The following is a 56,357-nucleotide window of genomic DNA, read 5'->3' as shown; positions in this document are numbered from 1 at the left end:
GGGCACGACACGGAGGCGCGGAAGCTCCCCCGCGGAGATCGTCTCCGGGTCCACCTGGGCGCCGAACCAGGCCTCCAGCCGCTCGTACGGCAGGGGGCGGCTGAACAGGAATCCCTGCCCGATCTCGCAGCCGATGTCCTGGAGCAGCTCGAGGGTCAGCTCGCTCTCCACACCCTCGGCGACCACGGCCAGACCGAACTGCTGGGAGAGGGTCACCACCGCGTTGACGATCGCCAGGTCGCCCGGATCGGTCGCCATGCCCTGCACGAAGGAGCGGTCCACCTTCACCTCGTGCACCGGCAGCCGGCGCAGGTGGGCCAGAGACGAGTCCCCGGTGCCGAAGTCGTCCACGGAGAGCCGTACGCCGAGGTCCCCCAGGCGGCGCAGGGTGGGGATCGGCCGCTCGGTGCCGTCCAGCACCCCGGCCTCCTTGATCTCCAGGGTGAGCAGCTGCGGCGGCACCCGGTACTCCTCCAGCAGCTCCCGGACCCGGTTCGGGAAGTGCTGGTCGGTGAGGCTGCGGGCGGAGAGGTTGACCGCTACCGCGAGCGGCCGGTCGCCGTGGCTCCAGTCCCGGCTGCGCCGCAGCCCCTCGCGGAGCACGAACTCGGTGAGCCGGCCCAGCTGGCCGGTGTGCTCGGCCACCGCGACGAAGTCCTCCGGGGCCACCGTGCCGTGCGCCGGGTGCTCCCAGCGGGCCAGGCACTCCACCCCGACCAGGCGGCGGTCCCGCAGGGTCACCTTGGGCTGGAAATAGACCTCCAGCGCCTCGTCGTCGAGCGCTCGGCGCAGGTCGCCGGCGAGGCCGAGCCGGCGCAGCGACCGCGACTCCAGCGCCGGATTGAACAGTTGCACGCTGCCGGGCACCGACTTGGCCGCCGTCGCGGCGAGATCCACGCGCTGGAGCAGGGACGCCGCGTCACTTCCGTGGTCCGGGTGCACCACCACCCCGACCGCGGTGTCGACGTCCAGGGTGAGCGCGTCGAAGACCATCTCGTCGCGGATCTGCTCCCGTAGCTGGCCGGCGAGCTCGATGGCCGCGTCGGCGCTCTCCAGCCGGAGCGTCACCAGGAACTCGTCGCCCCCCGCCCGGCCGACCAGGGCCGACGACGGCGCGCAGGCCCGCAGCCGGGCGGCGACCTCGGCCAGCACCTTGTCCCCCGCCGCGTGGCCGAGCGACTCGTTGACCTGGCGCAGCCGGTCCACGTCGAACAGCAGCAGCGCCACCACCTCGCCCGGCGCCCGGATCTTGACCGCCTCGTCCAGCGCCCCGGTGATCCGCCGCCGGTTGGGCAGCTTGGTCAACGCGTCGTGGTACGCGTCGTGCCGCAGCCGATCCACCAGCCGCGAGTTCTCCAGGGCCACCGCGGCGTGCGCGGCGACCGTCTCGAAGACGGCGATGTCCGCGGGGGTGAAGTTGTTGCCGTCCCCGAGCCGGTTGGCTACCTCAAGGGTGCCGATGACGACCGGACCGGACCGCAGCGGCACCACCACCGCGTCCTTGATCCGCCGCTCGGCGAGGTCGGCGCGGAACTCACCGTCCGTGTTCACCCCCCGGCCGACGGCCACCGTACGGCGGGTCTCCAGCACCTTCTCCCGGATCGCCGGCGGGGTGCGCGCCAGGTCGAGCAGGCCCGGGTCGTCGACCCGGGCGGTCAGCAGGGTCTCCGGGTGCCGCCCCTGGGCCGGGAGCCAGAGCGTCGCGTACTCCGCCTGCATCAGGGCGCGGACCCGACCGAGCAGGGCATCGGCCAGTGTGCCGCTCTGGCCGCTTTCCACCACGGCGCGGGTCAGCTCGTAGAGGTCGGTCAGGGTGCGGTGCTGGCGGAAGAACTGGGCGTACGACCGGTAGACCAGGACGAGTCCGGCGCCGAGACCGGCCAGCAGCAGCAGCGACCACCAGGTGCTGTGGACCAGGATCAGCACGATCAGCCCGACCGACACGTTGATCGCCGCGGTGAGGAGCGCCGGCTTGGCCGTACGCAGCGCCCCGCGCCCGGTCTGCCAGCCGTGCAACAGCGTGTGCACCGCGACCACGCTGGTGAAGCTGACCAGCATCACCATGCTCACCGCAGCGAACATGCTGCCCCAGGTGCGCGGGCCCACCCCCTCGATGGGCGGGAGCGCCTGCAGGACCAGCACGGCCAGCGACGTCCCCGCGGCGGCTCGCGCGACGTTGAACCAGACCTTGGGCGCCGACAGGCGCTGCCGAGTGTGGGTGATGAGCGAGGTCAGCGAGTAGATGACCACCACGGTCAGTGGTGGCAGGAAGTAGAGCGCGAGGACCAGGGGCAGCTCGGTCAGCGTGACGCCCAGCGTCTGCCGCCGGACGACCAGACTGAGCAGCGGTAGCCCCGCCACGATCATGAGGACGAGGAAGAGCGCCGCCTGCGGCCAGTGGCCGAACGACTCGTTCGCGACCAGTCCGGTGATCGTGGCGCAGACGACCGCGATCAACGCCAGCGGTGCGGTGATGATCCAGGCGTCCTCGGACGACCTGCGCCGGGGCTGGCCGCGACCGATCATGCCGCTCCTTCGGATTGACGCCGCGCCGTCACGTGACCGGCGTGAAACCTCCCGTCACCGGCGCGCGGCACTCCTGGCAGCCGGGCTCGACGAGGGTCGACCGGGGACCTGGCTCACTGCCAGATGAGGTCCGAGGTCTGGGCGCCTCCCGCGTTGCCACCGAGATCGACACCGCCGATGCCGCCGAGAAGGGCGGCGAGGACGAGAAATGAGCCAAGCAGCCGGCCCAACCTTCGACCAGACATGATTGCTCCTGTCGAGAGAGATGCAGCGATGGTGGAGGTTCCACGATCGTGCCACAAGGGGGGCACGCGGGAAAGCCGTGGAGGACGCAGCCGAGACCGGCAGACAGGGAAATCATCCGTTCGATGGCCGCGGCCGTACCTCCGGCCCAGTACGACGTCACCGCCGGTTCGAGGGTCGCTACAGAATCCGCGCACTGCGACTTCACACCGAAACCCGGCGTATGGCTTGATTCGCTTGCCACGCCTGGCAGGCGGTGGCGTCGACCACAGTGGACCTTGGCCGCCGGGCGGCCGGGCGGGGGCGCGGTCCGGCCGCTGGATCGGACGACCGGCACCTCGAGCGGCTCCGCCCGGCGGGTGCCGACGACGCCGTAGCACGTCGCCCGCTGGCGCGACGGTCCGCGACTGCGACCTGATCGGGGTCGGGATCGTCGCCTCGGAGTTGGCCGGCGTCTTCGCCGTCGACACCTGGGTGGGCCGGCTGATCCTCGGCGAGATGGTCGGTGGGCACCGATCACGGCTGCCCCTCCGGTCGTCGATGCAGCCTCGACCGGACGAAGCCCGGCACGGGGGGCCGTCCACCGCCCCACCCCGCCATGCAGGAAACCGGGGACCAGAGCGTCACCCAGGACTGGCCGGAGCGCCAACTTCAACGTGCCCGCTGCATCCCCGGTCGGCCGGTCCAGCAGGGCCCGTAATGGTCACCTTCGACAGCAGACGACAACGGCCCCTGACCCGCGTTTCCGCGGTTCAGGGGCCTTGTCGTTGCCTGGTGGCGGGTAGAGGATTCGAACCTTTGTAGCTTTCGCGACGGATTTAGAGTTTTGCCCGTTCTCAAGGTCGCCGATGAAAGTTCGCCCAGGTCAGGGTCGGTTTCCTGTCTCGCTGGCCGGAGCTGACTCCCCGCGTGCCCGTTGCGTGCCCCTCCGGAACGATCTTCGGCCTTGCGTGCCCGATCCAGGAAGGCAGCCACCTCGGCGTCCCGGCCGTCAACCGCTCGGGCGTAGTGCCGGGTTGTGACGCTGGCGTTGGAGTGACCCAGCCGGCGGGCGGCGACCAGGACGCCATGAGAGTCAGCCACCCAGCTACCGTGCGTTGCCCGAAGGTCGTGCGGGATCAGGTCGGTCAGGCCGGCCCGCTCGACCGCCCGGCCAAATCGGTACTTCCACCCGTTGTAGCTCTGCGGCCGGCCGGCGGTCCGCTCCTGTTGACCAGGGAACAGGAACGCGTCCGGGTCACTGGGTAGCTCGGCGAGGTGCTGCCGGAGCCGGTCGACCACGAAGGCCGGCAGGGCGAGTTCCCGCCGCTGGTGACTCTTTGGGGTGTCGATGACGGGGCCGCCGGGGAGCTGGGCAACCGACTCGGCCACGGTCATACGGCCGTCGGCCACGTCGACATGCCGGCGCCGCAGGCACAGAGCTTCCCCGATCCGCAGCCCGCCGTAGGCGAGGACCAGGACCAGGAGGTCGTCCGGCGGGGAGAGCTCGGCGACGAGCTGATCGACGTGCTCGGCTGTGAGGATGGTTGGGTTCGGCTCGGGCAGTCGAGGCAGCTTGACGCCCCGGCACGGCGTCACCGGGATCAGCCCGTTGTCGACGGCCGCGCCCATGATCTGCGACAGCAGCCGGTACGCCTGCCGAACCTGTGAAGCCCCGACGTGACTGGTCAGATCGGCCACCCAGCGCCCCACGGTCATCGGCAGGACAGCCGAGATCACCACGTTGCCGAAACGCGGAAGGACCAGCCAAGGCGGCCCGCAAGCGGGCCTCGCCGGCCCGGCCCCGGCCCTGCTGGCGACCTCCGGCCGGCATCGGCCGGGCCGGCCGGCCACACGTGGGGACGACCAGGATCCGAAGACCTCGGGGCTCCGCCCCGAACCCCGGCCCTCCTCAGAGATCAGCCGGGAGACGGCTCACCTCGCCGGGCACCACAAGGGGCTACCAGTCTCCCCGGACGGGGCCAAGGTCGTCGTCCAGTAGGGCGCGCTCCACCTTGTCCCCGTCCGGGGAGACTGGACGGTCTACGACTGCCCGACGAGGAGATCCGCCTAGTTGTCCGCGGCTTCGCCAGCGACTGGCAGCTCGTCGTCAGGAAAGAGAGAGGTTTGGCCAGGGTCGACGAGCCTGAACTGGCCTTGGCTCAAGACCCGCCTCTCGCCGTCCGCAAAGTCAACTGCAAGAAACGCGTGCTTAGGACGCTTCTCATTCCCGAACGGAAGAGCACCGGCCACCTTCCCAGGACCAAACTCCGGGTGAATTACCGTCATTCCGTTGACGAAGACGGTCCCGTCAGCCATTCGGATGCCCGGCCGAAGGGTTTGGCGCCCGACCTGCCTGTACCTGTCTCTGTCCGTGGACCTTTGAATCTCTCTGACCCGCTCAAGCAGCTCCGCAAGCATCTCCTCAGGCTTGCGGTGGACCTTTGCGGTCTCCTCGACGGGTTCAATCTGGTTGACCTGCTCAAGGAACTCTTCCCAATGCGCGGCGAAGGCCTTCTCAAGCCGGGCTTGTGGGAGGGGACTAGAGCAAGACTTATTGATCGAAGCGATCAGCTTGAACATGTCCTCACGATCGAGGGCGTCTGTTGCCTGGAACATGGCAAGCGGGTTGGAGACCTCCGACTTCTTGATCCCCAGCAGTATCGGACGGACACGTGCCTGGTCGACCGACTTGGCCAGAGCACCGGCTTCAAAGTTCAGCCATGGCTCCTTGAGGTTCTCGGGGGTCACACACAAAATCCCCTGAGAGAGCGTGTCTAGCTGACTGCCGACCGCAGTCGCCCACATCTGCCCCTTTTCGATGTCTTCGTTCGACATCCAAGGCTCCACCTGCTGGATCACGTCAGGAAGCCACGCGTGAAGGATCGCGCCCAGCTGACGGCTCCGGGACTTAGACCAGCTGATGAAGATCTTCAAGGTTTCCTCCAGCCCCCGGTGCCAGCCCACCTTGGCGTGGCTGACGTGCCCGTTACGTGCCCGATCACTCAGCCATCAAAGGACAACAGCGGCCAATGACCGCGAGAGACGACGAAGGCCTCTGATCTACGTTTCCGCAGTTCAGAGGCCTTGCCGTTCCCTGGTGGCGGGTAGAGGATTCGAACCTCTGTAGCTTTCGCGACGGATTTACAGTCCGCTCCCATTGGCCGCTCGGGCAACCCGCCAGGGCACCCCACCGCGTCGCAACGCGGCGGCGGAAGCAAGGATAGCGGTTGCCCCCGGGGCCGTCGCAAGCGGGTACCGTCAGGGGGTCGTGGCGCTGGTCGGGCCACGACCGCACAGCTTTGACCGCCGGACAGCAGGAGCATGAGCATGGCAGCGAACCCGTCGTTCGACATCGTGAGCAAGGTCGACCGCCAGGAGGTCGACAACGCCCTCCGCCAGGCGGAGAAGGAGCTCGCGCAGCGGTTCGACTTCCGCGGCACCGGCGCGGAGATCTCCTGGTCGGGCGAGGAGGCGATCAGCCTCCAGGCGGAGACCGAGGAGCGGGTCAGCGCCGCGCTGGACGTCTTCAAGGAGAAGCTGGTCAAGCGGAACATCTCGCTGAAGTCGCTGGACGCCGGCGACCCGCGCTCGTCGGGCAAGGTCTTCAAGATCGACTGCAAGGTCATCCAGGGCATCGACACCGACAAGGCCAAGACGATCAGCAAGAAGATCCGCGACGAGGGCCCCAAGGGCGTCCAGGCGCAGATCCAGGGCGACCAGCTCCGGGTAACCGGCAAGAAGAAGGACGACCTCCAGGCGGTCATCACCCTGCTCAAGGGTGAGGACTTCGGCGTCGCCCTGCAGTTCACCAACTACCGGTAACCCGCCAGGACAAGGGCCGGTCCCAGCGTAGATCACGCTGCGCCACCTGGGCAACCGTCGCTGCCGTAGGCCGTCGCCGGTCGGGGCCGCCCACCGGCAGAGCGCCTGACTTCCGGCAGAGTCCCGCCGTGGGCATTGCCCATCACGTGCACACCGTTGACCAATCGCGCCGCATGGATATCATCGCGTCATGGCGATGGATCGCATCCCGGGACCAGCTCCTGCCGTGGCCCTGTTCCGGTCCCTCGGTGACCCCACCCGGCTGGCGATCCTGCGCCGGATCGCGACCGGCGAGGCTCGCGTGGTGGACCTGACCGGTGAGTTGGGGTTGGCGCAGTCGACCGTGTCGAAGCACCTGGCGTGCCTTCGTGACTGCGGTCTGATCGACTACCGGGTTGAGGGTCGCCAGTCGTTCTACGCGCTGACCCGGCCGGAGCTGCTGGACCTGCTGCGCTGCGCCGAGCAACTCCTGGCCGCCACCGGAGAGGCCATCACCCTGTGCCCGGTCCATGGAGCGCCGGCCAGCTTTCCGTCGGAGGTGACCGCGTGACCGCGTCGCTGCTGACCCCGGAGCGTCGGGCGGTGCTGTCCCGGCGCAGCCTGTGGCTGGCCTACGCCACCGCCGGTTACAACCTCGTGGAAGGCCTGGTCGCCATCGCGGCTGGCGCGACGGCCTCCTCGACTGCGCTGATCGGCTTCGGACTGGACTCCTTCGTCGAGGTGTCCAGCGCCGTCGTGCTGATCTGGCAATTCCGCTCCCGGGTGCCCGAGGACCGGGAACGGCTCGCGCTGCGGCTCATCGGCCTGTCGTTCTTCGCCCTGGCCGCCTGGGTGACCTTCGACGCCGTCCGCTCCCTGCTGGCCGGCGGCGACGCCCGGCCCAGCCCGGTGGGCATCGGCCTGGCCGTCGCGTCGCTGATCGTGATGCCGCTACTCGTGGCGGCCAAGCGGCGCACCGGCCGTGAACTGCGCTCGGCCACGGTCATGGCGGACTCGACACAGACGATGCTGTGCACCTACCTGTCCGCGGTGCTGCTCGTCGGCCTGGCCCTCAATGCCCTCTGGGGCTGGTCGTGGGCTGACCCCATCGCCGCACTCGTCATCGCCGGGGTCGCGATGAAGGAAGGCGTCGAAGCCTGGCGCGGCGAGCACTGCGACGACTGTGCGCCCCTCCCCGCCGCCACCGTCCAGGGCGAAGGTCGCGCCGACGGCTGCTGCACCGACCGCAAGGCCTGACGAAGGCTTCGCCCTGGGGATGCACCTGACCCTGGGGCGCCTGGCCGGCTGCCTCCGTCCGTCACATCCATCTTCCTGACACGACCCGGTCGACACGTGACGATTGTCGGGTAGCCCTGCGGAGGTGGCATGGGCGCTTCATCCGGATGCAGGAGCAATCCGACTGAACGCCCGAAGTCAGCGGGTTGAAGCGGAAGGAGCCGAGCGATTCTGTCCTGCTCGATGCGGGGAGAGCGTCAAGGTGAGCCCCGCCGGGCCTCTGCCGTTCACCAATCACGGTGCCGGTCAGCGCGAGAAGATCAACAGCAGTACGACGGTCAGGATCGCGCTGACCAGCAGCGACCCGAGGCAGCCGACCCGGTTCGAGAAGAAGAGAAACATGATCAGGTTGTACCCACCCGCCATCGCCTGATGCGTCGCGGATCGGGCGAGACCCGGTCACCGGGTCGGACGAGCTGGGGCTGCGCGGCCGGTACCGCCCGTCACCCGGGACGCTCACTGGGTCGCCGGCGTCACCCGGAGCTGGTCGACCTCGAACTCGCAGTTGTCCCCGCGCAGCCCGACCGCGCCCGCTCCCCCGATCGGCGCGCCACCCGTACCCGCGTCGGTCACGGCCAGCACCATCCGGTCGTCCCGCCGTACGTCGATGCCGACCGAGCCCGAGGCCGTGGTGGCGATCGCGACGTCGAAGGACTGCCAGACTCCTACCGGCACCGGGTACGGCGCCTGGCCGAGCGTGACGTAGGTGCCACCGTTGACGTCTCCCCCGGTCAGCTTCTTCTTGATCACCATGCGTCCGTCGCGGCGGTTCAACGACACCACGTAGAGCTCGGTCTCGTTCTTCCAGCGCAGGAAGAGGTGCAGCCCGTCGGTCGCGGTCGCCGGCTGCCGTCCGCGGTCGCTCAAACCGAGGTTCCGCAGCCGGAGCGAGACGGTGACGTCCTCGAAGTCGTGTCGGCGGCTGCTCATCCGGAAGACGCTGGAGCCGGTGCCGGCGGCGGACGCGGCGTCGGGAGCGGCGGCGTCCGGCACCCCCGACCACGCCACCCCGCCACGGCGGTACAGCGAGCCGCTGGTCACGTCCCAGTCCGGGGAGACCCGCACCCCCTCGGCGTCGGGGTGCCGGTGGGCGTACTCGTTCGTCACCAGGCCGTCCGCACCCGCGAACGACGGCGCGAACGGCTCCGGGGCCGCACCCCGCGTCCGAAGCACCATGACCGCCGCCACCACGAGCACGACGACCACCGCGGTCGCCGTCGCGACCAGCAGCCGGACGCGTCCACGCGCGGGCGGTGTCGGCCGGTCGACGACGGTCGCCCGGCGCTCGGCAGGAGTCATGGTCACCCCTCCCATCGTCAACGCACCAGCGCGGTGCAGAAACCGCGGTCCCGCAGCCCACTGATGATGCCCGGCAGCGCACGGACCGTGTTGCCCGACTCGCGGCTGCCGTCGTGCAACAGGATCACCGCGTCCGGTTCGAGCCGGCTCAGCACGGCCGCCTCGATGTCCTCGGGCGTCCGCCCGCGCCAGTCGTTGGTGTCGATGGTCCACCTCACCTCGCGCAGGCGCAACGCCCTCGCCTGCGCGTGCACCTGCGGGCCGGTGCTGCCGAAGGGAGCCCGCAGCAGGGTCGGCGCCGGCGCCCCGGCCGCGACCACCGCGGCCTGGGTCCGCACGAGCTGGCTGCGGACCCCGGCGGCATCGAGATCGGCCAGGTGCGGATGGTCCCAGCTGTGGTTCTCCACCCGGTGCCCGTCGGCCGCCTCGGCGGCGACCAGCTCCGGATGCGCTTGGACCTTGGCGCCGAGTACGAAGAACGTCGCTTGGACGTCATGGGCGCGCAGCACGTCCAGCACCGGCCGGGTGTAGTAGTCGGGACCGTCGTCGAAGGTCAACATGATCCGCCCGCGGGTGCAGGGGTTGGCGGTGCTCGCGGGGTGCAGCGCCGCGGGGTCGACGGTGAATCCGCTCGGTCCGGGATCCCGCACCGACGGGTGCCGGACGTAGCTGGTGAAGGCGAGCATCGCCGCGAGCGTGACCAGGGCGGCCGCCAGCTCGGTGAGGTGCCGCCGCAGGGCGGGCGCACGCGCCCCGCCCCGCGGCGTGCCGATCGGATCCGTCATCATCCCGCCGTGTCGGTGAGGGTGTAGTCGTCGGTGGACAGGCTGCCCGTGCCGACCAGGGCCAGCCCGAAGCTCAACGCGGTGGCGCCGCTGGGCACGGGCGGGGTCAGGTAGGCCGGGGTCGCCACCCAGGAACCGCTCACCGGAACCACCGGACCGGTCGCCCAGTAGACCCACGAGCCGGCGGCGGTCCGGTAGTAGAGCACCAGCTGTGCCCGGGAACCCGCGCCCCAGCTGCCCCGGTAGTAGACGCCCGCCCGGTAGGTGTGGCCGGCGACGGCCGGTGGCGCGCAGCTGCCCGCGTCCTGCCGGGTCACCAGCTTCCGGTCGCCGCTGGTCCAGGCGGAGACGGTCAACTGCTGGGCGTACGAGCCGCTGTGCGCGTCGGTCGTCCGGGTCCAGGCGTACGTGTTGGTGCCGAGGCCGCCGTACTGGAAGCAGGACGGCAACCCGTTGGTGCCCGCCGACTCCAGGGAGACGTTCTGGACCAGCTCACCCGGCGTCGGCGCGGCGAGCGACGGCCCCGGCACGCCCGGCTGGAGGACCCCGCCGATCACCTCGTCGACCGTCTTCACCGTGGTGCCGGCGTCCGCCCGCGACGCCAACCAGTCCAGGAAGGACGCGAGCGTCGCCGGGCTGACCTGGTAGTCCTCGCCACACCCGTCGCAGACGTGGTGCATGACGAGCTGCACCCACCCACCGCCGTGCTGCTCGGCCTGGGTCACGTACCCCTGCAGCGTCGCCAGCGTGGTGGTGGCCTTCACCGAGTCGGGCGTCTGGGTGAAGTACGCGGCGACGGGTGGCACCGACTCGGCGTACGGGCAACCGTTGCAGGCACCCGGGGAGACCACCCCGCCGACCGACCGGGCGCTGTTGTAACCGCACTCGGCGGCGATCTGCCGGGTGGTGGCGTCGGCCGAACCGTACGGATAGGCCAGGTTCTTCACGGTGAACCCGAGGCCGAGCAGGGCGACCCGGTCGTTGCACAGCTCCCGGCGCTGATCGTCCGGGGAGAGGGCGGGGAGCGCGGCGTGGCTGACGGTGTGGCCGCCGATCTCGTGCCCGGCCGCCGCGAGGGTCGCGAGGTCGGCCTGCGACATGAAGCCGGCCGCCCCGATCCGGCCACTGTTGATGTAGAAGGTGCCGTGCATTCCGTGCGCGTCGAGCAGGGGTCGGGCGTTCAGGTACTGGTCGTAGCCGCCGTCGTCGAAGGTGAGCGAGACGACGGTGGGGCCGGCGGCCCGGGCCGCGGTGGGTCGGATGGCCGGCGCCAGCACCAGTGCCAGGCCGACCACCAGGGCCGTCAGGATCGCCGGCCACCGGCGGACCGGCGCGATGGTTGAGGACATCAGGGACTCCCTACTGCCGTGGGGGGACGGCGTCAGGTGACGGGAACGAGCGTGGGTGAGCCGTACGTGACCGCGTGCTCGGCGACACCGGTCAGGGCGAAGGTGACGCCGCCCTCGTGCAGTCGGTTGTCGAAGGTGGTGGTGAGCGCCGGGGCACCCGCCAGCCCTACGGTGATCGAATCCCCGCGGACCTGCACGGTGAGCCGCGCGGGGTCCCGGACCGTCAGGGTCGCCGTGGCGAGGACGGTGGTCGGCCCGTCCCCGATCTGCTGCCGGACGACCACCCGGCGGCGGCCCAGCAGCACCTCGACGGCTCCCCGGTGACCGGCGCCGGCGCCATCGCGGACGCCGACGATCGCGGACGTGCCGGGGCGGAGCCCGGCCACCGACATCGAGACGGTGTAGTTGCGCCACTGGCTGGTGTTCACCTCGGCCAGCCGGCAGCCGGCGGTCGCCCGGGCGACGGCGGTCACCCGGATCCGGGCACCGGCGTCGACCACGCACGACGCGGACTCACCGGTCCAGGACAGCGTGGTGAGGTCGCGGGGCGGGGCGACCGGGATGGACCGGCGGACCATGCCGAGCAGCCCCGCCACGGAGGTGCTCCCCCGGACGCCGATCCGCGGCAGCAACCATCGGGAGGACGACGGGCTGGCGGCGTTGACGTGCCCGCTCGGCACGTCCTCGCCGGTGAACGCCAGCGCGAAGCCGGCCCGCTCCAGCAGCACCGGCAGTTCCCGGACGATCTCCGGGTCGTTCGAGATCCGGCCGGTCTCGCCGTACGGGTAGGCGAAGGCCGGGCTACGGCGCCCCAGCGTCCGCCGGAGGAACTCCTGGCTGCGGTCCAGGTCCGCGCCCACCCGGCGGCGCCACTGGTCCAGGGTCTCGGGCCGCCCGTCGACCAGGATCCGGTTGGTCAACGCCGGTTGCACGTCGCCGGCGACCGGCACCCAGGAGTGCAGGTCGTCGGTGTGTGAGCCGAACTCCCACCGGCCGCTGTCGGCCATGTCCCGGACCTGCCGGGTGGAGAGGAAGGTCGACGGGGTGCCCGGGGAGACGACCCGGCCGGTGGTCAGGAAGGCCACGGCGGTGAAGCCGTAGGCGCGCAGCACCGGATCGACCGTGGTCCAGGTGGTCAGGGACCCGTCGTCGAAGGTGAGCAGCAGTGGACGTTCGGGCAGCCCGACGGGACGGCCGGCCAGCGCCTCGCGTGCCTCGTCGAGCCGTACCGTCCGGTAGCCGGCCGCGGCGAGCGCGGCCAGGTGCTCGGCGAAGGCGCGCCGGGTCAACGTGCTGCCGGCCCGGTCGCTGTCGGAAACCCCGTGGTACGTCAGCACGGTGATCGCACCGGGGTAGCGGGGCAGCACGGGCGCCGGCGGCGCCGGGACCGTCACCGCGCTCAGCTGGGGCGGATCGAAGGGCCGGCTCAACGCCACCCAGCTCACCCCGGCGGCGACCAGCGCGGCCACCGCCACCATGCCGGTCACCAGGCTGAGCAGTCGGCTGCCCAGGGGTTTGCGGTCAGTCACGGGCCACCACCAGAATCCGTTCCGTCGGGGCGTCGACGACGGCCGGGGGCGGGGGCGCCGCCGGGGGCGGCTGCGCGCCCCGGGTGCCCCAGCTGCCGTCCCGGATCCGGGCGATCGCCCAGAGCAGCTGCGGGGAGAAGAGGATGTAGAAGAACGTGCCGAGCAGCGCGTACAGCCAGAGGCCGTCGTGCCGCAACATCCGGTACACCAGCGCGTACGCCCCGGCGACCAGGTAGAGGCCGGTGAAGTAGACCAACGGGAAGTGCCCGTCGACGAAGGGCTGGACCAGGCTGTATAGCACGATCACCGGGCTGAGCAGTCCGGCGGTGGTCTGCACGGCGACGGAGGGCAGCGCCCTGGTCCGGGTCCGCCAGATGTGGGCCAGCAGCAGCGGGCCCTCCCGGGTCCAGGACTTCTTCCAGCGCAACTGCTGGCGCAGGAACTTCCCGTACGCCTCCGGGGCGTCGGTCCAGGCCTCCGCGCGAGCGTCGTACCGGGTGGTCCAGCCGGCCTTCAGCACCCGGTTGGTGAGCGCCCGGTCGTCGCCGTAGGTGCACTCGACGCCGAGGAAGCGCTGGTGCTCCCAGGCTTCGAGGAGGTCGACCACGGCGGACCGGCGGTACGCGGCGAAACATCCGGAGCAGCAGGTGACCGCGCCGAGCACGGACTCGGCGCTCTTGAGCAGTTGGAAGGAGACGTAGTACCGGACGGCCTGCATCCGGGTGAGGGTGTTCGCCTCGGCGTTACGGACGTAGGTCAGGCCGGAGATCGCTCCGACCTTCGGGTCGGCGAAGCCCTGCACCAGGGTGCGGATGGCGTCGGGCGCCGGCATGGAGTCGGAGTCGACGAAGACCAGGATCTCCGCCGAGGTGGCCCGGATTCCGGCCGCCATCGCGGCCCGCTTGCCCTGGTTGTGGCCCAGGTCGAGGCAGCGGACGGCCCCCGGCGGGTACTGTCCGGCCGCGTGGAGCATCTGCTGCCACGTGTCGTCGCTGGAGCCGTCGTTGACGACGACGATCTCCAGCTTGCCCGCGGGGTACTCGAGCGCGAGGCAGGAGTGGATGGTCCGGCCCACCGCCTCGCCCTCGTTGTACGCCGGCACGATGATCGCCACGGAGGGCTCCAGCCCGGCGTCGCGCGGTGGCCGGTAGAACGCCGCGAGGACGAACCGGCTGAGCACGTAGCTGCTGATCAGGATGGTGTAGCAGGCCGCCGGGAGGTTGCCGCGGAGGAACATCACCTTGATGCCGACGTGCCAGCCGATCAGGGCGCAGATGGCGACGATGCCGAGCAGCGTGGCGAGCTGGACCGGCCCCCGGCGGGTCCGGTCGGCCCGGTGCCGGTCCGCGCCGCCGAAGCCCGGGGCGTGGTGACCGGTGTCGGCCGGGCGTACCGGTGGGAGGAACTGGGTGTCCGGCTCGTCCAGCAAGACGGGCAGCCGCGCGCTGTCCGTCGCGCCCGGGTGCCCGTGGCTGACCGGACGACCGGCCCAGGGGAGGTCGTCCGCGGGTCGGCCGGCGGGTGGGTGGCCAGGGCCAGATCTCACAGCCGGACCCGCCCGAGGGCCGGCGCCAGCCGGTAGGTGGCGTCCAGGACCAGCGGGTGCCCATCGAGCCAGCTCAGGTCGGCACCCGTGTGCAGGGTGTGCACGAGCACCAGGTCGGCGTCGGCCGCCGTCGGCGTCGCAAGGCCGGTGAGCGAGCCGGCGGGTGACGACAGCAGCGGCACGTACGGGTCGTGGTAGCTCACGGTGGCACCGCTGTGCCGCAGACTCTCGATGATCTCCAGGGCCGGCGACTCCCGCAGATCCTCCACGTCCGGCTTGTAGGTGACCCCGACGACCAGCACCCGGGCCCGACTCAGGGAAAGGCCGGCGTCGGCGAGCATGGTGCGGATCCGGTCGACGACGAGCCGGGGTCGGCCGGCGAGCGCGGACATCGCCTGCTCGGTGACCGGCATCGGCAGTCGCGCCGCGCGCAGCTGCCAGAGCAGGTAGTACGGGTCGCAGGGGATGCAGTGGCCGCCGGCACCGGGCCCGGGGAGGAAGCGCATGAAGCCGAACGGCTTGGTGGAGGCGGCGTCGATGACCTCCCGCACGTCGAGGCCGAGGGCCCGGCTGGCCTCGGCGATCTCGTTGGCGAAGGCGATGTTGACGGCCCGGAAACTGTTCTCCAGGAGCTTGGTCATCTCGGCCGCCTCCGCCGACGAGACCTCGTGCAGCTGCGGGCCGTAGCCCTTCAGCGCGCCGATCGCCCGAGCCGCGCACTGCGGTGTCACCCCGCCGAGCACCCGGGGCACCAGGGACTGCGGTCGGTCGTTGCCCGGGTCGATCCGCTCCGGGCTGAACGCGACGAACACGTCGACGCCGGGGCGTAGACCGCGTGCCGCGAGCGGTTCCGCGAGCAGCTCCCGGGTGGTGCCGACGTAGCTGGTGGAGGTCAGGATCAGCACCTGACCGGGAACCGCGTGCGCGACGACCGTCTCGCAGGCCCGACGCAGGACCCGCAGGTCGGGGACGAGCTGCGGGTCGACCGGCGTGGGTACGCAGATCAGCACGGCTGCGGCGTGGGCCAGCCGGGCCGGTTCGTCGGCCAGCTCGAAGGCGGCCCGGTCGGCCAGGGCCTCGTCCAGTCGGTCCAGGTCGGCGGGGAGCAGGTCGACCCGACGCTGGCCGATCGCGGCGAGCCGGTCCGGGTCGACGTCGATGCCGAGCACCCGGTGACCGGTGGCGTGCAGGGCGAGGGCGGTGGGGAGCCCGACGTACCCCAGACCCAGGACGGCGACGTCGTGGGTGGGCGGCGTTCCGGCGGCGGCCGCACCGGCCACCGGCTGGAATTGTGGAAAAGCACCGGACCGCGCGGAAACGGTGACGGTCATGAACCGTTCTCCTCTGCCTCGGAAATGCGCAGGACAACGCCGGGAGCGCGAATAGCGCCGGACTCTTTCTTTCCGTTACACGGGTGTCGGGAAGCTGACAACAATCCCGTTCGGACAGCCGCCAATGACCGTCGAACACCAGGTGAGCAACCGGAAAGCCTGGCGCGCCACCTATGGAGATCGAACGGGAGCGCAACCACGAATGCAACGACGTGAGCCGAGATCAGCTATTCACGGGCACCAGGTGCGGCTAAAGGTGCCACGTCTGCCAACCGACCTACGGGCCGGTCGAACGATCATCCGGAAATGGGACGTTAATTGTCGCCGGTAATATGTCGGGCCGGCCGTCGAACGCGACCCGGAACCCGACGGGCATTGACCGTGCGGCAGCCGCGGGCCCACCCGAGCGGGTGCCGGGCGGGGCGGTCCGGGTCAGACGGCGACGAGCTGCTCGGCACGGACCGCCGCCGCCTCGGCGCGGGCGATCGGCCCGCCGGGCAGCGCGGCGACCCCGGCCCCGACGGCGACCGCCGCCCCGGCGAAGAGGAACGCCCAGGGCACCCCGCCGGCGTGGTCGACGATCAGCCCGGCGACCGAACCGCCGGCGGCGCTCGCCGCCACCGACATGGTCACCACCCAGGTGTACGCCTCGTTCAGCATGCCGGCCGGGGCGATCCGCCCGACCAGGGTGTTCTCCAGGGTCAGCGCGGGGGCGATCGCCGCCCCGCCGACCACCAGCGCGGCGCCCAGGGCCAGCGGGCCCGGCATCACGGCGAACACGGCGAAGCTGCCGGCCACCCCGGCGAGCAGCCAGGCGAACTGTCGGGTCATGTTCGGCGGCGGCCGGCGTACGCCGAACCAGAAACCTCCGGCGGCGCTGCCGATCCCCCAGACGGCGAGCAGCACCCCGGCCATGCTCTCCGGGTCGGCGGTGGGCTGGTCGCCGGCGAAGGCCGGCACGATCACCCCGGCGGCGCCGAACGCGATGCCGAGGCTGGCCACGCAGACCAGTAGCGCCGGAAAGCCGCCCACCCGCAGCGGGCCCAGCCCCCGGGCGTGGTGCTCGCGCGGGTGCGGGCGCCAGCCGCGCATCACCCGGCCGAGGGCCACCCCGACGGTGCCGACCAGGGTGACCACGGCGGCGCCGACCAGCGCGGCGGCGGCATCGGCGACCAGCACGAAGCCGGCCACCAGCAGCGGTCCGAGCACGAAGACGATCTCGAAGAGTGAGGTCTCCGCGGCCAGCGCGGTGTTGCGCAACCGCTGCCGGCCGGACGCGGGTGCGGTGAGGTCGTTCCAGGCGCCCCGGATCGCCGCCGTCAACGGCGGGTAGGTGGCCCCGGCGACGCCGGCGGCCAGGTAGATCAGCCCCAGGCTGCCGGCCTCGGCACGGCTGGCGCCGAGCAGACCGAACAGGGCGAGCGGGTGGGCGACGGCGGTCACCAGCAGGACCGGGGTCGGACCGACCCGGTCCGCGATCCGGCCAGCGACCGGGCTCAGCGCGGCGCCGGAGAGCGCGTAGATGCCCCCGGCGACGGCGGCCAGCGAGTACCGGCCGGTCACCTGCTCCACCACCAGCAGCAGCGCCAGCGGCGTCATGCCGATCCCGAGTCGGCCGACGATGCCGAGGACCAGCAGCAGCGGCGCCCCGGGGATCCGCCAGACGCCCAGGTACTGGCGCAGTGCGGCCACGGTCGACCTCCGGGATGTAATGGGTGCGAGCCGTTCCGACCCTAACGCCGGACGCACCGGCCGGAAAGCGGATATGACGCGCCCGACGCCCGGCGTACCCGAAGATCCGCCCGTGTCCGGCGGACCGGACACGGGCGGACGGGATGGTGTGGGATCAGCGCCGGAACTGCACCGGGCCGGTGTTGGCCGCCAGCTGCTCCAGCCGGGCGACCCGCTCCTCCATCCGGGGGTGGGTGGAGAAGAGCGCCGCGATGCCGCCGCCCCGCTTGAACGGGTTGTCGATCATCAGGTGGGCGGTGCTGGTGAGCTGGCCCTGGGCGGGCAGCGGCCGGGTCTGGGTACCCACGTGGATCTTCCGCAGGGCACTGGCCAGGGCCAGCGGGTCCCCGGTGAGCTGGGCGCCCGAGGCGTCCGCCTGGAACTCCCGGCTCCGGCTGATCGCCAGCTGGATCACGGTGGCCGCGATCGGGCCGAGGATCAGGGTGAGCAGCAGCACGACCGGGTTCGGGGCGTCCTCGTCGTCGCCACCGCCCAGCGGGATGAACCAGGCGATGTTCGCCAATGCGGTGATGATGCCGGCCAGGCCGGCCGCCACGCTGGAGATCAGGATGTCCCGGTTGTAGACGTGCGACAGCTCGTGCCCGATCACGCCGCGCAGCTCCCGGTAGTCCAGGATCTGGGTGATGCCCTGAGTGACGCAGACCGCGGCATGCGCCGGGTTACGACCGGTCGCGAACGCGTTGGGCTGCGAGGTCGGGCTGACGTACAGCCGGGGCATCGGCTGCCCCGCCTCGGTGGCCAGCTCCCGCACCATCCGGTACAGCTCGGGGAAGTCGGCCTCGCTGACCGGTTGCGCCCGCATCGAGCGCAGCGCGAGCTTGTCGGAAAAGAAGTAGCTGACGCCGTTCATCAGCAGTGAGACGACGACGGCGATGACCAGGCCGCCACTGCCGCCGAACCAGTAGCCCACCGCCAGGATCAGCGAGGTGAGCAGGCCGAGCAGCGCGGCGGTCTTCAGACGGTTGTGATGCACGGTCACTCCTTCGGTGCGCGGGTCGCGCGGGACCCGCTGACCGGTCCAACGTCACCGGTACCCGTCAACCATCCTGCTCATGGCTGGAAGTTGACTGGAGATTCCTGTGCGCCCGCTGTGCCGACCGGACACCGGGGACGAGCCGGGGCGGAGCCGGTCAGCCGGCCGCGAGATCCAGCACCAGCTGGGGGGCGAAGCCCACCACCACCGCCAGCGCGGTCGCCACGGCCAGCGCCACGGTGACGGTCCAGGCCGGGCGGACCGGCACGTCCGCACCCCGGGCGGCCGGCTCGGCGGCGTACAGGGTGGCGGCCAACCGGAGGTAGTAGGCCAGGCCGATCACCGCGTTGAGCGCCACCACCAGGGCCAGCCAACCCGCGCCGCCGGTCAGCAGCGAGCGGACCACGGTCACCTTGGCGAAGAGGCCGGCCAGCCCCGGCGGCAGCCCGGCCAGCCCGATCAGCGCCAGCGCGAACGCCGCCCCCACCCACGGGTGCCGGCGGGCCGCGCCACGCAGCTCGTCCACCGTGCCGCCGTCCGCACCGGCCGGGCGTAACGCCACCAGCGCGGCGAACGCCGCCAGCTCCAGCAGGACGAAGAAGACCGCGTACGCGACGGTGGCGGCGTACCCGGCCGTCCGAGCCTCGGCGGTGCGCCCGGCGGCCAGCGCCAACGCGCCCAGCGGGGCCAGGATGTAGCCGGCCTGAGCCACCGACGACCAGGCGAGCAGCCGGACGGTACGCCGCTGGCGCAGCGCGACCAGGTTGCCGACGGTCATGGTCAGCACGGCGAGCAGGGCGAGCACCGGGCCGGTGACGTCGGCCGGCAGGGCCCGCTGCACCACCGCGAGCAGGGCGACGACCCCACCCAGCTTCGAGGCGGTCGAGAGGTACGCGGCCACCGGCAGCGGCGCCCCGTCGTAGGTGGCCGGGGCCCAGGCGTGGAACGGCACCGCCGCCACCTTGAAGGCCAGCCCGAGCACCACCAGCGCGACCGCGGCGGTGAGCAGGGGCAGGTCGGGGGCGTCCCCGATCAGCGCGCCGAGCCGGCCCAGGTGCAGCCCGCCGGTGACCGCGTAGAGCAGCGCCGCGCCGAGCAGGGTGAGCGTGGTGGCGACCACGCTCACCACGAAGAAGGTGACCGCCGCCTCGGCGCTGGCCAGGCTGCCCCGGCGCAGCCCCACCAGCACGTAGAGCGGCAGGGTGAGGGTCTCCAGGGCGACGATCAGGGTGATCAGGTCACCGGCCGCGCCGAGTACCACGCCGCCGGTCATCGAGCAGGCCAGCAGGAAGCAGTACTCGCCCACCGGCGTCGTCCCGCCCGGCCGCAGCAGCGGGCCGGAGATCGCCAGCACCCCGAGGGTGAGCAGCGCGAAGACGCCGGCGACCAGGGCGGCCCGGTCGTCGAGGACCCAGGAGCAGTCGGCGCCGGCGCAGAACGTCCGCCGGGTGTCGCCCGCGCCGACCAGCGCCGCGCCGACGGCGGTGGCGACGGCGCCCGCGGCGGCCACGGCCACCGTCGCGCCGGCCCGGGCCAGCAGCAGGTCCGCCAGGAGCACCAGTACGGCGGTGCCGGCCGCCAGGTACGCCGGCAGCAGCGCCACGTTGTCCACGCTCTGCACCAGGCTCACGCCGCCACCTCGCCGCGGGTCAGATCCGAAGCCGGTCTCACCGGAGCACTTTCGTTCGCGACTGCGGGGCTCCGCTGCGCTGCACTCCTCGCGCTCACCGGAGCACCTCCACCAGGGCGTTCACCGGGCCGGTGGCGTAGCCCAGCACCAGCGTCGGGGCCAGCCCGACGGCCAGCGCGAGCAGCACCAACGGTGCCCAGGCGGTCAGTTCCGCCCCGGCCAGGCCGGGCGAGAGCCGTCCCACGACCGGGCTGGGCCGGCCGTGGGTGACCTGGCGCAGCAGCCGCAGGAAGTACGCGGCGGCGAGCGCCCCGCCGACCGCGGCCAGCACGGCCAGGGTGGTCCAGAGCGGCCCGCCCCGCCGAACGGCGGCGACCACGGCGAACGCCTCGCCCCAGAAGCCGGCCAGCCCCGGCAGGCCCAGCGAGGCGACCGCGGCGAAGCCGAGCAGCCCGGCGAGCCGGGGTGCGGTCTCCCGCAGCCCGGACAGCTCGGCGAGCGCCCCGGTGTGGGTGCGGTCCTTGACCGCGCCGGCCAGGAAGAAGAGCAGGCCGGTGATCACCCCGTGGGCGATGTTGCCGATCAGCGCCGCCTGGATGCCGGTGGCGGTCAGCGTGGCCACCCCGAGCAGCACGAAGCCCATGTGCCCGACGCTGGAGTACGCGATCAGCCGTTTCAGCTCGCTCTGGGCCAGGCAGACCAGCGACCCGATCAGGATGGCGGCGACGGCGAGCACGCCGAGCGCCGGGGCGGCCCAGCGGGCGCCCTCGGGGGCCACCCCGACCGCGATCCGGACCAGGCCGTACGTACCCATCTTGAGCAGCACCCCGGCGAGGATCACGCTGCCCACGGTGGGCGCCTGGGTGTGCGCGTCGGGCAGCCAGGAGTGCAGCGGCCAGAGCGGGGCCTTCACCGCGAAGGCGAGTGCCAGCAGGGTGAACGCGACCAGCTGGGTGCTCCGGGACAGCCCGGTCCCGCCGGTCAGCGCGACCACGTCGGCGGTGCCGGCGGCGGCGACCACCACGTAGACGCCGACCAGCAGCAGCACCGAGCCGAAGAGCGTGTAGAGGGCGAACTTGCGGGCCGCCCGCCGCCGGTCGTCCCCGCCCCAGCCGGCGATGATCGCGTACATCGGCAGCAGGACGACCTCGAAGAATGCGAAGAAGAGCACCAGGTCGAGGGCGAGGAAGGTGCCGAGGATGCCGACCTCGACCACCAGCAGCAGCGCCACCAGCGCCCGGCCGCTCCCCCCGCCGGCGGGCACCCGCCACACGGTGTAGCCGCAGCAGAGCAGGGTGAGCAGCGCGGTCAGCACCACCAGCGGCCAGGAGATGCCGTCCACCCCGAGGTGGAAGCGCAGGTCCAGGCTCGGCACCCAGCGCAGGTCGAGCCGGTGCCAGGACTGCACGGCCGGGCGCGGCCCGTAGCCGAACCAGCCGTGGTCGCCGAGCACCAGCAGCGCCGACCCCACCAGGGTCAGGGCGGCGACCGCCGTACCGAGCAGCCGGGCCGCCCGGTCTCCGGGTGTGACCGCGACCGCCAGCGCCCCGGCCGCCGGCAGCACCAGGACCGCGACCAGCAGGAACTCCCCGAGACTCATGCGGCCCCTCCGATCAGCACGGCGGCCAGGCCGATCAGCACCGCGCCGGCCAGCACCGCCGCCGCCGCGCGGGGCAGCGCCGCCCGGTGCAGCGCGGCCAGGCCACCGCCGAGGCCGTACGCGCCCCGGCCGGTGGACTCGACCAGGCCGTCCACCCCGACCTCGTCGCCGGTACGCACGGCGCGGGCGAGCGCCGTCGTGGGGCGTACGACCAGGGCGTGCTGGACGTCGTCGAGCCGGAACGCGCGGGCGAACACCGGCCGCAGCGGACCCAGCGCGCCGGCCGGGTCGGCGGCCCGGTCCCGCCGCCAGCCGGCCCAGGCCAGCCCGGCGCCGACCAGCAGCAGCATGGTGGGCAGCAGCAGCGCCGGCCCGAGGTGGACCAGCTCCACGTCGTCCTCCGCGAGCGCCGGCAGGAGGACCCGGTCGGCGAAGGGCGGCCAGAACGCGGCCAGCCCGAGCAGCGCGGCGGGCACCGCAAGCAGCAGCACCGGCCAGCGCATCAACGCCGGCGGGTCGTGCGGCTCGAGCAGTGGCATCCGGGGCGCGCCGAGGAAGGTGCGCAGCAGCAGTCGGGTGGCGTACCAGGCGGTGACGACCACGCCGAGCAGCCCGGCCAGCCAGACCAGCCAGCCCACCCAGGCGGGCGCCGGGCCGGCGCCGTCCAGCGCGGCGGCCTCGGCGACGGCGAGCACGCCGTCCTTGCTCCAGAAACCGGAGAGCGGCGGCACCCCGGCCAGCGCGCCGAGGCCGATCAGCGTGCACCAGAAGGTGACCGGCATGTCCCGGCGCAGCCCGCCCATCCGGGACATCAGCGTGGTGCCGACGGCGTGGATCACCGCGCCGGCGGCGAGGAAGAGCAGCGCCTTGAAGGCCGCGTGGGTGAGCAGGTGGAACAGCGCCGCGGCGGGCGCGCCGACCGCCAACGCTCCGGTCATGTAGCCAATCTGGGAGACCGTCGACCAGGCCAGCACCCGCTTCAGGTCGTCCTGGGCGGTGGCGGCGAACGCGCCCAGCAGCAGGGTGATCGAGGCCATCACCCCGAGCACGGCCAGCGCGGTCGGAGTGGCCGCGAAGAGCGGGTAGAGCCGGACGACCGCGTAGACGCCGGCGGCGACCATGGTGGCGGCGTGGATCAGCGCGGAGATCGGGGTCGGACCGGCCATCGCGTCCGGCAGCCAGGTGTGCAGCGGGAACTGGGCGCTCTTGCCGGCCACCCCGGCGAGCAGCAGCAGGCAGGCCGCGGTGCGGGTGCCGGTGGAGTAGTCGTGGGCGAGCACGTCGGCGATCCGGAAGCTGCCCGCCGAGACGCCGAGCAGCGCGATGCCCAACAGGAAGCCGACGTCACCCACCCGGGTGACCAGGAACGCCTTCATCGCGGCGGCCGGCGCCTCGGGCAACCGCCGGTCGTGGGCGATCAGCAGATAGGAGCAGAGGCCCATCACCTCCCAGCCGACCAGCAGCAGGATCAGGTCCCCGCTGACCACCACCAGCAGCATCGCGGCGGTGAAGAGGCTGATCTGCGCGGCGTACGGCGGGTAGCGGTGGTCGACCTCGACGTCGTCGTGCGGGCCGCGGCGCAGGTAGGCCACCGAGTAGACCTGCACGGCCAGCGCCACCGCGGCGACGGCGACGGCGACCAGGGCGGCGGCGCCGTCCAGCCGGACCCCGAGGGTGACCCGCAGGCCACCCAGGTCGATCCAGGTGGTGGCGGTCTCCACCGGGTCGCCGACCCGGGCCAGCAGGGCGACCGCGATCAGCAGCGCGCCGGCCGCGCCGGCGACACCGAGCCCGATCGCCGCCCGTCGGGCCCGATCCTCCCCGGTGGACGCCCCGCGCGGCGAGGGCGGCAGCAGCAGCCCGAGCAGGCCGGCGAGCAGGGGTACGGCCGGCAGGGCGGCCCCGAGCAGCCCGGTCACTTCGTCCCCTCCGGTCGGTCGGCGCCGGCCGGCCCGGTCGACGGCCGGCCGCCGGTCGTGGCCGGCACGGGCGCGGGCGGCTCGGTCAGCGGCACCTCGTCGACGGCGACGCTGGCGCGCAGCCGGTAGAGCTGGAGCACGATGGCCAGGCCGACGCCGATCTCGGCGGCGGCCAGCACGATCACGAAGAGCGCGAAGACCTGCCCGGAGTGCGGCAGCTGGGCGCGGACCGTGGTGTCGGCGGTGACCAGGATCAGGTTGACCGCGTTGAGCATCAGCTCCACCGCCATCAGCACCAGCACCGCGTTGCGCCGGCGCAGCACGCCGTAGCCGCCGAGGCCGAACAGGATCGCGGCGGTGACATAGGGGATGACCGGCCTCACGGGCGGCCACCCCGGTTTACGGCCGGCGTGGCGTCGGCCCCGGCGGGCGGCACCGGGGCGGTACGGGCACCGGGCGGCCCGACCCGGCCCGGCCCGGCCGGTGCGGCGGTCGCGTCCGGACGGCTGCCGATGTCGGGGCGGGACAGGATGATCGCGCCGACCAGGGCGGCGAGCAGCAGCACCGACAGCACCTCGAACGGCAGCACCCAGGAGCGGAAGACCTGCTCGCCGAGGCGCTCGGCGGTGCCGGCCGCGGGCAGCTCCACCCGGGACCAGCGGAACGCGTCGACCAGCAGCACGGCCAGGCCCAGCCCGGCGCCCCCGCCGATCAGCGCGGCCGGCCAGCCCGGGCGGTCCAGATCGTCGGAGGCGCCGATCGGGGCCCGGGTCAGCATCACCGCGAAGAGCAGCAGCACCACCACCGCGCCCACGTAGATCAGCACCTGCACCCAGGCCACCAGCTCGGCGGTGAGCACCAGGTAGTCGCCGGCCAGAGCGCCGAGGCAGACCACCAGGTAGAGCCCGGCCCGGACGAGGTGGCGGGTGCCCACCACGAGCACCCCCGCGCCGACCGCCACCGCCCCGAGGGCGAGCAGCAGCACGTCCGCACCGGTCATGGGGTGGCACCCCCGTCGGCGGCGGCGCCGGGCTCGGGGCGTACCACGGTGGGGCGGGCGGCGGAGCTGGTGGGAGTCGCGGCCTTGCGCGCGGCGGTGCTCTCCTCCTTGGCCGGCTCGCCGTTGCGGTCGTGCGCGGGGGGCGGCGGCACGGTGGCCATCCACTCGCCGAGGTGGTCCTTGTCGTGCAGCAGGTCCTTGATGTCGTACTCGGCGTACTCGAACTCCGGGGACCAGTAGAGCGCGTCGAAGGGGCACACCTCGATGCAGATGCCGCAGTACATGCAGAGCGAGAAGTCGATGTCGAACTTGTCGAGCACGTTGCGCTGGCGGGGGCGGGCGGCGCCGGGCACCGCCACCTCCTCCTTGTGCGAGTCGATGTAGATGCACCAGTCCGGGCACTCCCGGGCGCAGAGCATGCAGACCGTGCAGTTCTCCTCCGACAGCGCGATCACGCCGCGGGACCGGGGCGGCAGCTCGGGGGCGACGTCCGGGTACTGCTGGGTGGTCGACCGGCGGGTCATCGTCTTCAGCGTGACCGCCAGCCCCTTCACCAGCCCCTCACCGGGAATACCGCTGCGCTCGCTCATGCCGCTCATCCTGCCCTGTGCCCTCCGCACGCGCGACCACCACCCGGTGAATCTCCCGATCGACCGGATCACGCCGGGGCGTCGGTGACCGCTCGCCGCACCCGCGCGATCGACCCTTCGGGACGGTCCGGACTTCATTGATCTTCTATGCTGCTCCGGCCGACGACCAAGGGGGACCACGGCCGGATGAAGAAGACCACGACCCGGGTGATCGCGGCGGCGGCCGTGCTGGCCACCGTGCTGTTCGGCACGTCGGCCGCGCAGGCCGAGCCGGACGGCACGATCACCGGCACGGTGACCGACCGGACCACCGGCGCACCCCTGGCCGGCGCCTGCGTGTCGCTCATGCAGAGCCCCGAACTGACCCTGGCCACGAAGTGCACCGACAGCGCCGGCACCTACACCTTCAGCGTCACCGGCCAGTCGGGCTACGGCATCCACGTCCGGGCGCGCGCCGCCGGCCGGCCGGACGTCTGGTGGCCCAGCGCCCCGGACTACCTCAACGGGGATCCGGTCTCCGTCGACCCGGGTGCGACCGCCCGGGCCGATCTCAGCATGATCACCGACGTGGGCGGCTTCCAGGGCCGGATCACCCACGCCGACGGCAGCGCGGCCTACCAGAGCGAGGTGGTCGCCGTCGCCGTCGAGGGAAACTGGAAGGCGCGGGCCTACACCGACGCCGACGGGCGGTACCGGCTCGCCAACCTGCCGGTGGGTTCCTACCGGCTCGGGCTCGGGCCGCAGGGCTGGGCGCCGCAGCAGTGGGTGCCGGGCAAGACCGTCCAGAGCGAGGGCATCGTCTTCCCGGTCACCGCCGGGAGCACCACCACCGTCGACGACCGGTACGTCTCGGTCAAGCCGCCGGAGGGGTGGCAGACCGGCGTCGTCACCGGCGTCGTCACCGCCCGGGCCACCGGCGCCCCGGTCGCCGGGGCCTGCGTCGCCGCCTTCGAGGAGAACGGCGGTAGCCAGGTCAACGAGTCCTGCGCCGACGCCACCGGCCGCTACCGGATCGACCGGCTGTCGGTGCAGAACCGGTACCGGCTGCGGGTGCGGGCGCCGGGCTTCAACGACCAGTGGGCGAAGGACGCCAACAACTACGACAACGCGACCCCGTACGCCACCTCCGGCTTCGAGGAGACGGTGGTGGACGTGGCGCTGCGGGTCGGCGGCGGGACCATCCGCGGCCGGGTCACCCCGTACGAGGGCGGCACCCTGCCGTGGTCGCTGTCGGCGGTGGCCACGGCGGTCGACGGCTCGTGGCGCGGCGGCGTGATGGCGGTCGACGGCGAGTACCAGCTCGACCGGGTGCCGGCCGGGGACTACCGGGTGTACTTCTACGCCGGGGGCCGGACGGTCCAGTACCACCCGGGCAAGGCCACCGCCGAGGAGGCGGCGGTCGTCCACGTCACCGACGGGGAGGTCACCGTCGTCGACGAGCGGCTCGTGCCGGCCGGCTCGGTGGAGGTGACCCTCGTCGACAAGGCGACCGGTGGCCCGGTCAGCGGGTGCGTCCGGCTGACCAGGTCCGTCGAGCGGGCCTGCACGCCGGCCGGCGCCAACCGGGTCACCTTCCCCATCGTCTGGGCGACCACCCAGGGCGCGGAGACCGCCGAGGTGCTCCCCGCCGGCACGGGGCACTGGAATCGCTGGGTCAGCGACATCCGGGTCACCTCCGGGCAGACCACCCGGCTCACGGTGCAGGTCGAACCGGCTGCCACCGTGACGACCCGGGTGCTCGACGGCGCCGGCGCACCGGTGAGCGGCGTCTGCGTCCGGCCGGTCGCCGCCCGCGCGATGGCGACCGTCGCGCTGCGGCAGGAGAACGAGAACGGGGCGTACTGCGCCGACGCCTCCGGCGCACTGACCATCGGCCCGCTGCCGGCCGGGCCGGTGCGGCTCTTCGTGGGCGCGAAGGCCCCGTGGGGCGCCCAGTGGTACACCAGCACGGGCGGCACCGGCGACCGCGACGCCGCCACCCGGCTCGACCTCGTCGCCGGCAAGGTCACCGGCACCCCGGCGATCCGGCTCGACCGGGCCGGCTCGATCACCGGCACCCTCCAGGGCATCAACGGCGAATTCATCGACGGCTGCGGCCAGGCCGGCGCGGACAGCCCGGACCTGCCGGGCGGCGCCACCAACGGCTGCACCTCGCACACGGGCACCGACCACACCGGCCGGTACACGATCAGCGGGCTCGGCCCGTACCGCTGGCCGCTGAAGTACACCGGGCGGTGGGCCGGCAACACCGACGAGTTCGCGCCGGAGTGGTCCGGGGACGTCACCAACCGGGCGCTCGCCGTCCCGGTGCAGGTGCGCTCGGGTGAGACGGTGACGGCGCCGGCCGTGAAGCTCGTTCAGGACGCCAGAATCATGACCTTCGACCGGGGCGCGGGGGCGCCGAGCAGCTGGTCGGTGGAGGCGTACCACCCGACCACCGGGGACCTGGTGGCGCGGCACGTCGGGTCGAGCTTCGGCGAGATGGACGCGCTGCCGGCCGGGCCGCTGCTGCTCCGCTACCTGCCGGGCAACGGCAGGCCCTGCTGGTACGTGGCTGACGGCGCGACGGGTGGTGCTGCGGGCGGCACCCCCCGACCGACCATGCTGACCCTCACCCCGCAGCAGCAGCTCGACAGCATCAGGCTGGTGCCGGGCAGCACCTGCCTGGCCGTGTCGGCCGCGACCCGGGAGGGCCCGTCGGTGCCCCGCTGAGGCCCCACCCGCGGCCCGTGCCGGCGTCCCCCGCGGGGTGCCGGCGCGGGCCGCCGCCGTTTCCCGCGGCGGTCACACCGGCGGGAGCACCTCGACGCCGAGCTGCTGGAGGAGCTGGAACAGCTCGTTGACGCTCCACACGTCGACGATCCGCCCGTCGGCGTCGAAGCGCAGGAACGTCGCCCCGGAGTAGCTGACCACCTGCCCGGTCGGTCGTACCGGGCCGAACTGCCCGGCCTGGGTGCCGGCCGCCCGCCAGCGCAGCGCCACCCGGTCGCCGGTGGCCACCACGTCCACCAGCTTGTAGCGCAGGTCGGGGAAGGCGGCCCGACGGTCCCGGTGCCAGGCCAGGGTGGCCTCCGGACCGGTCCCGCGCAGCCCCGGGCACTCCGGCCCCACCAGCTCGTACGCGGACTCCTCGCGCCCGGCGTTCCACACGTCCGCCACGAAGCGCCGGGCCGCCGCTTCCACATCGGTCATCGGGGCAGCCTAGCCAGCGGTCGCCCGGCCGACGCGCCGCGGATCGGCGAGGATGGGACCGACGGCAGACGATCGCAAGGGGGCGACGTGGGCGACGCGGAAGGCACCACCACCGGCGGGAAGTACGTCGAGCCGGGCGGGGAGTTCACCCGGGACCAGCGCTACATCGCCACCCGGATCACCGCCGACGCGCGGGACGGCTGGCCGGTCGAGCCGGGGCGCTACCGGCTGGCGGTCAGCCGGGCCTGCCCGTGGGCCAACCGGTTGATCATCGTGCGGCGGCTGCTCGGGCTGGAGGACACCATCTCCATGGCGGTGGCCGGGCCGACCCACGACGCCCGGAGCTGGACCTTCGACCTGGACCCGGGCGGGCGGGACCCGGTGCTCGGCATCGAACGCCTCCAGGAGGCGTACTTCGCGCGCTTCCCCGGGTACGAGCGGGGCATCACCGTGCCGGCGCTGGTGGACGTGCCGACCGGCCAGGTGGTCACCAACGACTACGCCCGGATGAGCCTGGACCTCTCCACCGAGTGGGTGGCGTACCACCGGCAGGGCGCGCCGCAGCTCTACCCCGAGCACCTGCGGGACGAGATCGACGAGGTCAACGCGGTGGTCTTCGCCGACGTCAACAACGGCGTCTACCGGTGCGGCTTCGCCGGCAGCCAGAAGGCGTACGAGAAGGCGTACCACCGGCTCTTCGACCGGCTGGACTGGCTGACCGAGCGGCTGACCGGGCAGCGCTGGCTGGTCGGCGACACGATCACCGAGGCGGACGTGCGGCTCTTCACCACGCTGGTCCGCTTCGACCCGGTCTACCACGGCCACTTCAAGTGCAATCGGCAGAAGCTGTCCGAGATGCCGGTGCTCTGGGCGTACGCCCGGGACCTGTTCCAGACCCCGGGCTTCGGCGACACCATCGACTTCGACCACATCAAGCGGCACTACTACGAGGTGCACCGGGACATCAACCCGACCGGCATCGTGCCGCTCGGCCCGGACCTGTCGAACTGGCTCACCCCGCACGGCCGGGAGACCCTCGGCGGCCGTCCCTTCGGTGACGGCACGCCCCCGCCGCCCCCGCCGCCGGCCGAACGCGTCGACCCGGCGCACACCCCGCTGCATTGAGCGGTGGCGGTCAGAGGGCGACGCGGACGGCGGCGGTCAGCACCAACTGGGCGAGGGCGAGCGGGACGAGGACCAGCCAGCAGAGGCGTTGCAGCTGGTCCTCGCGGAGCCGGGGGTAGGAGACCCGGAGCCAGATGATCACGAAGGCGACGGCGAAGACCTTGAGCAGGGTCCAGAGCCAGCCGAGCTGGGCGTCAGCGAACGGTCCCTGCCAGCCGCCGAGGAAGAGCACGGTGGTCAGCGCGGCGATCACCACGATGCCGACGTACTCGGCGAGCAGGAAGAACGCGAAGCGCAGTCCGGTGTACTCGGTCATGTAGCCGAAGACCAGCTCGGAGTCCGCGATCGGCATGTCGAACGGCGGCCGGCGGATCTCGGCCAGCCCGGCGACGAAGAAGACGATCATCGCGGGCGCCTGCCAGAGCAGCCACCACGGCCGCCACGCCTCGACGATGCCGGAAAGGCTGAGCGTCCCCGCCGCCATCGCGACCGAGGCGGCGGCGAGCACCAGCGGCAGCTCGTAGCCGAGCAGCTGGGCCGCGCCGCGCAGGCCGCCGAGCAGGCTGTACTTGTTGGCCGACGCCCACGCCGACATCAGCACCGCGACCACGCCCACACCCACCACGGCGAGGACGAAGAACAGGCCGATGTCCAGCGGCTGGCCGACCAGGTCGCCCGGGCCCAGCGGGATGACCAGCAGCACCAGCAGGTAGGGCAGCAGCGCCACCACCGGGGCGAGCCGGAACACCGCCCGGTCCGCCTCGCGCGGGGTGAGGTCCTCCTTCTGGACGAACTTCACCCCGTCGGCGACCAGCTGCGCCCAGCCGTGGAAGCCGCCGGCGTACATCGGGCCGAGCCGGCCCTGCATGTGCGCCATCACCTTGTGCTCGGCCTGACCGACGATCAACGGCAGGGTCAGGAAGGCGACCAGCACGCCGCCGACCCGGATCACCAGCTCCAACCAGGTGGGCATCAGGCCGTACCCTCCTCGTCGCCGCCGTCGCGGGCCGGCGGTTCGGCCGAAGCCGGGCCGCCGCCGGAGCCGGCTCCCCCGGGGGTACGCCCCGGACGGGCTCCCGGCGCCGGCCGGGCGGGCCGCTCCCGGGCCGGGCGGGCCGGAGTGCCGCCGCGCGGCCCCTCCCCCACCCCCGCCGCGCCGGCCGGGGTGGGCGTGCTGCCCCACTCCCCCGGCGCGGGCACACCCGGCGGGCGGATCGGCCGGCGACCACCACCGGCCTCCGACTCGCCGGGCTCCTTCGCCCCCGGCCACGGCTTGGCGACCCGGGAGGCGAGCACGAACTCCTTGCGCAGCGGGTGCCCCTCGAACTCCGGTGGCAGCAGCAGCGGCAGCAGCCCCCGGTGGCCGGCGAAGTCGATGCCGAACATTTCGTGGGTCTCCCGCTCGTGCCAGGCGGCACCCGGGTAGACGTCCACCACCGAGGCCACGGTCGGCGTCTCGCGGGGCACCCGGGTGCGCAGCAGCACGCCGTGCCGGTGCCGGGTCGACCAGAGGTGGGCCACCACGTCGAAGCCGCCGCCCAGCTCGTCGACCGCGGAGAGCCAGTCGAAGAAGTCGCAGCCCAGTTCGGCGTCGTCGCGGGCCGCGCGGAGCGCGTCCGACCAGCTCGCCGGGGGTACGTCGACGGTGGCGCGGGCGTAGGACTGACCGCCGGAGACCGACGCGGTGGCCTCGACCGGCGCGAGCAGCGCGACCATCCGCTGGCCGACCTCTTCCGGAGTCATGCCGTGATCCTATGGCCGCCCGCCCCGGGCCGTGACGGGCCGCCCGCGCCCGAGGGTGCCGCATCTGCCGCTTTGCCGGGCGGACGGGCCCCGGGCGGGGAAGGATGAGCACGTGCGCGCGATAACTGTCTCCGCCGGTGTCCCCGACTCGCTGCGCCTGATCGACGACTGGCCGGAACCGGCCGCCGAGGAGGGCGCGATCCTGGTCGAGGCGCTCGCCGTGGGCATCTGCGGCACCGATCAGGAGATCATCGCCGGCCAGTACGGCGAGGCCCCGCCCGGCCAGGAACGGCTGGTGCTCGGGCACGAGTCGCTGGGTCGGGTCCTGGAAGACCCGACCGGGACCCTGCAACCCGGCGGGCTGGTGGCCGGCGTGGTCCGTCACCCCGACCCGGTGCCCTGCCCGAACTGCGCGGTCGGCGAGTGGGACATGTGCCGCAACGGGCGGTACACCGAACACGGCATCAAGGGGCTCTCCGGCTTCGCCCGGGAACGGTGGCGGGTGCAGCCGAAGTTCGCCATCGGCCTGCACCCGGTGCTCGAACCGGTCGGCATGCTGCTCGAACCGACCAGCGTGGTGGCGAAGGCGTGGGACCACATCGAGCGGATCGGCAACCGGGCCGAGTGGCAGCCACAGACCGTGCTGGTCACCGGCGCCGGGCCGATCGGCCTGCTGGCCGCCCTGCTGGCCGTCCAGCGCGGCTTCTCGGTGCACGTGCTCGACCGGAACACCACCGGGCCGAAGCCGGACCTGGTCCGGGCGCTCGGCGCGACGTACCACACGGTGCCCGTCGGCGAGCTGGACTTCGAGCCGGACGTGGTGGTCGAGTGCACCGGCGCGCCGACGGTGGTCCTCGACGCGATGTGCAAGGCCGCCCCGACGGGGATCGTCTGCCTCACCGGGGTGTCCAGCGGCGGCCGGACCATCGACTTCGACGCCGGGGCGCTCAACCGGGCCCTGGTGCTGGAGAACAACGTGGTCTTCGGGTCGGTCAACGCCAACCGGCGGCACTGGGACCAGGCCGCCGACGCGCTGGCCCGGGCCGACCAGTCCTGGCTCAACTCGCTGATCACCCGCCGGGTGCCGGTGGCGGAGTACGCCGAGGCGTACACCCCCACCGGCGAGGACATCAAGGTGGTGCTGGACTTCACCGCCTGAGCCCACCCGACGGGGTCGCTCAGATGCCGGGGAGCCGGCCGTTGCGAAACAGGTCCACGAAGAGCTGGTGGTCCTCCCGGGTCCGGCCGCCGTAGGCGTGTGCGAACTCGACGAGGTACGCCACGAAGCCGTCCTCGTCGCCCCCGACCGCGGCGACGATCGACTCCTCCGTCGAGTAGTCGACCAGGTCGTGGCTGGACTCGTCGTCGGCGACCGAGTGCATCCGGGCCACCGCCCGGCCCAGGTCGGCGAGCACTCCGGCCATGTCCTCCGGCTCGTTGACGTCCGCCCAGTCCAGGTCGGCGGCGTACGGGGAGACCTCGGCGACGAGCTGGCCGACCCCGTCCAGCTCGGTGAAGCCCAGCCACGGGTCCGCGTACGCCTGGAGCGCCCGCTGCGACTCGGCCGTGCGGTGCCCCTGGTGGTGGAAGTAGCCGCGGACCCGCTCGTCGTCGATGTGTCGGGCGACGGCCGGCACCTGCGCCTGCTTCATGTAGAGCACGACGTCGTTCTCCAACGCCTGGGTGTGCCCCTCCAGCAGCAGGTTGTACGACGGTAGGCCGGCCGAGCCGATGCCGACCCCCTTGCGCAGCACCACGTCCTTGATCTTCGAGGCGACCGGCCGGAGCCGGGTCGCCGACTCGGGACGGGTGTCCAGGTACGCCTCGTAGGCCGCGCAGACCATCTTCCGGGTCTGGCCGTCGATCTCGAAGACGCCGTCGCCCAGGGAGAACCGGCGGTCGTAGTTGTCGATGGTGGTCTGGGTGGCGAGCAGGTCGACCCGGGTGTTCAGCCGGGCCTGCTGGAGCACCCGGCGCAGCACCCCGTCGGCGTTCTCCAGGGTGATCGAGCCGATCGCGTCGTCCCCGCCGGCGGCGATGGCCCGCAGCTCGGTCAGGTAGGAGCGGGCGAACCGATCGACCAGGTCGCCGATCACCTGGTCGGAGAGGGCCTTGGCGTAGCCGAGCAGGGCCACGCTGGCGGCGAGGCGCTTCAGGTCCCAGGAGAACGGCCCGACATAGGCCTCGTCGAAGTCGTTGACGTTGAACACCAGCTGCCCGGAGGCGTTCATGTAGGTGCCGAAGTTCTCCGCGTGCAGGTCGCCGTGTATCCACACCCGGCTGGTCCGCTCGTCGAGATAGGTGTCGTCGGCGAAGTCGCCGCGCTGGTCGGCGTAGAAGAGCGACGCGCTGCCCCGGTAGAAGGCGAACGGGGAGGCGGCCATCTTGCGGAACTTGCGGCGGAAGGCCGCCGGGTCGAGCGCCATCGACGCGCCGAACTCGTCGGTCAGCACGTCGACGATGAAGGCGGAACGCTGGTCCGCGGACTGGGTCATGGACCGCAGGCTAACGCCAGGCCGCCACCGGGGGCGCTCGTCCGGACGAACGGGCCGGGCGGCCCGGCCGGCGGGGTGACCCCACCGGACCGGTCCGCCCGGCCGGACGGAAGGACGGCCGCCGGTCAGCGCCCGGTCCGCGCCGCCCCGAACCGCCACGTCGACCTCGACGCGAGCAGCGGCGTCGGGCTGAGCATCGTGCCGGCGGTGGAGAGGGTCCGCGACGTGGACGCGGTCAGCGGCATCTTGCCGCAGGTCCGGGTCATGTCCGCCGCGATGGTGGTGGTCTGCCCCGCCGTCATCGCGACCTCGATGGCCGGCTTGCCGGCCAGGCCGTACCAGCAGGTCTTGGTCAGGCTCGCGTACTGGACGTACACCTTCTGGGTGCGGTGGCCCTTCAGGGTGAAGGTGCCGTCCCGGGCGATGTTGGTGAACGACGGGCTGGCGACGTCACCGGTGCGGGAGTTGTACGTCCAGACGTACCCGGCGTCGACTGGGTTCGTGCCGTCGGTCACCTTGCCGGTGAGCTGCCCGCCGGTGGCCAGCTTCGCGTCCACCGTGGCCGTCCCGCCGACGGTCACCGTCGCCATGGGGGCGGCGAACCGATCGGCGACGTCACCCGACCACTGCCAGGCGTACCCGGTGCCGCTGTTCGGCGTGAACTCCACCGGCCACCGGTACGGGCCGAGCTCCCCGATCGTGTAGCGGCCCTGGGAGTTGGAGCAGTTCGTCCCGAAGATCGCACCCTGGCCGGGGTGGAACGCGAACGGGTAGGCGCAGACCCCGGCGACCGCCGCGCCGGCGGAGTTGCGGACGATGCCGGTGATCGTGCCGGGCGGGTCCACCCGGATGGGCGGAATGGTGATCGTCTGCTGGGGCGTGAGCGTCACCTTCGACGCCTCGCGCTGGTCGCCGCTGCCCCCGGTCGCGGTGACCCACTGGTCGCCGTAGCGCTTCGCCGGCGGGTCGTACGGGTTGATCGCCTGGTAGGCGTAGAGCTGGACGGTCTCCGCCTTGGTGAACGGGCCGATCTCCAGCGATCCGTCGTCGGACGAGCAGGTGCTGCCCATGTGCGCGGACTGCCCGCCGAACCTCGGCTTGACCAGGCGTACGCAGATGCCGCCGACCGGCTTGCCGGTCGCCCGGTCCTGCACGGTGGTGGCGATCGCCGCCCCCGGGTTCAACGCGTACGACACCGTGGTGGTCTTCCCGCGCTCCACGTGCACGTACGGCGTCTCGTCGATGGGGAAGTACGAGGCGCCGCCGCTCACCGTCAGGGTCCAGTCGCCGGGTCGCACGTCCCGCACCCGGACCAGCCCGTTGACGCCGCAGGCCTGGGCGTAGCTGCTGCCGGTGCCGTTGACGTACAGGCAGGGCTCGCGGACCGGCAGGCCGGTCACCGCGTCGGTGACCCGGGCCTCCACGGTGCCCATCGGCAGGAAACTTTCGTTGACCACGAGCGTGCCGCCGTCGGTGACGGTGTAGAGCGCCGCCTCCTCCCGGGTCTCCTGGCCCGGCACCCACTGGTAACCGCGCACGTTGTCGGAGATGGAGATCCGGTAACGGCCGGGCGGGAGGTTGTTGAGCGCGTAGCGTCCGGCCCCGAGGTCCCAGGTGTAGGCGATGGCCTCGTAGTAGAAGTCCTCGCCGTAGACGGTGACAGTGGCGTCCTCCGCCGCACCGTACTCGTCGGTGATCGTGCCGCTGATGCTGCCGGCGCCCCGGCCGAGGGTGATGTCGCGCTCGACCGCGCTGGTCGCCGGGACGGAGACCTGGTCGGCGTTGAGGTAGTCCGGGGCGCCGTACCACCACTCGGTACGCAAGCCCGTGGCGTGCATTCGGATCTTGTAGCTGGGGGCGTTGGCGGCCCCCGGGATGGTGTAGCGCCCGGCCGCGTCCGAGCAGTACTCGGCGGCGACGGTGGTGGGCGAGGTGTGCAGGGCGAAGCAGGCGTTCGCGACGGGAGCGCCGTCGGGATCGGTTACCACGCCGGTGAAACCGAACGTCTCCGCGGCCGCCGGGGCGGCGGAGAGAGGAATGATGGCAAGCGCCGCCAGTAGGGCGGCCCCCGTTGCCCGCATGGATCTCATGGCAGCACGATAGCGACGAGCGCCGACATAGAAGATCATCCGGTCGGCCCCGGTGCCGCGGGCCGGTCGGGCCCGGGAGCGCCTCAGCTCGCCGGGGGGCGTACCGGCGGGGCGGTGAGCGAGGAGACCGGGCGGGCGTCCCGGGGCGCCGCGTCCACCGGTGAGGCGAGCGGGTCGGGGCGGGACACCCCGCCGATGCCGGCCTGCTCGGCGGCGATCTTCTCCTGAAGACGGAGGATGCCGTGCAGCAGCGCCTCCGGCCGGGGCGGGCAGCCCGGCACGTAGACGTCGACCGGGATGAGCTGGTCGACGCCCTTGGTCACCGAGTAGGAGTCCCAGTACGGGCCACCGCAGTTGGAGCAGGCGCCGAACGAGATGACGTACTTCGGCTCGGGCATCTGGTCGTAGAGCCGCTTGATCGCCGGGGCCATCTTGTCGGTGACCGTGCCGGAGACCACCATCAGATCGGCCTGCCGGGGCCCGTGCGCGAACGGGATCACCCCGAGCCGGATGAAGTCGTGCCGGCCCATGCTGGTCGCGATGAATTCGATCGCGCAGCAGGCCAGGCCGAAGTTGAACACCCAGAGCGAGTAGCGGCGGCCCCAGTTCAGCACGAACCGGATCGGCTCGCCGAGCACTCCCGGCAGCTGCACGTCGAACCCCTTCCCGTCCGTCTCCGGACAGTCAACCACAGCGTCCGGCGACGATCATGGACGGCGGCCAGCGGCCAGCGGCCCCGCCGGCGACGCGTCCGCGCGCCGCGCTGTCCGCAACCGGACAACGGACCACCGATGCCGCTGCAACCTTTCCCGCCGGTGGCTTGTCTGACGGGCGGGAGGCGGGCGACCGCCGACCGCCACGGGGGAGGACGAGTGAACGTGACGAGAGACATCCGGGCCGGCGGTCCCCCGCCGGACCCGCTGCCGGGCGCCGCACCACCATTAGCGGAACTGGTCTTCGACGACTTCTACCACGCCCACTTCCGGGGGCTGGTGGTGCAGCTCGCCGCGTACACCGGCGACCGGTCACACGCGCAGGACCTGGTGCAGGACGCCTTCTGCCAGGCGTTCACCCGCTGGGACCGGGTGGCCGGCTACGACGACCCGCTGGCCTGGGTGCGCCGGGTCGCCTGGAACCTCGCCCACAACCGGTGGCGGCGGCTGCGCACCGCGCAGGCGTACCTGCGGCGGCAGCGGGAGACCCACGTGGCGGGGCCGAGCCCCGACCGGGTGGCGGTGGACGCCGCGCTCGCCCTGCTGCCGCCGAGGCAGCGCCGAGCGGTGATCCTGCACTACCTCGCCGACCTGTCGGTCGCCGAGATCGCCGATCAGGAGCGGGTCGCCGAGGGCACGGTCAAGTCCTGGTTGCACCGGGGCCGGACGGCCCTGGCCACACACCTGCGGGAGAACACCGGGGAGGTGCGGAATGTCTGACCAGGAGAACCACGTCCTGCTCGCCGAGGAGTTCGCCCGGTACCGTCCGACCGCGATCATGCAGGTCGAGGTGCCCGGTCCGGCTGCGGTCCGCCGGACCGTGCGCCGCAACCGGCGCCGGACGCTGGGCGCCGCCGTCGCGGCCGCCCTGGCGCTGGGGACCGGCCCCGCGGTCGGGTACGGGATGCTGAGCCACCCCACGCCCCCGCCGGGGCCGGTGGAGCCCACGATCTCTCCGTCGCCGACCCTCTCGGCCAGCCCCACGCCGACGCCGTCGGCCACCAGCACGGCGGCTCCGCCATCCCCACCGGACGGCCACCTCACCCGCTCGCAGCTGCTGGCATCGGCCGTCTCGCTACCGTCCTGGCCGTCCACCACACCGGAATGCCCCTCCGGGAGGGTCCGACTGTCGGACAAGGGTCGGACGTCACCCGCCCCGGTCCTGCTCTCCCTCGACCACGCGGATGTGGATCGGGACGGTGCGGCCGAGACCGTCGCCCGCATCAGGTGCGACAACGGTGACAACGGCCCGGAACAGGTGGTGGCCTTCGACCGGGACGAAGCGGGGAAGATCGTCACCCTCGGCCGGGTGGCGAGCGTGCCCGGTTCGGTCACCAAGGGCTGGCTGGCGGCGATGGAGGTACGGTCGGACGGGCAGGTCCGGCTGCAGCTGATCGACCGGCCCAACGACGTGGCGTGGCCGACGGCGTGGGCGCAGCACCAGTGGCGCACGTACCGGTGGGACGGCGAGGGCTTCGACCAGGTGCTCGGCGAGACCTCCTTCCCCGTCAACCCGTACGCGGTGGATCTCTCGGTCACGTCCACCGACCTGCGGCTGACGAAGAACGCCGACGGGTCCCGCTCCGGCACCATCGACGTGCGGATCCGACACCTGGGCGGCCGGGACGCGACCGCGGTGGAGCTCCGGCTGAACCTGCAGTGGGGGCTGTTCCCGGTGGACGGCACCTGGACCTCGTGCCGAGACGGCTACCGCACCTCGCGGGATCCGACGCTGTGCCGGCTGGGCCCGTTGCGCTCCGGCGACGACATCACGCTGCGGCTCCCCCTCCGGGTGCCGCAGGGGTACGGCTTCACCGGCGAGAACCGGTCCGTCGCGGTCACCGCCCTCGGACCGCAGGACCAGCAGCTGATCGAGCGCGACTGGAAGAACAACGAGGTGATGCCCCGACTCGGCTGAGCGGGAAGCGGCACGGTGGCCCGGTCGGGAGCGATCCCGGCCGGGCCACGGTCGCGAGAGGACATTTCGGTTGCAGTGAGATTCAGTCGGGTTCGCGGCACCATCGGCTGCAACCACCGTCCATGGCATGGAGTGTTACCGGCGCCTAGGGCACACGGGCCGGACGGCGACGGGGAGGGGCAGTGACAACAGTGATGGGAGCCCGCGCCAATGAGCCACCCATGGCACTCGGCGCGGACGGGGCGTACCCGACCACGATCACCTTCGACGACTTCTACCACGCCCACTTCCGTGGCGTGACCGCGCAGCTCTGCGCGTACACGGGGGACCTGGGGCAGGCCCAGGACCTGGCCCAGGAGGCGTTCTGCCGGGCGCTTGCCCGCTGGGACCGTCTGGTCCGCTACGACGACCCGGTGGCCTGGGTCCGCCAGGTCGCCTGGAACCTGGCCCGCAGTCGGTGGCGGCGACTGCGGACCGCCCGCAACCACCTGCTGCGGCAGCGGCAGACCGAGGCCGAGGTGGCCGGGCCGACGCCCGACCGGGTGGCCATCGACGCCGCCCTCGCGAAGCTGCCCGCGAACCACCGGCGGGCCGTGATCCTGCACTACCTGGCCGACCTGTCGGTCAACCAGATCGCCGCCCAGGAAGGCGTGGCGGAAGGCACGGTCAAGTCCTGGCTGCACCGCGGTCGTACCGCGCTGGCCGGGCTGCTCGACGACAACACCGAGGGGGTGCGCAATGTCTGACATCGACCCGCGGCTGCGGGAGCGGTTCGCCGCGTACCGCAGTGACGTGACCACCCGGGTCTCCGGCCCCGGTCCCGACCAGGCCCGGCGCACCCTGCGCCGGCGCCGCCGGACGGCGGTGGTGGCCGCCGCCGTCGCGGCGGTGGTGCTGGTGGCGGCCCCGGTCGTCGCCAACGCGGCGCTGCACGGCGACCGGACGACCCCGGTGCCGGGAGTGTCCGTCGACCCGACCACCCCACCGACCCAGTTCCCCTCGCAGACGCCGTCGGTCACCGCGACGACGACGCCGAGCACGACCGCGTCGGCCAGCCAGCCCGCGCCGGACGGCCGGATCAGCCAGCAGCAGTTGCTCGCCGCGCGGCTCGACCTGCCGGCCTGGCCGACCGGCTCCCCGTCGGGCTGCGTCACCAGCCGGGTACGACTGGGGGCGCCGCCGAGCGGCCAGGCGGGGGACGCCCCCCACCTGATCACCCTGGACCACGGCGACGTGGACGCCGACGGGGCGACGGAGACCGTCGCGCTGATCGGCTGTCGGGCCGGCGAGGTGATCCGCAAGCAGGTGGTGGTCTTCGACCGGGACGAGGCGGGTCGGATCGTCACGGTCGGTCGGGTGACCCGGACCAACTCCGGCTTCGACGACATCCTCGGGGTGCAGGTCACCTCGGGCGGCGCGGTCCAGGTGCGGGTGGCCGACATCCAGCCGTGCTGCGACACGCCGAGCTACCTGGTCCGGGAGCAGACCCGGACGTACCGGTGGAACGGGACCGGGTTCGCCCAGACCGGCGGCCCGACGTCGTGGGGCACCGATCAGCGGCTGGCCGACCTGAAGGTGTCGGTGAAGACGACCCTCGGGCCGGCGAACCCCGACACCACCCTGCTGCCGTTCACGATGACCTTCACGGTCACCAACGCCGGCCCGCACGATGCGGACCAGATCGCCTTCCTCAACCTGGAGGTCTACGAGCACGCCGGTGGTGACTGGTCGAAGTGCGACACGTCGGCCGGGCCCCGCGGGGAGATCCCGTCCTGCCGGCTGGCCGGGCCACGGGCCGGTCAGACCCGCACCTACACCTTCGTCTCCAACGTGCCGGACGGGCAACGCGGCGAGCGCCCGCCGCCATGGACGACGGAGATAGCCCACTGGGACGCGCAGGACCGGTACTGGCCGGACCTCGCGCCTAAGGACAACTCGGTGCGGATGGAAATCCCTTACAAGTGAGCCGGAGCCGCAGGCGTCCCGCCCCCGTCCGGGGGCCGGGGCGCCTGCGGGCGTCCGAGGGTCAGTCGCCGGCCGCGAGCCGCCAGGCGGGGCGTTGCAGCAGGCCGACGAACTCGACCAGCAGCCGTTCCCGCAGCGCGGGCGGGGCGGTGTCGAGCAGCGTGTTCACCAGGGCCATCCGGTCCGGCAGCGGGCCGGCGCCCGCGCCGAGGCCCAGCCCGGCGGCCAGTCCGGCGATCAGCTCCGGGGTGAGCGCCTCCGGGGTCAGGCTGGTCGCCAGGGCGCGCAGCTCGGCCGGCAGCGCCACCGGCCCGGCCGCCCGGGCCGCCGCCACCGCCTCGGCCAGCGCCGGCCGGAACTCCGCCACCCGGGGCGCGACCGAGGCGGTCACCGTCAGGTGCACCGAGGCCGGCAGGCCGGCGTACGTGAGTTGCGGCTGGGTGTGCCAGCCCCGGGCGGTCAGCTCGTCGACCAGCACGAAGAGGTCCAGCTCCAGGTCGGTCGAGGTGAAGCAGACCACGGTGGACTCCGGCTCGGCCATCAGCCGCAGGCCGTCGACCGCGCGCACCGCGAGGGCCAGCCCGGCCACCGCGTCCCGGGTGGCGGCGGCGAGCCGCAGGTAGCCGTCGTCGCCGAGGTGCCGCAGGGTGGCGTACGCGGCGGCGATCGGGCCGCCCGAGCGGGTGGAGGCGAGCACCGGGTTGATCATCGTGTACCCGGGCCAGTCCGCGTACGCGAAGTACTGCGGGGCGCGCAGCGACGGGTCGCGGTGCAGCAGCACCGAGACGCCCTTCGGGGCGTACGCGTACTTGTGCAGGTCCACGGAGATCGAGGTGACCCCGTCGACGGAGAGGTCGAACGGCGGCACCGGCGCTCCGAGCCGGCGCAGGTACGGCAGGGTCCACCCGCCGAAGCAGGCGTCCACGTGGCAGCGCACCCCGGCCGCCGCCGCCACCGCGGCGATCTCCGCGACCGGATCGATCACCCCGTGCGCGTACGAGGGGGCGGAGCAGGCCACCAGCACGGTCTCCGGGCGGATCGCGGCGGCCACGTCGGCGGCCGACGGGCGCAGGGTCACCGGGTCGACCGGCACCGTGTCCAGGGTGACCCGGAGCAGGTGGGCGGCCTTGGCGAAGGCGGCGTGCCCGCTGGCCGGCACCACGATCCGCGGGTCGGCCAGCTCGGGGCGGGCGTCCCGGGCCGCCTTCACGGCCAGGATCAGCGACTCGGTGCCGCCGCTGGTGACGCTGCCGACGACGTCCGGCGCGCTCGTGCCGGGCCCGCCGCCGAGCAGCCGGGCGGCCGCCCCGACGAGCCGGTTCTCCATCGCCAGCAGCGAGGGGAAGGCGGTCGGGTCGAGCCCGTTGACGTGGGCGCTCTGCGCGTACGCCGCAGCGGCCAGCTCGTCCAGCCCGGCCACCGCCGGGTCGTACACGTAGGCGAACAGCCGCCCGCCGTGCGTCGGCCGGTCCAGCCCGCGCAGCTCCCGCACCTCGTCGAGCACCCGCTCGGCGGGCACCCCGGCTTCGTCGATCATGGATTCGTGGTGGCCCTTCCGGACGGCTCGGCGGTGGCGAGGGTGTAGTGGCGCAGCAGCAGCGTCACCGGGGCGATCAGCAGGGCCGGCAGCACGGTGAAGCCGAGCAGGATGCCGAGGCGGGCCGAGTCGGGCTGGGTCGCCGCGGTGCCGGTGCTGGAGGAGACGTAGCCGCAGAGTTGCAGGACCAGGCCGTAGAGGCCGGGGCCGAGGGCGAGGCCGAGGGTCTCGCCGGCGGTCCAGAGGCCGGTGAAGACGCCCGCCTGGCGACGACCGGTCCGCGCGGTGGAGTGGGCAACGACGTCCGGGAGCATGGCCAGGGCGAAGACCTGCTGGCCGGCGTACCCGACGCCGATCAGCGCGACCACCGCGTAGCTGGCGGCGGCGGGCAGCACCGGCGCGGCGACCAGTCCCAGCGCGCCCGCCGCGAGCAGCAGCGACGCGGCGACCAGCGCGGTGCGCTTGCCGACCCGGGCGCCCACCCGGGTCCAGAGCGGCATGACCAGCAGCGCCGGCCCGACGAAGCAGGCGAAGAGCAGGGTCGGCCCGTTCTCCGGGTCGCGCAGGACCTGGTCGGCGAAGTAGCTGACCCCGGCGAGGATGGTGGCCACCCCGGCGGACTGCACCACGAAGACGATCAGCAGCGCCCGGAACGGCCGGTTGGCGCCGGCCACCGCGAGCTGCGCGCGCAGCGACGGCTCGGTCGCCACCACCGCGCCGGTCGGCGCGGTGCGGGTGCCGAGGAACGCGCCGAGGGCCCCGACGGCGATCAGCATGGCGACGAAGAGCCCCATCCACCGGTGTCCGACGACCCCGTCGCCACCGGCGGTGACCACCATGGGGGCCACCGCGCCGGAGACCAGGTGGCCAGCGCCAGCACCGCGATCCGCCAGCTCATCAGCCGGGTACGCTCCGCCCGGTCGTCGGTCAGCTCGGCCGGCATCGCCACGTACGGGACCTGGAAGAAGGCGAACGCGGTGGCGGTGGCGAGGAACGCGACCGCCACGTACGCCCCGGCGGCCGGAGCGGCCCCGAAGGGCGCGGCGAAGATGGCGGCGAAGAGCGCGGCGAGCGCGAGCCCGGCCCCGAGCAGCCACGGCCGGCGCGGCCCCCAGCGGGAGCGGGTGCGGTCGGAGATCCGCCCGGCGACCGGGTTGACCAGTACGTCCCAGGCCTTCGGCAGCAGCACCAGCAGCGCCGCCACCCCGGCGGCCACGCCCAGCGTGTCGGTCAGGTACGGCAGCAGCAACAGACCGGGCACGGTGCCGAAGGCGCCGGTGGCGAGCGAGCCGAGCGCGTAGCCGGCGTGCACCCGCCGGGGCAGCGGCCCGACGGCGTGGCCCTCGGGCCGGACCGGCCCGGGCGCGACGACCGGGCTCGACGAACCGGCTTCGGCCGGCGGCGCGTCCATGCGGCCGAATGTTACTCACGTTATGGCGGGGGTCACATCCTCTCTTCCGGCCACCAGCTCGCCGCCGCCATGTCCACCCCGGCCGGGCGCAGCGGGCAGCCCTCGGCCCGCAACCGGGCCCGCGCCTGCACCTCGTGCCCCGGCGGCAACCGGCCCGCCGAGTTCACCACCCGGTGCCAGGGCACCCCGCCGCCGTGCCGGGCCATGATCGAGCCGACCAGCCGGGCCGAGGCCCGCCCGGAGCGCTCGGCAAGAGCGTCGGCGATCGCCCCGTACGACATCACCCGGCCCGGCGGGATCCGCTCGACCAGCGCGAGCACCGCCTCGACGTACTCCTCAGGCGTCACGAGCTGCCACCATATGGGAACGGCCCGGGGGGCGGTGGGACCGGGCGCGCAGAATGGGCGGGTGCGCGAAGCAGTCACCTCGGCCCGGCGGATCGTCGTCAAGATCGGTTCGTCCTCGCTGACCACCCCGACCGGCGGTCTGGACGACGCCCGGGTCGACGCGCTCGTCGACACCCTCGCCGCGCTCGCCGCCGACGGCCGCGAGGTGGTGCTGGTCTCCTCCGGCGCCATCGCCGCCGGGCTCGCCCCGCTCGGGCTGCCCCGGCGCCCCCGCGACCTGGCCACCCAGCAGGCCGCGGCCAGCGTCGGGCAGGGCCTGCTGATCGGCCGGTACGCGGCCGGCTTCGCCCGGCACCGGCTCACCGTCGGGCAGGTGCTGCTCACCGTCGACGACGTGACCCGGCGGGCGCACTACCGCAACGCGTACCGGACCCTGCGCAAGCTGCTCGACCTGCGGGCCGTGCCGATCGTCAACGAGAACGACACGGTGGCCACCGAGGAGATCCGGTTCGGCGACAACGACCGGCTCGCCGCCCTGGTCGCCGCCCTGGTCGACGCCGACCTGCTGGTGCTCCTGTCGGACGTCGACGCGCTCTGGACCGGCGACCCGACCCAACCCGGCAGCGCCCGGATCAGCGAGGTCCGCGACGAGCGGGACCTCGCCGGCGTGGACATCGGCGGCGCCGGCCGTGCCGGGGTCGGCACCGGCGGCATGGTCACCAAGGTGGAGGCGGCCCGGATCGCCACCGGCTTCGGCATCCCGGTGGTGCTGACCGCCGCGCCGCTGGCCGCCGGAGCGCTGGCCGGTGAGCCGGTCGGCACCTTCTTCCACCCGGCGCAGCGGCGCCCGGCCGCCCGGCTCTTCTGGCTCGCGCACGCCACCGCACCCCGCGGGCGGCTGCACCTCGACCCGGGCGCGGTGCAGGCCGTGGTGGGGCGGCGCAAGTCGCTGCTGCCCGCCGGGATCACCGCGGTCGACGGCACGTTCACCGCCGGCGACCCGGTCGACCTGGTGGACGCCGCGGGCGCCCCGGTGGCCCGGGGGCTGGTCAACTACGACGCGGTGGAGCTGCCCGGGCTGCTCGGCCGCTCCACCGGAGAGCTCGCCGCGGCGCTCGGCCCGGCGTACGAACGGGAGGTCGTCCACCGCGACGACCTCGTGCTGCTGTGAGGAGTGGACGCATGAGCGAGCGTCAGCGAGCGAATCATCAGTTCAGCGCGGTGGTGCCTCATGGCGGCACGGAGCGCAGCGGAGTGCCGGCATGAGCGTCGTCGAGCAGGCCCGGCGGGCCCGGGACGCGGCGGGTGAGCTGGCCGTCGCCACGCGCACCGCCAAGGACGCGGCGCTGCACGCGATGGCCGACGCGCTGGTGGCGCGTACGCCGGAGATCCTGACCGCGAACGAGGCGGACCTGGCGGCCGGGCGGGAGGCCGGGCTGAGCGCGGCCGTGCTGGACCGGCTGGCTCTCGACGCGGGCCGGGTGGCGGGCATCGCCGACGCGCTGCGCCAGATGGCCGCGCTGCCCGACCCGGTCGGCGAGGTGGTTCGCGGCGCGACCCTGCCCAACGGCCTGGAGCTGCGGCAGGTCCGGGTGCCGTTCGGGGTGGTCGGGATCATCTACGAGGCCCGGCCGAACGTGACCGTCGACGCCGCCGGGATCTGCCTGAAGTCCGGCAACGCGGCGCTGCTGCGCGGCTCCTCGTCGGCGGCGCACTCCAACGCCGCGCTGGTCGCGGTGCTCCGCGACGCGGTGGCGGAGGCGGGCCTGCCGGCGGACGCGGTGCAGCTGCTCGACGCCACCTCCCGCGACTCGGTCAAGGAGCTGATGCGAGCCCGGGGACTGGTCGACGTGCTGATCCCGCGCGGCGGCGCGTCGCTGATCCGGACCGTCGTCGAGGAGTCGACCGTGCCGGTGATCGAGACCGGGGTGGGCAACTGCCACGTCTACGTCGACGCGGCCGCCGACCTGGCCAAGGCCGTGTCGATCACCCTCAACGCCAAGACCCAGCGCCTCTCCACGTGCAACACCGCCGAGTCGCTGCTGGTCCACGCGTCCGTCGCGGACGCCTTCCTGCCGGCGGTGCTGGCCGCGTTCGCCGAGGCCGGGGTGACCGTGCACGGCTCCCCCGAGGTCGCGGCCCACTCGGACGCGGTGGTGCCGGCCACCGACGAGGACTTCGCCACCGAATACCTCTCGGCGGACATCTCGGTGGCGGTGGTCGACTCGCTCGACGCGGCGGTCGCCCACATCCGGCGGTACGGCACCGGCCACACCGAGGCGATCGTCACCGACTCGCAGACCGCCGCCCGGGAGTTCGTCGCCCGGGTCGACGCGGCGGCCGTGATGGTCAACGCCTCCACCCGGTTCACCGACGGCGGCGAGTTCGGCTTCGGCGCCGAGATCGGCATCTCCACCCAGAAGCTGCACGCCCGCGGCCCGATGGGGCTGCCCGAGCTGACCTCCACCAAGTACGTGGTCACCGGCGACGGCCACCTGCGCCACTGACCGTCCCTGGTGGACTCAGGGTCCCGCGGGGGTGCGCCGGGTCGGTAGTCTGGGGCCGGTTCACCGCGGCTGGGGAGGCGGCATGCTGGGCGAGAGCGCCCTGGAGGAGCAGTTGGCGCAGGCACGGGCCGCGCTGCACGAGGCACGCCGCAGCGCCGTGCCGGCGCAGCGGGCCGAGTCGGTGGCCGAGGCCGCCGACGGGCGGATCCGGGTCACCCTCGGCACGGACGCCCGGGTCAGCGCCGTCGACATCGACCCCCGGGTGCTCCGGGAAGGCTCGGAATACCTCGCCGAGGAGCTGCGCCGGGTGGTGAACGCGGCCCTCGACGCGCAGGACCCGGGCCCCGCCGCCGGGCCGGCACCCGACCTGGCCGCGATGGCCGCCACCGTCGAACGGCTCCAGGACTCGGGCCTGCGGCAGATGCGCGAGATGAGCGTCGCCATCAGCGAGACGATGCGCAAGCTCCAGCGGCGGAGCTGACGTGGAACCGCTGGAGGTGGACGTCGACGCGCTGCGCCGGGGCGCGGAGCAGCTGGCCCAGGCCAGGGAGGGCGTCCGGCAGGCGTTCGAGGCGTTCCAGGCGGCGGCGGGCGGCTACGCGGACGCCTTCGGCGGCGACGAGGTCGGCATGCTGCTCGGCCTCGCCCACCAGGCCTGCGTCGACGGGCTGACCGAGTGCCTGAGCACCAACGTCGCCGAACTGGAGAGCTACGCCGAGGGGCTGGCCGCGATGGCCGAGGGTTACCGGGCCGTCGAGGAGGACGCCGCCGCCTCCTTCAGCGCCATCCTCGGCTCGCTCGGCGGCTGAGGCCGCCACCGACGCAGGAAGGAAACCTCGTGGGTCTGACGTTGCCGGGCGAACTCGCCTCGCTGCTCTCCATGATCGGCTACGACTGGCCGGAGTCCGACGAGACGGCGCTCTTCCAGCTCGCCGGCGAGTGGACCGGCATGGCCGACCGGATCGACGCCTCGGTCGCGCAGCTGGAGGCGGCGGCGCGGACGGTGCTCGACACCAACCGGGGCGAGAGCATCACCGCGTTCGCCGCCGAGTGGAACGACCGGGAGTCGGCCGCGCGCAACATCGCCGACGCGACCGACCCGACGAACGTCATCGCCATCGGGCTGATGGCGGCGGCCGGGGTGGTGCTGGCCCTGAAGATCCAGGTGATCGTCCAGCTGGTGCTGCTGGCGATCCAGATCGCCCAGGCCGTCGCCACCGCGGTGGCCACCTTCGGGGCGTCGCTGCTGGAGATCCCGATCTTCAAGATGATCACCGGGCTGATCGTCGACCAGCTGATCGGGATGGCCGTGGACACGGTGCTCAATGGTTAGGAAGCGGACCACCCCGCCCCGGCAGGCCCAGGCGAAGGGCGCCCGGATCGTCTCGGCGTACCTGGAGAACGCCGACGTGTTCCGTACCGCCAAGGCGGCCGGGAAGAAGGTCGACGGGCCGGCGGTGCTGGTGCTGAAGAACCGGCCGGACTTCGACCGGCGGGACTTCGACCGCAAGGCGAAGGACCTGGCCCGGCTCGGCCAGGAGGGTCGGCTGAAGAAGGCGAAGCCGGACCGGGACAGCAACAAGGTCCACGACCCGTCGACCGGGAAGCGCCGTACCCGCACCAACATCTACCGGGACCGGATGATCCGGAACCTGACCAAGGACGGCCGGCTCACCGCGCAGAAGGGCACCCCGGCCAGCAACAAGTACCTGGCCAACAAGAACGTGGTGGACCGGCTCTACGCCGGCAAGGGGCCGATCACCGCCCGGGGCCAGGGTTACGACCCGGACCACATCCACGAGCTCCAAATGGACGGAACGGACACGTACGATAATCTCAGACCGATGGACGCCTGGACCAACCGCCAACTCGGCAGCGACATCTCCGTCGCGCTGCGGGACGTCCCCGAGGGCACCCCGGTCATCGTGCGGGTCCTTCCGTGAGCGCGAGGAGTGAGCCGGGGTTGCGAGCCCCGCAGTCGCGAACCGAGCTGGCGCCGTGAGCGCGAGGAGTGAGCCGGGGTTGCGAGCCCCGCAGTCGCGAACCGAGCTGGCGCCGTGAGCGCGAGGAGTGAGCCGGGGTTGCGAGCCCCGCAGTCGCGAACCGAGCTGACGCCGTGAGCGGCCCGGAGCCCGCCCTCCTGGACCGGATCCGGGACAAGCTGGAGCTGCTCCGACGGGTGGCGGCCGACGGCGAACTCGGCGTCGTCGTGGGCGACCCGACCCCGCTGGAGCCGATACCCGACCTGCCCGGCGTGGCCGAGGTGTACTCCCTGTTCGGCCGGCTGGAGGGGGACAACTTCCGCTTCGCCCCGCCCGCCGAGATCGTCACCCCGGCGGCCTGGGCGGCCCGCACCGTCGACGAGGCCGACCCGATGGGCAGTCCGCTCGCCGTGGGCCACGAGCTGCACAGCATTCCGCCGGGGCTGCGCGACGACATCCCCGCGGGCGCCCCGATCTACCTCGACCCCGAGGACCTCGACGTCTACTGGATGGAGCCGGACGACTACGTCTTCCAGTACGAGCACCCCGACGAGGATGTGGCGTTCACCGTGCTGGCGCCGGACGTGGCGACCTTCTTCGACGAGCACGTGCTCGGCCCGCGCTACCCCGAGCTGGTCGCCACCGTCCTCGGCCCCGGCGTCGCCGAGCGACGACTCCGCACCGGACGACACACCGGCGAGTACGCCGACAACTGGCGCCGGCTGCTGATCGCCGCCGGGCTCTCCTCCTGACCCACCGCCGACCGCGAAGGACCGTCATGGCCGCTGATCTCCGGTTCCCCGCACTGTGGAGCGAGGACGAGCTGATCCCCTACCCCCGCCAGGCGTGGCTGGAGGGCGGCTTCAGCCCCGACCTGCTGCCCGAGGGCGACGAGATCCCGCTCGACGTCGAGGTCGTCTACAGCGCCTTCCTGGAGGGCGACATCGAGCTGTACGACACCATCGCGCTGACCACCGAGGACGGCTCGCTGGACGTCCGGCTGATCGTGGTCGGGATGGTCGCCGACAACAGCGACCTGCTCTACGTGCTCGACCCGCGTACCGGCGAGATCCTCCAGTACGACCTGGAGCAGCAGGACGTCCAGGGCGTCAACAGCAACTTCCGCACCTTCGTCGAGTTCCTCTACCGGTTCGCGCTCTTCGTCGAGGCCGACGAGGGCAAGGCGGGCCGCGCCGAGCGGGCCGAGCAGCTGCGCATGGTCCTGGAGAGCATCGACCCGGCGGCCTTCGCCCCGGACGGCTGGTGGCCGCTGGTGCTCAGCCAGCTCAAGTAGGCCGGCAGGCCCAGAAGCTGCACACCCGCGGCCCGATGGGACTGCCCGAGCTGACCTCCACCAAGTACGTGGTCACCGGCGACGGCCACCTCCGCTGGCATACCGCCTGCGCTACAGCACCGTCCGGACCGACTGGATGACGTGCCAGAGGACGACGTTGGCCATGAGCGACGCCGCAGCGGCGACCAGCAGGATTGAGGTCGAGAAGGAACCCCTGCGACCCCGCAGCGCCACCCAGGTGGCCGCTGCCGCGAGGGCGAGCTGGAACGCGGCTGATTCGAGCCGCGCCCAGACAAAGGCGTCCACCGGCCCGACCCAGATGAAGACGGCGTGAAAGATCGCGTATGCCGCCTCCCCGGCGAGCACGCCGACCGTCACGCCCAGCGCGACGCTCGCCGTACGCACCGAGCTTGCGCGGGTGAGGGCCGCGAGGCCGCCCAGGATCACGCCGCCAATCAACGCGCCAACCAGCCAGAAGGCCAAGGCGTGCGCCAAGGACGGTAGCCCGTCGAGGGACGCGTCTACCGCTCCCGCCCCGTGGTTCCACCGCTGACTGACGACGGCGATGAGGCTGTAGTACGTGATGGTCGCCACGACGAGCGCGCCGATCGCGGCGACGATGGACGCCCGCATGGACGACGCCAGACAGGCCACCGCGAACGCGACCGCGCCCCAGGCGACACCAGAACTCACCGCTGGGACGAGGAATACGCCCACGGATTCCGATACGAGATCGGCGCTGAACGCCGCGGCTCCGAGCAACACGCCCACGAGCCCCGGCATGAAGGCATGGCGTCGGCCGACGATGGGTGTGTCCGCTGCTGTCGCCCGGCTCACTGCGACACCGCCGGACAATTCAGCTCGACCGTTCGGGTGAAGGAGTCGGGACGATTATTCTGGAAATCCTCCATCATTTTGTCCCGCCGACCCTTCTCTCGATCATCCAGGCCCCATTTATAGAATGCGGAGTCTCGTAGCTTCAAGACTTCTTCATACGAGGCCTGTCGTTTGGCTGGATCCGTTGTCGACAGATAGCTCCGAGCCCAGGAACAATGCCAGTACCAGGCCGCTTCGACGCGCCCCGTGTTCACCTCGTACAGGAGCGGATTTCCGTCGTCCTCGACGTCCGGGTACTTTAGCTCGGCCGGCCATTTCCAGTTCGGTGCCAATTGCAGATGCTTCGCTTCGTCACGGTATTCCACAGCGACCTGCGCACCGTGAATCCAATGGTCGTTCGTGTTGGCCGGGCGGCAGGCACCGAGGAGGAGCGACACGGCGAGAAGGAAGACGCCCAGTGCGCGCCCTCGGGATGGCCCGGCCAATCGACGTGCCGCCACGAGATTCAGCTCCATGACTATCCGATCTTGCGCCACCGGCCGGTACGCGCCTCCTCGCGGAGGCGCGCACCAGCCAGCGAGCCAAAGGGTCGAAGGTGCGGCGAAAGGTCAGTAGTCCTCGTTGCCGGAGAAGTTGTGGTTGCAGTTGTAGCAGGTGGTGCCACGAGCGTACTTGTTACGGAAGTAGGTTCCCGGAGGGCCGAAGTAGCCCATGTTCGTCCAGGAGGAGGAGTCCTGGTTGATGGCCTTGGTCGGCGAGTCGTTCGGGGTGATGTAAATCCGCCACTTGATGTAGTCCGGCGAGCCGTTGCTCAGCTTCGGCGCCGAGTCGATGTTGACGTAGATGTAGCCGCCCTTGTCGAGGGTGACCTGACGCCACGTGGAGGACAGGTACCACACCGTGGAGTCACTGTAGGTGGTACCACTGATCGCCACGTTCAGGTTGGCCTGAGCCGGCGCCGGACCCACGAGAATCGCCACGGAAAGCGCGGTCACCGCCGCAATTCCCCGCCCGATACTCCGAGACAATTTGTTGCTCGCCATCATCTCCCCAATTGATACGAAGAAAGAAGGGTGCCGATCGGTGAGCAGATGCTAACACGCTCCACTTCGGAGGACAACCATGATCGACTGCCCCCCGCGCATCGGTCCACAGTGGTAGGATCTACCTCAAAACGAGGGACAGGAAACTGGACCACGCATTATTGAAACGCATTATCCGGAAATTCGTGTGCGTCACGACGCCTTACCACCAACTCCGGCCACGAACCATGGACGAGCCGGAGCGCCTCGCCCTTTTGACGGTTGGCCCACCGAACGGTCGCCGAGGTTTCCGGGTCCGCCCCAGCCCTAATGGCTTTTTCCGATGAGGTGGCCGCGGCTCTCGGCCACCCAGCCATGGCTGGCACCGCCGCCCGGAGCGGGCCGGCCTCAACTGCGTGAGGCGGACGAGCCCGAGGCCGAAGGGACGGTCGGCCGGCAGGCCCGGATCGCGTTCAGCGTGGTGTGCACGTCGAACTGGTGCCCGTCGTCGCTGTCCCAGCCGCCGTCGCTGCGCTGCGTCTCGGTGAGCCGTTTGCGCGCCGAGACCAGCAGCCACTGCTCATCGCCGACGTCGACCCGGCGCAGCGTCGCGGCCAGCCAGGCCACGTCCGCCGGGGACATCTGCGGGATCCGCTCGGCGAGCACCGCCTGGATCCGCGCCGACTCGTAGTACAGCTCCTGCCGATGCAGCACCGCCGCGCTCAGCCACCCGGCGGGCAGGAACGACGGCCAGCTCCCGTCGGGCGCGAGCTGCCCGGCGAGCGCCTGGGCGGCGGCCTGCACCACCCCGGCGTACGCCCCGCCGACCCGGTGGTCGAGCGGCCCCGCGGCGCGGGCGTCCCGACCACCGACGGTCAGCCAGAACCCGGCGTTGGCGGTGAGGTAGAGACGGGCCTCCGGGTCACCCGGGCGGGCCCACTCGGGCGCGCTGCCGGCCAGCCGGGGATCCTCGTCCCAGCCACCGTCGGGCAACTGTCGGGCGGCCAGCCAGTCCAGCGCGTGCCGGGCCGCGGGCCGGCCGAGCGCGCCCAGGTCGTCCAGCTCGGCCAGGCGGAAGCAGGTGGCGTCGACCGACGGCACGTCGCCGTCGAGCGTGGCCGGCCACCCGCCGTCCGGTGTCTGCCCGACCTCGGCTGCGTCGAGCAGTTCTGCCGGGACCGGGGCGCCGGTGCGCAGCCGGGAGAGCCGAGCGCGATCGACCGCGTCCCCGTGAGCCACGACGAAGCCGATCGCGGCGTCAATGTCCACCACGGCGGACACGCTACCTGCGAAAAGACGATCTCGCCTCCGGGGAATGGCCCCGCCGGAGGTGGCCGGGCGGCTATCGGGTGATCTGAACGCGAAGGGGCCCTCCCGGCACCGGGAGGGCCCCTTCGCCGATCGGTCAGTACGCGGGCAGCGACGGGTCGATTTGCTTGATCCAGGAGAGCACCCCGCCCTGGACGTGCACCGCGTCGCGGAACCCGGCCGCCTTGAGCGCGGCGAGCGCCTCGGCGGAGCGGACGCCGGACTTGCAGTGCAGCACGATCTGCTTGTCCTGGGGGAGCTTCGACAACGCCTCGCCGGAGATGATCTCGCCCTTGGGGATCAGGGTGGCGCCGGGGATCCGGACGATCTCGTACTCGGCCGGCTCGCGGACGTCGATGAGGAAGATGTCCTTGCCGGCGTCCTGCCACTCCTTCAGCTCGGCGGCGGTGATGGTCGCGTCGACCACCGCCTCCTGGGCCTCCTCGGAGACCGCGCCGCAGAAGTCCTCGTAATCCTCCAGCAGATCGGTGACGGTCGGGTTCTCCCCGCAGAGCACGCAGTTCGGGTCCCTGCGGACCTTAATCTTGCGGTACTCCATCTCGAGGGCGTCGTAGACCATCAGCCGGCCGACCAGCGGCTCGCCGATGCCGGTGAGCAGCTTGATCGCCTCGTTGACCTGGATCGACCCGATCGACGCGCAGAGCACGCCGAGCACCCCGCCCTCCGCGCAGGAGGGGACCATGCCGGGCGGCGGCGGCTCCGGGTAGAGGCAGCGGTAGCAGGGGCCGTGCTCGGCCCAGAAGACCGACGCCTGACCGTCGAAGCGGTAGATCGAACCCCAGACGTACGGCTTGCCGAGCAGCACCGCCGCGTCGTTGACCATGTAGCGGGTGGCGAAGTTGTCGGTGCCGTCGACGATCAGGTCGTACTGGGCGAAGATCTCCCGGACGTTGTCCCGGTCCAGCGCGGTGTTGTGGATCTCCACGTTGACCAGCGGGTTGATCTCGCGGATCGAGGCGGCGGCCGACTCGGCCTTGGCGCGCCCGATGTCGGAGACCCCGTGGATGATCTGCCGCTGGAGGTTCGACTCGTCGACGGTGTCGAAGTCGATGATGCCGAGCGTCCCGACCCCGGCGGCGGCGAGGTACATCAGGGCCGGCGACCCGAGGCCGCCGGCGCCCACGCACAGCACCCGGGCGTTCTTCAGCCGCTTCTGCCCCTCGACCCCGACGTCCGGGATGATCAGGTGGCGTGAGTAGCGGCGGATCTCGTCAACGGTCAGCTCGGCGGCGGGCTCGACGAGCGGGGGCAGCGACACGGTGGACTCCCCGGGATCGGCTGGTGGCGAACCGCGCCATTGTCGCTCGGCCGGTGGCCGGTCGGCCATGAGCAGGGACACGTCGCCCGACATGCGGGAGCGGGAATAACTCAGATGCCGGGAACGAGGTCCCCCTCGTACCGGTCACCGCCCACGTACGGCCAGGCGTTGGCGACGCAACCGTCCAGGCCGTACGTCTGCTGCTGCATCACCGGCGCCGGCTGCCCCGGACCGGGGCAGGCCTGGTGCTCCTCGCCGAGCTCGTGGCCGACCTCGTGGTTGATCACGTACGACCGGTACGTCTCGATCGGCGCCCCGTAGTCGGGCACCCCCTCCATCCACCGGGCCAGGTTGACGATCACCTGGCCGGGCAGCCGGCAGGAGGTGTACCCGTCGGTGCTCAGCCCGCCGTCGGCGCACATCCGCTCGGAGGTGGCCGGGGTGGCGAGGTAGATGGTGAAGTCGGCGGCGGCCGGCTCGGAGACCCGCTGCATCCGCAGTTCCCCCGACGCGATCCAGCTGCGCCGGTCGCCGAGGGCGTCGTCGACGGTGGCGGCGAAGGCGTCGACGTCCTGGCCGGCGCCCTGCTCGACCAGGACCCGGTAGCGGCGCAGCGGACCGTCGACGCCCTGGATCGACGAGCGCCCGTCGGCGGCGGCGAAGAGGCCGGGGCCGCTGCTCGGGTAGGCCCGTGCCTGGTCGCCGGCACCGATGTCGTCGGCCATCCGTTGCGCGATCGGCGCGGGCGGGACGCCCGGATCCCCACGGTGCACGAGGGCGACCCCGCCGGCCGTCGCGCCGAGCAGGAGGAGACCGAGCAACAGGGCCCGCCGTCGGCGTCGCCGCATCCGGACCAGGCCGGGCCGCCGGCTCGCACCGGTCGGCTCGGGCCGGTCGTCGTCGGCGGCGGTCGAGGCGAAGGGATCCACCCGGCCAGCATGCCAGACTATTCGGGCATACCGCCGCTATTGCCGCGAGGTCCGCGAAGATGTTTCACATGACGCGCAAGGGCTCAGACCGGCGGACCGCTGTACCGCTTCCCCGCCACGTACGGCCACGGGTTCGCGGTGCAGCCGCCGAGAAAGAGCGACTGCTGCTGCATCACCGGCGCGGGGCGCCCGGCGCCCAGGCAGGCCTCGTGGCGGTGCCCGAGCTGATGACCGACCTCGTGGTTCACCACGTACAGGCGGTACAGCGAGAGCGGCACCCCCGCCGAGACGAAGTGCGGCACGGAGGTCCGCCAGCGGTCCAGGTTGATGATCACCTTCCCGGGCGCCCGGCAGGAGGTGTACGGCCGCCCACCGACCCGGATGTCGACGCCACCGGCCAGGCACATCCGGCCCGCGGTACGCGGCGTGGCCAGGAAGACGGTGAACTCCGCCGGACTGCCGCCCGGCACCCGGCGCAACCGCAGCTTGCCGCTTTCCACCCAGCTCCCCGGCCCGGTCAGCGCCTGCTGCACCTGGTCGGAGAAGGCCCGCACGTCCTCGCCGGACCCGTTCTCGACCGCCACCCGGTACCCCTGCACCACACCGGAGCGGCCGAGGACCGCACCCGCCCGGTCGTCGTACCCGAAGGTGCCGCTCCCCGCGGCCGGCACCGCGCCGGCCAGCTGGAGCACCGGCGCCGCGCTCGACGCGGCCGGGCTCGGCGTCACCGACGGGTTCGGGACCGGGCCACCGGTCGGCGACGGCGACGGGGTACCGGCCGTCGCGCTCGGCTCGGCGGCGAGCAGACCCGCGCCGGCCGGCGGCCACTCGACGGTCGCCGCGACCCCGGCAGACCCGGCCGCCAGCAACGCGGCCAGTAACAGGGCCGGCCGCCACCGGCCGGCGGACGAGCGGCGCGGTCGAGCGCGGTGCGACTGTCTCGGCAGGTCACCGTAGGGGAAGTTCTTGGGCATCCCGCTCAGCCTGCCATGCCGCGGTGCGCCCCGGCGTCCCCCGTTTCGGCGAGGAGTCCCACCACCGCCCGGGCCACCGTGCGGGGCACCTCCAGCTGCGCCACGTGGCCGACGTCCCGCAGCATCAGCAGCCGACTGTCCGGGATCACCCGGGCGGTCTGCGGCGCCACCCGCACGTCCACCAGCCGGTCCTTCATCCCTCCCACCACCAGCGTGGGCGCCTGGATGGACGCGGCGATCCGCCACATCGAGCCCGGCCCCGGCAGGTACGACCGCAGGAAGCTGGAGACCAGGCCGCGGAACGTGCGGACGTACGCGGCGGCGTAGTGGGTGGCCTCGTAGCGGATCCGGATCTCCTCCAGCGCCTCCTGTCGGCGCTGCTCACTGATCCGGCTGAGGTCCGCGACGCACGCCTCCATCGCCTGCTGGGCCATCACCTCGGGGGCCAGTTGGGCCAGCCGCCAGGCGGCCAGCCGCTCCCCGCGTGGGATGGCCAGCAGCGGCAGCATCCGCCCCTGCACCGAGCGGTGGAAGGCCA

The 56,357-nt window shown here is 72.7% G+C and carries 52 protein-coding genes, 1 tRNA gene and 1 pseudogene (2 of these 54 running past the window's edge); 18 read left to right on the top strand and 36 right to left on the bottom strand.

What is annotated here, in order from left to right; genetic code table 11:
* The 5 genes from AC5RWQ_RS23780 to AC5RWQ_RS23760 all read right to left on the bottom strand — a co-directional run.
* A protein-coding gene (locus AC5RWQ_RS23780; protein ID WP_494284884.1) for a putative bifunctional diguanylate cyclase/phosphodiesterase crosses the window boundary here: on the bottom strand, positions 1–2,526 show its 5' portion. 3 nt of this gene lie to the left of the window's left edge; the window shows 2,526 of its 2,529 coding nt (coding positions 1–2,526); it begins with the start codon at positions 2,524–2,526; the stop codon falls past the left edge of the window.
* Positions 2,527–2,639: 113 nt separating this feature from the next.
* Entirely contained in the window at positions 2,640–2,771 is a 132-nt protein-coding gene (locus AC5RWQ_RS23775; RefSeq protein ID WP_494284883.1) for a hypothetical protein, read from the bottom strand.
* A 649-nt stretch (positions 2,772–3,420) separates the two neighbouring features.
* The gene (locus AC5RWQ_RS23770) at positions 3,421–4,449 is read right to left on the bottom strand and encodes a tyrosine-type recombinase/integrase (RefSeq protein ID WP_494284882.1); all 1,029 of its coding nucleotides are present in this window, start codon (positions 4,447–4,449) and stop codon (positions 3,421–3,423) included.
* 369 nt (positions 4,450–4,818) lie between these two features.
* Positions 4,819–5,685, bottom strand: a complete 867-nt coding sequence (locus AC5RWQ_RS23765; protein ID WP_494284881.1) for a hypothetical protein — start codon at positions 5,683–5,685, stop codon at positions 4,819–4,821.
* A 161-nt stretch (positions 5,686–5,846) separates the two neighbouring features.
* A tRNA-Tyr gene (locus AC5RWQ_RS23760) sits at positions 5,847–5,930 on the bottom strand.
* A 148-nt stretch (positions 5,931–6,078) separates the two neighbouring features.
* On the opposite strand from AC5RWQ_RS23760, the gene AC5RWQ_RS23755 reads away from it, so the two are divergent.
* From AC5RWQ_RS23755 to AC5RWQ_RS23745, 3 genes are all read left to right on the top strand, one after another.
* Positions 6,079–6,573: a YajQ family cyclic di-GMP-binding protein gene (locus tag AC5RWQ_RS23755; protein WP_494284880.1), complete on the top strand. Its 495-nt coding sequence runs from the start codon at positions 6,079–6,081 to the stop codon at positions 6,571–6,573.
* Between the two features lie 190 nt (positions 6,574–6,763).
* A complete protein-coding gene (locus AC5RWQ_RS23750; protein WP_494284879.1) occupies positions 6,764–7,123 on the top strand; it encodes an ArsR/SmtB family transcription factor in 360 nt (119 codons plus the stop codon).
* Entirely contained in the window at positions 7,120–7,809 is a 690-nt protein-coding gene (locus AC5RWQ_RS23745) for a cation diffusion facilitator family transporter (protein ID WP_494284878.1), read from the top strand. Before AC5RWQ_RS23750 ends, AC5RWQ_RS23745 begins: the two co-directional genes overlap by 4 nt.
* 495 nt (positions 7,810–8,304) lie before the next feature.
* Here the strand turns inward: AC5RWQ_RS23745 and AC5RWQ_RS23740 are convergent, their stop codons facing one another.
* The 14 genes from AC5RWQ_RS23740 to AC5RWQ_RS23675 all read right to left on the bottom strand — a co-directional run bounded on the left by AC5RWQ_RS23740 (position 8,305) and on the right by AC5RWQ_RS23675 (position 25,151).
* Complete coding sequence (locus tag AC5RWQ_RS23740) at positions 8,305–9,153, bottom strand: hypothetical protein (RefSeq protein WP_494284877.1); 849 nt, start codon at positions 9,151–9,153, stop codon at positions 8,305–8,307.
* A gap of 11 nt (positions 9,154–9,164) precedes the next feature.
* A complete protein-coding gene (locus AC5RWQ_RS23735) occupies positions 9,165–9,932 on the bottom strand; it encodes a polysaccharide deacetylase family protein (protein WP_494284876.1) in 768 nt (255 codons plus the stop codon).
* Positions 9,932–11,281 (bottom strand): polysaccharide deacetylase family protein, encoded by a 1,350-nt coding sequence (locus AC5RWQ_RS23730; protein WP_494284875.1) that lies wholly within the window; start codon positions 11,279–11,281, stop codon positions 9,932–9,934. Before AC5RWQ_RS23730 ends, AC5RWQ_RS23735 begins: the two co-directional genes overlap by 1 nt.
* A 32-nt stretch (positions 11,282–11,313) precedes the next feature.
* Positions 11,314–12,810 (bottom strand): polysaccharide deacetylase family protein, encoded by a 1,497-nt coding sequence (locus tag AC5RWQ_RS23725; RefSeq protein ID WP_494284874.1) that lies wholly within the window; start codon positions 12,808–12,810, stop codon positions 11,314–11,316.
* The gene (locus AC5RWQ_RS23720) at positions 12,803–14,239 is read right to left on the bottom strand and encodes a glycosyltransferase family 2 protein (RefSeq protein WP_494284873.1); all 1,437 of its coding nucleotides are present in this window, start codon (positions 14,237–14,239) and stop codon (positions 12,803–12,805) included. Before AC5RWQ_RS23720 ends, AC5RWQ_RS23725 begins: the two co-directional genes overlap by 8 nt.
* A 113-nt stretch (positions 14,240–14,352) precedes the next feature.
* Positions 14,353–15,687: a nucleotide sugar dehydrogenase gene (locus AC5RWQ_RS23715; RefSeq protein ID WP_494284872.1), complete on the bottom strand. Its 1,335-nt coding sequence runs from the start codon at positions 15,685–15,687 to the stop codon at positions 14,353–14,355.
* A 432-nt stretch (positions 15,688–16,119) separates the two neighbouring features.
* A complete protein-coding gene (locus AC5RWQ_RS23710) occupies positions 16,120–17,379 on the bottom strand; it encodes an MFS transporter (RefSeq protein WP_494284871.1) in 1,260 nt (419 codons plus the stop codon).
* Between the two features lie 154 nt (positions 17,380–17,533).
* Positions 17,534–18,412 carry a zinc metalloprotease HtpX gene (gene htpX, locus AC5RWQ_RS23705; protein ID WP_334488421.1) on the bottom strand — a complete coding sequence of 293 codons (879 nt, stop codon included), beginning with the start codon at positions 18,410–18,412 and terminating at the stop codon, positions 17,534–17,536.
* A 157-nt stretch (positions 18,413–18,569) separates the two neighbouring features.
* Complete coding sequence (locus tag AC5RWQ_RS23700) at positions 18,570–20,042, bottom strand: NADH-quinone oxidoreductase subunit N (protein WP_494284870.1); 1,473 nt, start codon at positions 20,040–20,042, stop codon at positions 18,570–18,572.
* Positions 20,043–20,136: 94 nt separating this feature from the next.
* On the bottom strand, positions 20,137–21,642 hold the full coding sequence (locus AC5RWQ_RS23695; protein WP_494284869.1) for a complex I subunit 4 family protein: 1,506 nt from the start codon (positions 21,640–21,642) through the stop codon (positions 20,137–20,139).
* The gene (locus AC5RWQ_RS23690; RefSeq protein WP_494284868.1) at positions 21,639–23,561 is read right to left on the bottom strand and encodes an NADH-quinone oxidoreductase subunit 5 family protein; all 1,923 of its coding nucleotides are present in this window, start codon (positions 23,559–23,561) and stop codon (positions 21,639–21,641) included. The genes AC5RWQ_RS23695 and AC5RWQ_RS23690 overlap by 4 nt, the downstream gene beginning before the upstream one ends.
* A complete protein-coding gene (nuoK, locus tag AC5RWQ_RS23685; RefSeq protein WP_494284867.1) occupies positions 23,558–23,944 on the bottom strand; it encodes an NADH-quinone oxidoreductase subunit NuoK in 387 nt (128 codons plus the stop codon). The genes AC5RWQ_RS23690 and nuoK overlap by 4 nt, the downstream gene beginning before the upstream one ends.
* Positions 23,941–24,561 carry an NADH-quinone oxidoreductase subunit J family protein gene (locus AC5RWQ_RS23680; RefSeq protein WP_494284866.1) on the bottom strand — a complete coding sequence of 207 codons (621 nt, stop codon included), beginning with the start codon at positions 24,559–24,561 and terminating at the stop codon, positions 23,941–23,943. The genes nuoK and AC5RWQ_RS23680 overlap by 4 nt, the downstream gene beginning before the upstream one ends.
* The gene (locus AC5RWQ_RS23675) at positions 24,558–25,151 is read right to left on the bottom strand and encodes a NuoI/complex I 23 kDa subunit family protein (RefSeq protein ID WP_494284865.1); all 594 of its coding nucleotides are present in this window, start codon (positions 25,149–25,151) and stop codon (positions 24,558–24,560) included. Before AC5RWQ_RS23675 ends, AC5RWQ_RS23680 begins: the two co-directional genes overlap by 4 nt.
* 186 nt (positions 25,152–25,337) lie before the next feature.
* Between AC5RWQ_RS23675 and AC5RWQ_RS23670 the strand changes: the two genes are divergently transcribed.
* A complete protein-coding gene (locus AC5RWQ_RS23670) occupies positions 25,338–27,863 on the top strand; it encodes a carboxypeptidase regulatory-like domain-containing protein (RefSeq protein ID WP_494284864.1) in 2,526 nt (841 codons plus the stop codon).
* A 72-nt stretch (positions 27,864–27,935) separates the two neighbouring features.
* On the opposite strand, the gene AC5RWQ_RS23665 is transcribed toward AC5RWQ_RS23670, so the two are convergent.
* Positions 27,936–28,343: an ester cyclase gene (locus AC5RWQ_RS23665; protein WP_494284863.1), complete on the bottom strand. Its 408-nt coding sequence runs from the start codon at positions 28,341–28,343 to the stop codon at positions 27,936–27,938.
* A gap of 87 nt (positions 28,344–28,430) precedes the next feature.
* Between AC5RWQ_RS23665 and AC5RWQ_RS23660 the strand changes: the two genes are divergently transcribed.
* The gene (locus AC5RWQ_RS23660; RefSeq protein ID WP_494284862.1) at positions 28,431–29,468 is read left to right on the top strand and encodes a glutathione S-transferase family protein; all 1,038 of its coding nucleotides are present in this window, start codon (positions 28,431–28,433) and stop codon (positions 29,466–29,468) included.
* Between the two features lie 10 nt (positions 29,469–29,478).
* Here the strand turns inward: AC5RWQ_RS23660 and AC5RWQ_RS23655 are convergent, their stop codons facing one another.
* Both AC5RWQ_RS23655 and AC5RWQ_RS23650 read right to left on the bottom strand, forming a co-directional pair.
* A complete protein-coding gene (locus AC5RWQ_RS23655; protein ID WP_494284861.1) occupies positions 29,479–30,441 on the bottom strand; it encodes a complex I subunit 1/NuoH family protein in 963 nt (320 codons plus the stop codon).
* The gene (locus tag AC5RWQ_RS23650) at positions 30,441–31,211 is read right to left on the bottom strand and encodes an NADH-quinone oxidoreductase subunit C (protein ID WP_494284860.1); all 771 of its coding nucleotides are present in this window, start codon (positions 31,209–31,211) and stop codon (positions 30,441–30,443) included. The genes AC5RWQ_RS23655 and AC5RWQ_RS23650 overlap by 1 nt, the downstream gene beginning before the upstream one ends.
* A gap of 112 nt (positions 31,212–31,323) precedes the next feature.
* On the opposite strand from AC5RWQ_RS23650, the gene AC5RWQ_RS23645 reads away from it, so the two are divergent.
* Positions 31,324–32,370: a glucose 1-dehydrogenase gene (locus AC5RWQ_RS23645; RefSeq protein WP_494284859.1), complete on the top strand. Its 1,047-nt coding sequence runs from the start codon at positions 31,324–31,326 to the stop codon at positions 32,368–32,370.
* 19 nt (positions 32,371–32,389) lie between these two features.
* Here the strand turns inward: AC5RWQ_RS23645 and AC5RWQ_RS23640 are convergent, their stop codons facing one another.
* From AC5RWQ_RS23640 to AC5RWQ_RS23630, 3 genes are all read right to left on the bottom strand, one after another.
* Complete coding sequence (locus AC5RWQ_RS23640) at positions 32,390–33,706, bottom strand: DUF2252 domain-containing protein (protein ID WP_494284858.1); 1,317 nt, start codon at positions 33,704–33,706, stop codon at positions 32,390–32,392.
* 125 nt (positions 33,707–33,831) lie between these two features.
* Entirely contained in the window at positions 33,832–35,796 is a 1,965-nt protein-coding gene (locus AC5RWQ_RS23635) for a hypothetical protein (protein WP_494284857.1), read from the bottom strand.
* An 83-nt stretch (positions 35,797–35,879) separates the two neighbouring features.
* Complete coding sequence (locus AC5RWQ_RS23630; protein ID WP_334491374.1) at positions 35,880–36,449, bottom strand: NADH-quinone oxidoreductase subunit B; 570 nt, start codon at positions 36,447–36,449, stop codon at positions 35,880–35,882.
* Positions 36,450–36,668: 219 nt separating this feature from the next.
* Here AC5RWQ_RS23630 and AC5RWQ_RS23625 point away from each other — a divergent pair, with 219 nt between their 5' ends.
* From AC5RWQ_RS23625 to AC5RWQ_RS23610, 4 genes are all read left to right on the top strand, one after another.
* Positions 36,669–37,229: a SigE family RNA polymerase sigma factor gene (locus tag AC5RWQ_RS23625; RefSeq protein ID WP_494284856.1), complete on the top strand. Its 561-nt coding sequence runs from the start codon at positions 36,669–36,671 to the stop codon at positions 37,227–37,229.
* The gene (locus AC5RWQ_RS23620) at positions 37,222–38,427 is read left to right on the top strand and encodes a hypothetical protein (protein WP_494284855.1); all 1,206 of its coding nucleotides are present in this window, start codon (positions 37,222–37,224) and stop codon (positions 38,425–38,427) included. Before AC5RWQ_RS23625 ends, AC5RWQ_RS23620 begins: the two co-directional genes overlap by 8 nt.
* A gap of 221 nt (positions 38,428–38,648) precedes the next feature.
* Positions 38,649–39,173 carry a SigE family RNA polymerase sigma factor gene (locus AC5RWQ_RS23615; protein WP_494284854.1) on the top strand — a complete coding sequence of 175 codons (525 nt, stop codon included), beginning with the start codon at positions 38,649–38,651 and terminating at the stop codon, positions 39,171–39,173.
* Positions 39,166–40,392, top strand: a complete 1,227-nt coding sequence (locus tag AC5RWQ_RS23610; protein WP_494284853.1) for a hypothetical protein — start codon at positions 39,166–39,168, stop codon at positions 40,390–40,392. Before AC5RWQ_RS23615 ends, AC5RWQ_RS23610 begins: the two co-directional genes overlap by 8 nt.
* A 61-nt stretch (positions 40,393–40,453) precedes the next feature.
* Here AC5RWQ_RS23610 and AC5RWQ_RS23605 read toward each other — a convergent pair whose 3' ends face one another.
* From AC5RWQ_RS23605 to AC5RWQ_RS23595, 3 genes and pseudogenes are all read right to left on the bottom strand, one after another.
* Positions 40,454–41,929 (bottom strand): pyridoxal phosphate-dependent decarboxylase family protein, encoded by a 1,476-nt coding sequence (locus tag AC5RWQ_RS23605; protein ID WP_494284852.1) that lies wholly within the window; start codon positions 41,927–41,929, stop codon positions 40,454–40,456.
* A pseudogene (locus AC5RWQ_RS23600) lies at positions 41,926–43,340 on the bottom strand (MFS transporter). The gene AC5RWQ_RS23605 and the pseudogene AC5RWQ_RS23600 overlap by 4 nt, the downstream one beginning before the upstream one ends.
* Before the next feature lie 32 nt (positions 43,341–43,372).
* A complete protein-coding gene (locus AC5RWQ_RS23595) occupies positions 43,373–43,687 on the bottom strand; it encodes an MGMT family protein (protein ID WP_494284851.1) in 315 nt (104 codons plus the stop codon).
* A gap of 61 nt (positions 43,688–43,748) precedes the next feature.
* On the opposite strand from AC5RWQ_RS23595, the gene proB reads away from it, so the two are divergent.
* From proB to AC5RWQ_RS23555, 8 genes are all read left to right on the top strand, one after another.
* The gene (proB, locus tag AC5RWQ_RS23590; RefSeq protein ID WP_494284850.1) at positions 43,749–44,858 is read left to right on the top strand and encodes a glutamate 5-kinase; all 1,110 of its coding nucleotides are present in this window, start codon (positions 43,749–43,751) and stop codon (positions 44,856–44,858) included.
* A gap of 91 nt (positions 44,859–44,949) precedes the next feature.
* Positions 44,950–46,194, top strand: coding sequence for a glutamate-5-semialdehyde dehydrogenase (locus AC5RWQ_RS23585; RefSeq protein WP_494284849.1), 1,245 nt, complete (start codon positions 44,950–44,952; stop codon positions 46,192–46,194).
* Positions 46,195–46,276: 82 nt separating this feature from the next.
* Complete coding sequence (locus AC5RWQ_RS23580; RefSeq protein ID WP_494284848.1) at positions 46,277–46,675, top strand: YbaB/EbfC family nucleoid-associated protein; 399 nt, start codon at positions 46,277–46,279, stop codon at positions 46,673–46,675.
* A gap of 1 nt (position 46,676) precedes the next feature.
* Positions 46,677–47,003, top strand: a complete 327-nt coding sequence (locus AC5RWQ_RS23575) for a hypothetical protein (protein ID WP_494284847.1) — start codon at positions 46,677–46,679, stop codon at positions 47,001–47,003.
* 29 nt (positions 47,004–47,032) lie between these two features.
* Complete coding sequence (locus AC5RWQ_RS23570) at positions 47,033–47,527, top strand: WXG100 family type VII secretion target (protein WP_494284846.1); 495 nt, start codon at positions 47,033–47,035, stop codon at positions 47,525–47,527.
* Positions 47,520–48,137, top strand: coding sequence for a hypothetical protein (locus AC5RWQ_RS23565; protein WP_334491387.1), 618 nt, complete (start codon positions 47,520–47,522; stop codon positions 48,135–48,137). Before AC5RWQ_RS23570 ends, AC5RWQ_RS23565 begins: the two co-directional genes overlap by 8 nt.
* A gap of 173 nt (positions 48,138–48,310) precedes the next feature.
* The gene (locus AC5RWQ_RS23560; RefSeq protein WP_494284845.1) at positions 48,311–48,928 is read left to right on the top strand and encodes a hypothetical protein; all 618 of its coding nucleotides are present in this window, start codon (positions 48,311–48,313) and stop codon (positions 48,926–48,928) included.
* 26 nt (positions 48,929–48,954) lie between these two features.
* Positions 48,955–49,470, top strand: a complete 516-nt coding sequence (locus AC5RWQ_RS23555; protein WP_494284844.1) for an SUKH-4 family immunity protein — start codon at positions 48,955–48,957, stop codon at positions 49,468–49,470.
* A 111-nt stretch (positions 49,471–49,581) separates the two neighbouring features.
* Here the strand turns inward: AC5RWQ_RS23555 and AC5RWQ_RS23550 are convergent, their stop codons facing one another.
* The 8 genes from AC5RWQ_RS23550 to AC5RWQ_RS23515 all read right to left on the bottom strand — a co-directional run.
* Positions 49,582–50,253 (bottom strand): hypothetical protein, encoded by a 672-nt coding sequence (locus tag AC5RWQ_RS23550; RefSeq protein WP_494284843.1) that lies wholly within the window; start codon positions 50,251–50,253, stop codon positions 49,582–49,584.
* A 50-nt stretch (positions 50,254–50,303) separates the two neighbouring features.
* Entirely contained in the window at positions 50,304–50,822 is a 519-nt protein-coding gene (locus AC5RWQ_RS23545) for a hypothetical protein (RefSeq protein WP_494284842.1), read from the bottom strand.
* Positions 50,823–50,915: 93 nt separating this feature from the next.
* A complete protein-coding gene (locus AC5RWQ_RS23540; RefSeq protein WP_494284841.1) occupies positions 50,916–51,206 on the bottom strand; it encodes a hypothetical protein in 291 nt (96 codons plus the stop codon).
* A gap of 531 nt (positions 51,207–51,737) precedes the next feature.
* Positions 51,738–52,601: a prenyltransferase/squalene oxidase repeat-containing protein gene (locus AC5RWQ_RS23535; protein ID WP_494284840.1), complete on the bottom strand. Its 864-nt coding sequence runs from the start codon at positions 52,599–52,601 to the stop codon at positions 51,738–51,740.
* Positions 52,602–52,734: 133 nt separating this feature from the next.
* Positions 52,735–53,985, bottom strand: a complete 1,251-nt coding sequence (moeZ, locus tag AC5RWQ_RS23530) for an adenylyltransferase/sulfurtransferase MoeZ (protein WP_494284889.1) — start codon at positions 53,983–53,985, stop codon at positions 52,735–52,737.
* A 41-nt stretch (positions 53,986–54,026) separates the two neighbouring features.
* Positions 54,027–54,845, bottom strand: coding sequence for a DUF3152 domain-containing protein (locus tag AC5RWQ_RS23525; RefSeq protein ID WP_494284839.1), 819 nt, complete (start codon positions 54,843–54,845; stop codon positions 54,027–54,029).
* An 83-nt stretch (positions 54,846–54,928) separates the two neighbouring features.
* Positions 54,929–55,819, bottom strand: a complete 891-nt coding sequence (locus AC5RWQ_RS23520) for a DUF3152 domain-containing protein (RefSeq protein ID WP_494284838.1) — start codon at positions 55,817–55,819, stop codon at positions 54,929–54,931.
* 5 nt (positions 55,820–55,824) lie between these two features.
* Positions 55,825–56,357: the 3' portion of an alpha/beta fold hydrolase gene (locus AC5RWQ_RS23515; RefSeq protein WP_494284837.1), read on the bottom strand. Its footprint extends 442 nt past the window's final position; 533 of the gene's 975 nt are visible here — the last part of the coding sequence; its start codon lies beyond the right edge, outside the window; the stop codon is at positions 55,825–55,827.

This window comes from Micromonospora sp. BS32, assembly GCF_059089345.1.
This window is presented reverse-complemented; position numbering and strand designations above follow the sequence as displayed.

Bases quoted from the DNA above. Each gene is read 5' to 3' on its own strand.
- AC5RWQ_RS23775 (WP_494284883.1), bottom strand. From the start codon at position 2,771: ATGTCTGGTCGAAGGTTGGGCCGGCTGCTTGGCTCATTTCTCGTCCTC.
- AC5RWQ_RS23755 (WP_494284880.1), top strand. From the start codon at position 6,079: ATGGCAGCGAACCCGTCGTTCGACATCGTGAGCAAGGTCGACCGCCAG.
- AC5RWQ_RS23750 (WP_494284879.1), top strand. From the start codon at position 6,764: ATGGCGATGGATCGCATCCCGGGACCAGCTCCTGCCGTGGCCCTGTTC.
- AC5RWQ_RS23735 (WP_494284876.1), bottom strand. From the start codon at position 9,932: ATGACGGATCCGATCGGCACGCCGCGGGGCGGGGCGCGTGCGCCCGCC.
- AC5RWQ_RS23730 (WP_494284875.1), bottom strand. From the start codon at position 11,281: ATGTCCTCAACCATCGCGCCGGTCCGCCGGTGGCCGGCGATCCTGACG.
- AC5RWQ_RS23715 (WP_494284872.1), bottom strand. From the start codon at position 15,687: ATGACCGTCACCGTTTCCGCGCGGTCCGGTGCTTTTCCACAATTCCAG.
- AC5RWQ_RS23695 (WP_494284869.1), bottom strand. From the start codon at position 21,642: ATGAGTCTCGGGGAGTTCCTGCTGGTCGCGGTCCTGGTGCTGCCGGCG.
- AC5RWQ_RS23680 (WP_494284866.1), bottom strand. From the start codon at position 24,561: ATGACCGGTGCGGACGTGCTGCTGCTCGCCCTCGGGGCGGTGGCGGTC.
- AC5RWQ_RS23675 (WP_494284865.1), bottom strand. From the start codon at position 25,151: ATGAGCGAGCGCAGCGGTATTCCCGGTGAGGGGCTGGTGAAGGGGCTG.
- AC5RWQ_RS23670 (WP_494284864.1), top strand. From the start codon at position 25,338: ATGAAGAAGACCACGACCCGGGTGATCGCGGCGGCGGCCGTGCTGGCC.
- AC5RWQ_RS23665 (WP_494284863.1), bottom strand. From the start codon at position 28,343: ATGACCGATGTGGAAGCGGCGGCCCGGCGCTTCGTGGCGGACGTGTGG.
- AC5RWQ_RS23655 (WP_494284861.1), bottom strand. From the start codon at position 30,441: ATGCCCACCTGGTTGGAGCTGGTGATCCGGGTCGGCGGCGTGCTGGTC.
- AC5RWQ_RS23650 (WP_494284860.1), bottom strand. From the start codon at position 31,211: ATGACTCCGGAAGAGGTCGGCCAGCGGATGGTCGCGCTGCTCGCGCCG.
- AC5RWQ_RS23640 (WP_494284858.1), bottom strand. From the start codon at position 33,706: ATGACCCAGTCCGCGGACCAGCGTTCCGCCTTCATCGTCGACGTGCTG.
- AC5RWQ_RS23635 (WP_494284857.1), bottom strand. From the start codon at position 35,796: ATGAGATCCATGCGGGCAACGGGGGCCGCCCTACTGGCGGCGCTTGCC.
- AC5RWQ_RS23620 (WP_494284855.1), top strand. From the start codon at position 37,222: ATGTCTGACCAGGAGAACCACGTCCTGCTCGCCGAGGAGTTCGCCCGG.
- AC5RWQ_RS23615 (WP_494284854.1), top strand. From the start codon at position 38,649: ATGGCACTCGGCGCGGACGGGGCGTACCCGACCACGATCACCTTCGAC.
- AC5RWQ_RS23610 (WP_494284853.1), top strand. From the start codon at position 39,166: ATGTCTGACATCGACCCGCGGCTGCGGGAGCGGTTCGCCGCGTACCGC.
- AC5RWQ_RS23605 (WP_494284852.1), bottom strand. From the start codon at position 41,929: ATGATCGACGAAGCCGGGGTGCCCGCCGAGCGGGTGCTCGACGAGGTG.
- AC5RWQ_RS23585 (WP_494284849.1), top strand. From the start codon at position 44,950: ATGAGCGTCGTCGAGCAGGCCCGGCGGGCCCGGGACGCGGCGGGTGAG.
- AC5RWQ_RS23580 (WP_494284848.1), top strand. From the start codon at position 46,277: ATGCTGGGCGAGAGCGCCCTGGAGGAGCAGTTGGCGCAGGCACGGGCC.
- AC5RWQ_RS23565 (WP_334491387.1), top strand. From the start codon at position 47,520: ATGGTTAGGAAGCGGACCACCCCGCCCCGGCAGGCCCAGGCGAAGGGC.
- AC5RWQ_RS23555 (WP_494284844.1), top strand. From the start codon at position 48,955: ATGGCCGCTGATCTCCGGTTCCCCGCACTGTGGAGCGAGGACGAGCTG.
- AC5RWQ_RS23550 (WP_494284843.1), bottom strand. From the start codon at position 50,253: ATGCCGGGGCTCGTGGGCGTGTTGCTCGGAGCCGCGGCGTTCAGCGCC.
- AC5RWQ_RS23545 (WP_494284842.1), bottom strand. From the start codon at position 50,822: ATGGAGCTGAATCTCGTGGCGGCACGTCGATTGGCCGGGCCATCCCGA.
- moeZ (WP_494284889.1), bottom strand. From the start codon at position 53,985: ATGGCCGACCGGCCACCGGCCGAGCGACAATGGCGCGGTTCGCCACCA.
- AC5RWQ_RS23520 (WP_494284838.1), bottom strand. From the start codon at position 55,819: ATGCCCAAGAACTTCCCCTACGGTGACCTGCCGAGACAGTCGCACCGC.